Here is a 54,742-nt window from a genome sequence, read left to right as displayed (position 1 = left end):
GCTCCTTCGAGTCGCGGGTACGGAAGCGCTCGTTCCACGTGCGCAGGCGCTGCATCTTTTGGCGCTGGCGCGAGGAGAGCGCGTTGCCGTAGGCGTCCTTGTTCTGCCAGCCGATGTTCGTCGAAAGCCCCTTGTCGTGCATCATGTTCGTCGTCGGGGCACCGACCCGCGACTTCTGGTCGCGTTCTGCACTATCGAACGCCCGCCACTCGGGACCGCGATCGATCTCGTCGGCCTCGACGACGAGCCCACAGTTCGTACAGACGGTCTCGCCGTGCTCGCTATCGGCGGCCAGTCGGCCGCCACACTCGGGGCAGACGAGTTCGTCTTCGTCGACTTCCTCTTCCTCGACCTCGCTCTCGTCGGTTCGTTCTCGCTCGTTGACTCGTGTTGTTGAATCGCTCATGGGTTTGTGACTCGGATGCGGTTGGCTGCTGGGGATCGGTCGCGCCCACTCCCAGAACTCGGTATCTGACAATACGTTAGCTCGTAAACTACTTAAAGCTACCGGTTACACCCCGACGAAATCGGTCGCCTCACGCCCTCTCGACGCCGTCTGTGTGGAGGGGGTTAAACTACCGCTTATCGCGGCGCTTTTCCGGGTAGATGTACCGACGACGCTGCTCACGGCAGAGGGTCGTGCGCGAGCAACGATAGCGATGGGCTTGCAGTTCCTTGCACGTTTTCCGACCGAACGCCCTCGACGGCTCCGTGCCACGTTCAGTCCCACGTGACCCACGTGAGGAAGGCGACGCCGCCGAACTCGAACAGCCGGAGCGCGAGCATCGCCTCCTGGGCGATCGGGGGAACGAGTTCGGGGTTCGTCACCCAGAGGGTGAGCGTGTCGTGGAAGACGAAGAAGTAGATCGCCAGCGCGTTCTCCGCGAGCAGTAAGACTGCGAAGACCAGCAGACCGAGGGTGTGCTTCGAGCGGAACTGGAGGAAGTTCCGCCCCCAGACGTAGCCCAGTCCGAGGAGCAGGAGCACGTTCAGCGCGCTGAACACGCGCATCGCGTCGATCAGAGCCGCCATCTATCCCTACATACCTCGGTTGCGTGCATATACTCTTTCCCAAATCGGACCATACTCAGTTCACCTCGTCGATGATTTCCTCGATCGTCTCCCAGTGATGGCGCGCCTGCTCGGTCGGGAGATAGACCGCACCGTAGTCGTCACCGCTGTTTTTGAGAACGTTGTTCTCCTCCAGCACGTCGAGATGATGACGGACGGTTTTGTAATCGAGATCCAGTTCTTCGGCGAGACGGTTGGCGTTGCGCGGCCGTTCGTCGAGCGCTTGGAGGATACGCACGCGGTTCGTGCCGCCGCGTGTTCCGGTCAGCACGTACCACAGAACGGCCTCCATCGACGGAAACTGACACACCCACCCCTTGTAAGCGCACCGACCGCGTGCGTTCTCAGACCGTGAAGAGATCACCCTCGTCCGGCACCGAAAACAGCCCAATGCGCGCACCGGCGTCGAGCCACGCGTGACCGTACGAAAACGCCGCGAGCGCGTTCACCGGGTCCTCGTTGGCACGGAAATGTCGCCCGTCCTCCAGATACGAGCGCGCCATCTCCCGGTAATCGGCGGCGGACTCGGCAAGCGGCGTCCCCACAGGCGGCGCGATCGTCGCTGCATCGAGCGCGTCGGCGAGCAGCCGTTCGTATCGGTCGGTCTTCTCCGCGAGATCTGCCGGCATGCCCGCTCCAGGGGGACAGCCCCCTAAACTCCCGCGACAGCACAAGGTAGTTATTCGCGGACCGTCAATCGAGTGTATGAACGAGGACGCGGAGCCGGTCCATCGTCGGCTCGTCATCACGGGGTCGGGCATCGCAGGACTGACGGCGGCCATCTATGCTGCGCGCGCGAACAACGACCCGCTGGTGCTGGAGGGTGACGAGCCGGGCGGCCAGCTCACGCTCACGACCGACGTCGCCAACTATCCTGGATTCCCCGAGGGGATCGGCGGGACGGAACTCATCAACGAGATGAAGGAGCAGGCGAAGCGCTTCGGCACGGAGATCGAGCACGGCGTCGTCGAATCCATCGACGATGCCGAACGCCCGTACGAGCTCACACTCGCGAGCGGCGAACGCTACACGGCCGACGCCGTCATCGTCGCCAGCGGCGCGAGCGCGCGCACGCTCAGCGTCCCCGGCGAGGACAAGCTCATGGGATACGGCGTCTCGACGTGTGCCACGTGTGACGGAGCCTTCTTCCGCGGCGAGGAGATGCTCGTCGTCGGCGGCGGCGACGCCGCGATGGAAGAGGCGACCTTCCTGACGAAGTTCGCCTCGAAAGTCCATCTCGTCCACCGCCGCGAGGAGTTCCGTGCCGAGGACTACTGGATCGAGCGCCTCGAAGAACACGTCGAAGAGGGCGATATCGAGGTGATGCGGAACACCGAACTCGCCGAGATCCGCGGCTCGCCCGAGGAGGGCGTCGAGGACATCTCGCTGCTCACCAATCCCGAGGGCCATCCGAGCGAGAACCGCGACGATCCCCGGACCGAGGAGTTCGATTTCGACGTCGGGGCCGTCTTCCTCGCCATCGGTCACACGCCGAACACCGATTATCTCCGCGAGACGGGCGTCGAGATGGACGACGCCGGTTATCTCACCACCGCGGGCGGTACGGGCGGCGGCCAGACCCACACGGACGTCCCCGGTATCTTCGGCGCTGGCGACGTGGTCGATCACCACTACCAGCAGGCCGTGACCGCCGCCGGCATGGGGAGCAAGGCCGCCCTCGACGCCGACACGTATCTCGAAACTCATACTGACGAAGCGCAGACGGCACCGCTGGCCGAATCCGACGACTAATTACTCGACGGCGTAGCGACACAGCACGCCGTCGTCGACGCGCTCGACGTCTTCGAGGTCGAGGTCAGGAAACTCGTCGACGAACCCCGTACCGTCGGCGAGCGTCGGCGCATCGCGACCGCCGATCAGGAGCGAGCCGACGAAGATCGATAATTCGTCGACGATTCTCGCCTCGAACGCCGAAAACAGAATTTCGCCGCCACCCTCGACGAGCAGTCGATCGATCCCCTCGTCTTCGAGCGCGGCGACCCCCGCCGCGAGATCGACCCGTTCGTCGCCGGCGACGAGGAGTTCCGCACCAGCGTCTCGAAGCACAGTGCGTCGATCTTCGGGTGCCGATTCGCCGACCAGCACGTAGCTCACGGCGGCGTCGTCGAGCACGCGGCCGTCCGGCGGTGTACGAGCACGCGTGTCGACGACCACGCGCGCGGGGTGGGGTGGTTTGCCGGCCTCACGGCGGTCGGCGCGCAGGTCGGGATCCTCGACGGTGAGATGGGGATCGTCGGCGTGTACCGTCCCGCCGCCGACGAGCACTGCGTCGCAGGACGCCCGAAGCGCGTCGACGCGCGCGAAATCGTCGGGCCCGCTGATGACGACCTGCTCGCGCCGGCGCGAGGAGAGTTTGCCGTCGGCGCTCATCGCCGCGTTGGCCACGACGTGCATGGGGACGGTAGCCGGCGACCCCGAAAGCCGCTTTCGATGCCATGGGATGTGGACGGGATCGAATCGTGAGCCGCCAGAAGCGTCGAAATCGGCGTCTGCGGCGCGGATGGACGAACGGGAGGAGATAAGTGCGCGCGTGGCGTTCGACTCTACCGAACAGCATGGCAGGGACGACTCGTCGAGCGGTGCTCAAGGCTCTCGGGGTGGTCGGTATCGGTTCCGGTGCGGCATACGGTGCGCTCCAGATGGAACCGAGCGAGAGCGCCGTCAACGGCTCGAACGAAACCCGAACGACCACGACCGCCGGGCGAACACGGACGAACGCAGCCACGACGCCGACGCCGTCGACCTGGCGACTCGGAGCGACGGGCCAGTCACAGCTCTCCTCGTCGGTCGGCGGGTTCGCCGAAGGCTCCGTCCGTCCCGACGGGCGCTACGCGGCCGTCGGGACCCGGTTTTCGGGCACCGGAAGCTATCTCGTCGATCTGGAGGACCCGAGCGCGCCCGAGCTCGTTCATCACTTCCCGGCCGACGACGGCGTGCGCTGTCTCGACGTCAAGTTCGGACCCAAGAAGGGGCTGTACTGTCGGAGCAACCACCCGGCCGGCGACTCCGGCGTCCAGATCGTCGACTACGGATTTGCCGAGGGAACGCCGGAATCGCCACAGGTCATCGGCGAACTCAACGCCAGCGGGACGCACAACCTGTTCGTTCGCTCGAACGAATCGGTCGTCTACGCGGTCAACTACGGCGACGATCCGGACATCGGCGGCATCGACGTCTGGGACGTCTCCGATCCACGCTCGCCACAACAGCACGGCACCGCCGGCCCGCCCGGCTTGGCACACGACGTCGTCTACGACGCGAAACGCGAACTGCTCCACTGTGCGTACATGGGTGAGATGGCCGACGGCTACGTGCTGCTCGACGCGAGCGACCCGTTGAAGCCGAACCAGGCGGGCCACTTCGACTACGACAAGCATCCCTCCTACGCCAACAGCGAGGTCGGCGAGGAGGCGTTCGGGAACTGCCACTACGCACTGCCCGACCCGCGCCGCGACCTCGTGGTCGTCGGCGACGAGCGCTCCTACGGGACGCCGGGCGGCAAACACGTCTTCGACATCGGCTGGCGCGACGGCTCGATCGAGAACCCGATCCCCATCGGGTTCACCGTCTCGCCGAACGCCGAGCACATGGAATCGGGCGACGACGGGACGGACGATCAGACCGAGCGCTTCGACTGGACCGGCCACCAGTTCGACATCGTTCCCCGGGGGGACGCCACCCTAGTGGTGAGCGGCGACTGGCACGAGGGCACGGTGCTCTACGACATCACCGACCCGACTGACCCGCACCCGATCGACAGTCACCGCACCGACGCGCCCGCGGTGCCGAATCCGGCAGAGGATCTCCAGGTGTTCGGCGACCCGCCGATGGCCTACAGCGCTACGTACAACGAAGAGCGCGGGTTCGCGCTGACGAGCGATCTCTTCACCGGGATCTACACCTACAAGATCGACGGCGTCGCCGATACCGAGACGGCGGCGAGCACGACCGAGAGCGACTGACTGCGGGCGCGAACGCTTTAGTTCGTTCCGTCCCGAAGACAGGTGATGACACTCGACGATCATGCCGAGGAGCTCGCCTCCGCCCTCGGCGTCGACAAAGAGGAGGTCAAAGCGGATCTGCAGAACCTGGTGGAGTACAGCGTGCCGATCGACGAGGCCAAGAGCAGCCTCCGGCGGAAGTACGGCGACGACGGGGGTGACGGAGCCCCGACGAGCAAGCCCATCGACGACGTCTCGACGGGCGACGGCTCGGTGACGGTTCGCGGGCGAGTGCTCACGGTCGGCAAGCGTTCGATCCGCTATCAGGGCGACGAGCTCGTGATCTTCGAGGGTGAGCTCGCCGACGAATCGGGCAAAATCTCCTACACAGCGTGGGACGACTTCGAGCTCGCGCCGGGCGACACGATCGAAGCGCACGGGGCCGGCGTCCGCGAGTGGGAGGGCGACCCCGAGCTCAACCTCGGCTCCGAGACGACGGTCGCGTTCGCCGACGAGCCCCTCGACATCCCGTACGAGATCGGTGGCAAAAGCACGCTCGCTGAGCTCGTGCCGGGTGATCGCGGGCGCACGCTCGCCGTTCGCGTCGCCGAGGTCGAGGAGAAGGTCATCGACGGGCGCGACGGCGAAACCAAAATTCTGAGCGGCGTCGTCGCCGACGAGTCGGGACGACTCCCGTTCACCGACTGGAACCCCCACGACGGGATCGACGAGGACGCCTCGATCCGCATCGAGAACGCCTACGTCCGCGAATTTCGTGGAGTTCCCTCGGTGAACGTCGCCGAGTTCTCGACGATCGAGCCGCTCGACGAGACGATCGAGGGCGGCGAGAACGCCCCACGGATGAGCGTCCACGAGGCGATCGCCACCGGCGGCCTCTTCGACGTAACGGTCACCGGCAGCCTGCTCGCGGTCCGGGACGGCTCCGGGCTCATCCAGCGCTGTCCGGAGTGTGGGCGCGTCATCCAGCGGGGTGAGTGCCGCGCCCACGGCGACGTCGACGGCGAGGACGACCTGCGCGTGAAGGCCATCGTCGACGACGGCACGGCATCGCTCACGGCCGTGCTCGACACCGATCTCACCGCAGCGATCTACGGTGGCGACGTCGAGGACGCGCGCGAAGCCGCCAGGGACGCGATGGATCAGGAAGTGGTGGCCGACGAGATCCGCGAGTCGATCGTCGGCCACGAGTTCCGCATACGGGGCACACTCTCGATCGACGACTACGGCGCGAACCTGGAAGCGACCGAGTTCGCGCCCCGTGACGACGACCCCGCTGAGCACGCACGAACGCTGCTCGCCGAGGCTGACGACGCGGGCGATGCGGAGGTAGCCGAATGAGCAGCCGACCGAACCGCGAGACCGCCTACCGCGTCTTCGCCGCCGAGTTCGACGACGCGACCCTCTCGTACGCCGAGAGCGACGAGGAGCGCGCGCCGAACTACGTCGTGACGCCGACCGGCGCGCGGCTCAACCGCCTGTTCGCCGTGGGAGTTCTCACCGAGATCGAGGCGGTCAACGACGAGCAGTTGCGCGCCCGGGTCGTCGATCCCACGGGTGCGTTCGTCGTCTACGCCGGCCAGTACCAGCCCGAGGCGCTCTCCTTCCTGGAACGCGCCGACACTCCCGCGTTCGTCGCCGTCGCGGGCAAGGCACGCACGTTCCAGCCCGAGGACTCCGATCGGGTGTTCACCTCGATCCGACCGGAGAGTCTGAACGAGGTCGACGCCGCCACGCGCGATCGGTTCGCCGTCGATGCCGCGGAGCGAACCCTCGAACGCGTCCGGACGATGCGCGCGGCGCGCGACCGTGACGAGCGTGGCGATGCGCTCCGCGACGCATTCGAAGACGAGGGTGTCGAACGGGGGCTGGCTGCCGGGGTTCCGCGCGCGCTCTCTCACTACGACACGACACAGGAATATCTCGACGCCATCCAGGAACTCGCACTCGACGCGGCGCGAGTGGTCGCCGGCGAGCGAGAGGAAGTCCGTCCGCTCACCGTCGCACCCGAAGGCCGATCGACCGGGCGCGACGCAGCGGCCGAAGGTGCCGAACGGACCGTTTCAGAGAACGGTAGCGAGCCCGACGCGGCGACCGCGAGCGACGAAGCGGATGCGGAGCCAGCGGTCGAAACGGATGACGAGTCGATCACAGCTGAGAGTGCGAATGCGGACGACGAGACCACAGCCGTAGCGGATTTGACAGGCGATACAGAGACCGAGACCGGTATCGAAGCCGAACTGGATCGGGAACCCGGGTCAGCTACCGAGAGCGAAACCGAGGGCGAAGCCGAAGCGGAGCCCGAGCCGACTACCGAGGACGAACTCGTCGAACGTGAACCCACCGAAGCGGCGGAGCTGGAGCGATCCAGAAACGAGCACGAGGACGGACCCGACGAGTCGTTCGGCGAGATCGACGGAACCGACGACGAGATCACTCCAGAGGGAGATGACGAGGAGGCCACCGGGACGGGCAGTAGGGAGTCGGTCGAGGTCGACGTCGACGATCCGGAGGAGTTCGAGATCGATCCCGACGAGCGCGAACGGATCGAGGAGGAGTTCGGCACCGACTTCGAGAGCGCCGCCGAGGTGGGCGAGCCAGGCGAAGCCGACATCGAGACGCCAGGACCCGAGGAGGCTGACGAAGCGGGTTCCGAACCGGCCGATCCGCCTTCCGATACCGAGCCCTCGTCGGAGCCCGAGGATGAAGACGAAACGGTCGAAGACGCTGCTGACGACGGAATCGACGAGGCTGCCGACGTCGATGTCGACGATGGCGACGAATCGGAGCGTGCCGAGGACGACCCCGATCCCGAGGCGGCGGTCGTCGCGGCGATGGCGGCGCTGAACGAGGGCGACGGTGTCGATCGCGAGGCGGTCGTCGAGCACGCCGTCGCGGAGTACGGTCTCACGCCCGAGGCAGCCGACGACGGCATCCAGGAGGCGCTGATGAGCGGCGAGTGCTACGAACCCGACGACGACAGGCTCAAACCGATCTGATGGGCGGGAAGGGTCGCGTCGAGCCGATTCCGAGCGAACCGGCGGCCGTCGTCGAGTGCGGCGAACGCGTGCTCTGCATCGCGGACTACCACGCCGGGCTCGAAGCCGCGCTCCGGTGGGAGGGCGTCTCGCTGCCGAGCCAGGCCGACGAACGCCGCGAGCACGTGCTCTCGCTCGTCGAGACGACGGCAGCTGAACGGGTCGTGTTCCTTGGCGATCTCGCACACTCGATCGGCGGTTCACGGGGCGACGAGCGCGAGGAGCTCGAAACGCTGCTGTCCGCGCTCGCCGAGCGCGTTCCGGTCACGCTCGTCAAGGGCAACCACGACGGCGAGATCGAATCGCTCGCCGAGGAGTTCGGCGTGGCCGTGACGCCGACAGACGGCATCCGTGTCGGCGGCGTGGGATTCGCCCACGGACACACCTGGCCGAGCGGGCGTGTACTCGAAGCGGATGTGGTCTGTGTCGGCCACGAACACCCGACCGTCCGGCTCGAAGACGAGGTGGGCGGGAGCCGGGCCGAGCGCGCGTGGCTCCGCGGGTCGCTCGCGCCGGAGCCGTTCGAGGACCACCACGACACCGAGTTGGCGATCGACGGCGAACTCGTGGTGTTCCCGTCGTTCAACGATCTCTCCGGTGGGACGTGGGTGAACGTCGAGGGTCAGGAGTTCCTCGCGCCGTTTCTCCCCGATGGGCTCGCCGATGGCGAGGCGTATCTGCTCGACGGGACGCGTCTCGGCGCGTATCGGCGGCTCTGACCCGGAGTTCTTAATCGGCTCGCACCCATAGAAAATCCAATGGCAGATAGCGAGGCCGCCGCCGATCTGGCGGCCTTCACACACCTCGGCGAGCAGGTCAGGGCGGCGCTCTCCGAGCGCGGGTTCACGACCCCGACCGAGCCACAGCGCAAGGCGATCCCGCCGCTGGCCGACGGGCAGGACGGGCTCGTGATCGCGCCCACAGGGACTGGCAAGACCGAGACCGCGATGCTCCCCGTGTTCGACGCGCTCGCGGGCGAGGACCGGTTCGGGATGCAGGCGCTCTACATCACTCCCCTGAGAGCGCTCAACCGCGACATGCGCGATCGACTCGACTGGTGGGGCGAACAGTTGGAGCTCGACATCGACGTGCGCCACGGCGATACGACGCAGTACCACCGCCAGCAGCAGGCCGAGGACCCGCCGGACGTGCTCGTGACGACGCCCGAGACGCTCCAGGCGATGCTCACCGGCAAGAAACTCCGCAAAGCGCTTGGAGACGTCTCGCACGTCGTGATCGACGAAGTCCACGAGCTCGCGGCGTCGAAACGCGGCGCGCAGCTCACGATCGGGCTCGAACGCCTCCGCGAGCTCGCGGGGGAGTTCCAACGAATCGGTCTGTCGGCGACGGTCGGCGATCCCGGCGAGGTCGGGAAGTTCCTCACCGGCGGGCGAGAGTGCGCGCTCATCGAGGTCGACGTCGGCAGCCGGCTCGATGTCCGAGTGCGCAAGCCACGGGTCACCGACGAGGACGAAACGCTGGCGGCGGAGCTCGCGAGCGATCCCGACCTCGCGAGCCACGTCCGGGCGATCCGCGATCTCGTCGCCGACAACGAATCCACCCTCATCTTCGTCAACACGCGCCAGACGGCCGAAGCGCTCGGCTCGCGGTGTAACGCGCTCGATCTCCCGATCGGCGTCCACCACGGCTCGCTCTCGAAGGAGGCCCGTATCGAGGTCGAGGACGCGTTCAAAGCCGGCGAGCTCGATGGATTGCTCTGTACCTCCTCGATGGAACTCGGCATCGACGTGGGCCGTGTCGATCACGTGATCCAGTACCAGAGCCCGCGCGAGGTCGCGCGCCTCCTCCAGCGCGTCGGGCGGGCGGGCCATCGCTCGGACCGACTCTCGTCGGGTACCGTGCTCACGACACGCCCGGACGACACGCTCGAAGCGCTCGCCATCTGCCGGCGCGCCCACGAAGGCCTGGTCGAACCCGCCGAGATCCACCACGGCAGCCTGGACACGGTCGCCAACCAGATCGTCGGGTTCGTCATGGACTTCGGCGAGATCGGCGCGCGCCGAGCCTACGAGATCGTCACGCGTGCCTACCCGTTCCGCGATCTCGGCGAGGAGGAGTTTCGCGAGATCGTCCGCGAACTATCGGGCAATCGGATCCTCTGGCTCGACGAAGAGCAGGACAGACTGGAGAAGTCGGGCGGGTCGTGGCAGTATTTCTACGCCAACCTCTCGATGATCCCCGACGAGGAGACGTACACGGTCTCGGACGTCGCCTCCGGGCGGACGATCGGCACGCTCGACGAACGGTTCGTCGTCAACTTCGCCGGCCCGGGTGAGACCTTCATCCAGCGCGGCGAGATGTGGCGCATCGCGGAGGTCAACGACGAGAAGAGCGAGGTGAAGGTCAGCCCGATCGAGGATCCCGCCGGCGAGATCCCCTCGTGGACCGGCCAGGAGATCCCGGTGCCGCAAGCGGTCGCCGGCGAGGTCGGCGAGATCCGGGGAACGGTCGGCGAGTCGTTCGCCGACGGCGCGTCGCGGACGGCGGTGGCCGACGATCTCGCCGAGCGCTATCCAACCGACGAGTACACCGCGAGCGAGGCGCTCAACCCGCTCGAAAAGCAGATCGAGGCGGACGGTCCGATGCCCACAGAGGATCGGATCGTCGTCGAATCCGAACCACGGTCGGTGGTGGTGAATGCCTGTTTCGGCCACACGACCAACGAGACTCTCGGGAGGATCCTGTCGGCACTGCTCGGCCAGCGAACCGGCTCCTCCGTGGGCATGGAGATCGACCCATATCGCATCGAGCTCGATGTGCCGCGCGGGGTGCGCGGGAGCGACGTCGTCGAGATCCTGAACGAGACAGCACCGGAGCACGTCGCGGGGCTCATCGAACTCAGCCTCAAAAATTCGGATGCGCTCAAGTTCAAACTCGCACAGGTCGCGGCGACGTTCGGTGCGCTCAAATCCTGGCAGAGCGACAGTCGGTTCGGCCGTGGGCGGCTGCTCGCGGCGCTCCAGGACACGCCGGTCTACGACGAGGCCGTCCGCGAGGTGTTCCACGACGATCTCTCGATCGACGACGCCGGCGATGTGCTCTCGGCCATCCAGTCCGAGGAGATCGATCTCGTGACCCACAGCGGGCATACCTCCGTGGGAATCGACGGGCGCTCGTCGGGCAAGGAGCTGCTCGCGCCCGAGAACGCCGACGCGAGCGTCATCGACACGGTGCGAGAGCGGATCCAGGAGGATCGGATGCGGCTGTTCTGTCTGCACTGCCAGGAGTGGGAGCGTACGCAGGAGGTGCGGCGAATCCCCGACCAGCCCGAATGTCCGCTCTGTGGCTCGACGCGCATCGCGGCGCTCAACCCGTGGGCCGAGGAGGTCGTCGAGGCGATCAAGACCGACGAGAAGGACGACGAACAGGAAAAGCAGACCGAGCGGGCGTATCAGGCCGCGACGCTCGTCCAGAGCCACGGCAAGCAGGCCGTCATCGCGCTCGCTGCCCGCGGTGTCGGCCCGCACAACGCCGCCCGGATCATCGCCAAGCTCCGCGAGAACGAGGACGACTTCTACCGGGATATCCTCTCACAGGAGCGCCAGTACGCCCGCACGCAGTCCTTTTGGGGCTGACATCCTTCCGAAATGAGGCTAACGGCTATCATTGAGGACTACCTTCTCCTGTGGGTTCTCCTCGCAGTTGGTCTCGGAATCGCCGTTCCACGCGTGGCGGTCGTGACGGAGGTTTTAACTGGTATCCTCGCGGTGATGATCGGCAGCATCTCGCTGACGCTCTCTGTCGAGCAGTTCCGGCAGGTCGAGGGACGGACCCTTGGGACCGCTCTTCTCGGTCACGTGACGATGCCATTTCTCGCGTTCGCCATTGCTCGCGGTCTCGAACTGTCACCAGAACTCACCGTCGGTTTCGTCGTTCTCGGGGCAGTCACCCCCGAACTCGTGACGCCAGTCATGACCGAACTCGCGGGTGGTGACACCGCTCTTTCGGCGACGGCGCTTGCGGCCATCGGCATCGGGAGTATCGCGTTCATCCCAGCCGTCGTCGTGGTACTCGTCGGTGGCATCGGTGTCTCGACGGTCCCGCTCGTCGAACAGTTGCTGATTGCCGTCGTCGGGCCGATGCTCCTCGCGGTCGGCGTTCGTGCGTGGCGGCCCGAGCGCGTCAAACGATACGACGACTACTATCCATCCGTGTCAGCACTGATGGTGATTCTCGTCATCGGCGGCGTGACCGCGACCAACGCCGCCGTGATCCGTTCGAGTAGGACGGTGCTGTTCGTCGTCGGTGCCGGTGTCGTTGTTCTCAATCTCCTCGGTTACGGAGTCGGCTGGCTCGGGACCGTACACCGACCCCGGGACGAACGAATCGCGGTCGCTCTCTCGGTCGGGATGCGGGACTTTGCGGTTGCAGCCGCGCTCGTCGTTGCGGCGGGTCTGCCGGCGCGCGCCTCACTACCCGCCGTCGTCTTCGGTATCGTCGAAATGGCCACGAGTGCCGGTCTCGCGCGATATTTCGCTCGATGACGTCGCTGTGAAGACGCTATCGTAGCGAACGCGGCCGGCTACCGCTTGCAAGAGGGGTCTCGACGTACCACTCCGAGTTTTCGTAACGGCTATCATGTGACCCCGAACAGCGTTTCGTATGGCCGGGATGCCGTCCCGTCGCTGGCTCGTTCGAGGGCTGCTCGGGATCGTCGTGCTCTCGTTGGTGCTCCTCAGCGGCGTGCTGGCACTCTCGTACGAGGAACCGACGCTCAAACGCGGCGTCACGAGCACCACGCCCGATAGCGAGACGGTCATCTCCAGTCAGGGCTGGCACGCCCAGGGGATGTCGCTGCCGAACCGTCCCGCGCGGCTCGTCTCGGTCGACGAGAACGGATCGGTGAACTGGACCCACGACGGTCCCGACGACCGGACGAACTGGTTCTACGACGTCGATCCGTTGCCGAACGGCAACCTGCTCGTCGTCAACCCCGTCCGGGGGACGACCGTCGTCTACGAGTTCGACCCCGAGAGCCGCGAGCGAGTCTGGACCGAGCGGTTCGACAGTCCGGACATCCACGACGTCGATCTGATCAACGGCGACGAGTTGCTCGTCGCGGGTATCAACTACGACACCGGATCGACGAGCAACGACAGCGTGTTCGTCTACAATCGGACGACCGAGAACGTGACGTGGGAGTGGCAGTTCAAGAACCACTACCCGGCGAGCGCCGACGACGGGATCGAAACGAAGGACTGGACGCACGTCAACGACGTCGACGAGTTCCAGGAGGGCGAGTTCCTCGTCTCGGTGCGCAACATGGACCAGGTCATCGCCGTGAATCGCTCGACGAAGGAGATCGACCTGCGCCTCGGCAGCGACGACGACCACTCGACCATGTTCGAGCAGCACAACCCGTCCTATCTCGACGGCGCGAACGGCACACCCACGATACTGGTGGCCGATTCCGAGAACGACCGGATCGTCGAGTACGCGCGCACGGGCGGTCCGCCAGGCAACGGGAGCTGGGAGCGCACGTGGACGCTCTCGGGGGGACTGAACTGGCCGCGCGACGCCGATCGCCTCCCGAACGGCAACACGCTCGTCGTCGATTCGATGAACCATCGGGTGATCGAGGTCACGTCGGCGGGCGAGATCGTCTGGGAGATGCACGCGCCCTGGGCGACCTACGACGCCGAACGGGTGGCCCACGGTGACGAGCCGAACGGGCCGACGATCCGCGAGCAGAACGCCACCGGGGCCGTGACCGTCCACGGCGGGAGCCGCGAGACGGTCCTGCCCTCGATACCGGCCGTCGTGGGCGGCGTAGTGTCCGCGACACCGCTCCCGGGCGAACTCACCGAGCTCGCCGTGCGCTGGAATCACGTCGCACCGTGGCTCAAACCGACGTGGCTGCCGACCTGGGCCTTCACGGTTCTCGGCGTGGGTCTGCTCGTCTCGCTCGGCTGGGCGGTTGGTGAGAGCATCTATCAGCGCCGGCGCATCCGCCGACGGTTCGTGCGGACGGTCGGCGGCGTTCGTGACGGTCTGAAACGCCGGTGATCGAAGGAGCCGAGCCGTCTCAGTATATCGAAAAAACACTTATCCTGCCGGTCGCGGTAGGACAGCCATGAGTACACCTGACATCCAGGAGTGCGTCGACTGCGTCGCGCCGGCCGACGCGTTCGCGCTCATCGGGAACGAGACCCGATTGAGCATCCTCGAAGCGCTCTGGCGGGCCGAGGAGGAGCCCGTCCGCTTCTCGACGCTCAACGAGATGGTCGGCATGCGCGACAGCGCGCAGTTCAACTACCATCTGGGGAAGCTCACCGATCAGTACGTGCGGAAGGTCGAGGAGGGGTACGAGCTCCGCACCGCCGGCGCGAAAGTCGTCCGCGCGGTGCTCGCCGGTTCGTTCACCGAACATCCCCGGGTCGAGCCGTTCGTGATCGCGGACGGCTGCACCCGGTGTGGCGAACCGCTCGTCGCGAGCTACGAGGAGGAGATGCTCTCGCTCGACTGTCCCGACTGCGGCCGCGCCCACGGCGAGTACTCCTTCCCGCCGGGCGGGCTCAACGACCGCACGAACGAGGAGGTCCTCGAAGCGTTCGACCAACGGGTGCGCCATCTCCACTGTCTTGCCAAGGACGGGGTCTGTCCCGAGTGCAGCGGACGGATGACCACCACGATATCCGACGAGGGCGAGTGCTGTCTCGGAGTGGGTATCCGCGCCGATCACGTCTGCGAGCAGTGCGATCACAGCCTCTGCTCGGCGATCGGCCTGAGCCTGCTCGATCGCTCGCCGGTCGTCGCCTTCCACCGCGATCACGACGTCGACCTCGGGGCGACGCCGTACTGGCGGCTCGACTGGTGCGTGAGCGACGATCATACCACCGTGCGCTCGACCGATCCCTGGGAGCTCGAACTCGCCATCGACCTCGACGACGAACGGCTCCACGCGACCCTCGACGGCGATCTCTCGCTGGTCGAGACCCGCCGCAGCACGATCTGAACGGCCACAACTACTGAAGCCGATTTCAGTAACGCGCGTTACAAAAATGTATTCCAGATTATACTTTTGGTCGCGTGTCCCTTCTCACTACATGTATGAGGGGACGAACGACGCGACACGGCCGGATCGAGCGGAACCGACGATCGAACGCACAGGTGAGTCTCCAGGACGTGGCGCTCGTCTACGCGGCGATGGCGCTCGTGCCCGTTCTCCTCTGGCTGCTCGCCAACCCGGCGCTCGCGGCAGGTCTCGCACTGCTCGTCGGGCTGGCGGCCCTGCTGGTGCGGCGCGGACGGCGGGTCGTTCAGGACCTGCTGCGGGCGCGGCAAGCGGCCTGAACACGGATTTCTCTTACTCGGCTTCTCGATCGATCACTCGAACGTCGGTGTGATCGACTCACGGGCGTCCGTGAAATGCTCGGCGGTGATGCGCACCTCGTCGGCGTGTGCAGTGGCCTCGTCGGGGCTGTACTCTCCGGCGACCTCGCGAATGGCGGCCATCGAGGCTGCCCGGCAGAGCGCTTCGATGTCGGCCCCGGAATACCCCTCCGCGTCGGCGGCCAGCCGATCGAGATCGACGTCCTCGGCGACGGGTTTGTCGTCGGTGTGGACGGCGAAAATCGCCCTGCGGGCGGCCTCGTCAGGAGCCGGCACCTCGATGTGCGTTTCGATGCGGCCCGGCCGAAGCAGTGCGGGATCGATGGCGTCCATCCGGTTGGTCGCAGCGAGCACCATCAGGTTCGGGTTCTCGGCCAGCCCGTCGATCTCGGTCAGGAGTTGTGAGACGACTCGCTCGGTCACCTCGTGGGTTTCGCCGCGCCCGCCCGCGACGGCGTCGATCTCGTCGAAGAAGACGATCGCCGGGGCGGCCTGCCGGGCACGGGCGAACACCTCCCGGATGGCCTTCTCGCTCTCGCCGACATACCGATCGAGCAGTTCGGGCCCCGCCACGGAGATGAAGTTCACGTCGCTCTCGCCGGCGAGCGCGCGGGCGAGCAGCGTCTTCCCCGTTCCGGGCGGCCCGTGGAGGAGCACGCCCGCCGGCGGGTCGGTCGCGGTCGCCTCGAACAGCGCGCTGTAGGATAGCGGCCACTCGACGGCCTCGGTAAGCGTGGCTTTCGCGCCGTCCAATCCGCCGACGTCGTCGAAGCCCGCGTTCGGGTTCTCGGCGACGTACTCGCGCATCGCCGAGGGATCGACGGCCGCCATCGCCGTCTCGAAGTCCGCGCGGGTGACGGCGAGCGAATCGCGCTCGGTGCGATGTCTGAGTGCCGCCATCGCCGCCTCGACGGCGAGCGATTCGAGATCCGCGCCGACGAACCCGTGTGTGCGGGCGGCCAGCCGATCGAGATCGACGTCCTCGGCCAGCGGCATCGAGCGGGTGTGCACGTCAAGGACCTCCCGCCGGCCCGCCTCGCCGGGCGCGCCGATCTCGATCTCGCGGTCGAACCGTCCGCCCCGGCGGAGTGCGGGATCGATCGCGTCCACCCGGTTCGTCGCGCCGATGACGACGACCTGTCCCCTGTTCTCCAGGCCGTCCATGAGGGTGAGGAGTTGGGCAACGACGCGCGTCTCCATGTCGGCGTCGTCGCCGCGCGCGCTCGCGATCGAGTCGATCTCGTCGATGAACACGACGGAGGGAGCGTTCTCCTCGGCCCGATCGAACGCCTCGCGGAGCTTCTCCTCGGATTCACCCTTGTATTTCGAGACGATCTCCGGGCCCGAGATCGTCGTGAAGAAGGCGTCGACCTCGCCGGCGACCGCCCGCGCGATCAACGTCTTGCCCGTCCCTGGTGGCCCGTAAAGCAACACGCCGGAGGGCGGCTCGATACCGAGCTCCTGGAACAGTTCAGGCTCCGAGAGCGGGAGTTCGATCATCTCCCGCACCTGATCGAGCTCCTCGTCCAGCCCGCCGATGTCCTCGTAGGTGACCCGAGCCGCTCCCTCGCTCGCGTCGGTCGTTCCCGTCGTCGGCGTCGCGTTCGTCGTGGTCGTCGTGTCCGTTTCGAGATCGGCCCCACCGCGAAGCGCGATCGTCGTCTCCTGCGTGACGCGGACGGTGCCCTCGGGCGTAGTCGACTCGATCGTGAGCGGCGCTGGCCCGAGTCGTTCGATGCGCAGCTGCTCGCCGGCCTTGATCGGGCGATCGAGCAGCGCGCGTGTGACGAGTGCGGTGAGATCGTCGTCCGCATCGAGGGTTTCGGGGACGTCGACGGTCACGCGCGTCGCCTCGGCGACCGTGACGGGCGACACGGTAACGGAGTCGCCGACGGTCACGCCCGCGTTCGTCCGTGTATCGGCGTCGATACGGACTCGATCGCCGGCGAGGTCGCCGCTCGCGGGCCAGACCTTTGCCACCGTGGCGCGTTCGCCGTCGATGACGACCGTGTCGCCGCTCAGCACGCCAAGCGTGTGTCGGGCCGCCTCCGGCAGGCGTGCGACGCCCCGACCCGCATCCCGCTTCTGTGCACCTTCGACAGTAAGTTCGACGCCGTCGGCGTCCCCACCGGCCATACTCCGACTGGCGGACCGACAGCCTTCAGCGTTCCCACTGGGGACAACACCTTTGGTCGTCGATGGTCCACATCCGGTATGGTGGTCGAAACCGAGCGTGACGGGACCACGTGGCACGAGTGCGAACACTGCGGGCTCATGTTCGACGATGACCAGGAGGCCGCACAGCACGAGGAGGCCTGTGACGCCGAGGACCCGAGCTATCTCCAGTGATCGCTAGTCGCTAATCGCCACCGAGATCCGGTGCGTCCTCGCCACCGGACGCCTCCGCCGTCGGCACCGCGTCCGCCCACTCGACGTCGACGGCGACCTCGTTGGTTCGGAGGAAGGGCGGAGTGGATGGGTCGTTGTATCCGAGACTGAACGGTTCGCCGACGGGTTCGACGTCGCTGTCGGCAAGCGAATCCAAGAGTTTCGACGCCTGTCGGCGCGTCCGCCAGTCGGGCCGCCACCAGGAGAAGCGCCGCGTCGCCACCGAGCGTGGCGCTTCGACCGCGAGCGACACCTGCGAGTTCGTCGGCCGCGGCGCGGTGTTCGGCGTGTATTTCGACGGCAGATAGAACCCCATTTCGACGCCGTCATCGCCCGTATCGGTACGGACGGGAGCCGTCATCGACACCGATTCCGAATCGGCACCGTTCGCCGTCCGCACGGGTGCGGTCATCTCGATTTCCTCCCCCGCCCCCTTGTCATCGCCAGCGTTCTCGCCAGTGCCCTCGTCGGTCCGTACGGGAGCGGTCATCGAGACGTCCGATCGCGACTCGTTCGCTCCCTGGATGTAGTCGAACAGCCGACCGAACGCCTCGCGTGTCGAGTCGCCTGTTGTTTCGACGCGGACGAGCTCCGGATAGCGCCTGATCTCGGTCCGGTCGTCGATCGTCCGTTCGACGGTGTAGTCGACCCGTTCGGCCGATCGCGAGCGCAGCACTCCAAAGGCGCTCCAGACCGCGAGTGCGCTCCCGACCGTCACTGCACCGATCGCTCCGAGCCGTGCTCGATTCATGGACAGACGAAACGGTGACGACTGAAGGCTGTATCGCTCGTTCCGGCTCGACGATTCTCCCTCTCCTCTCCCTTCCCCCTCTCTCCTTCCCCACTACGGGCGGAACGGACAGCTACAGCCGTTCGTAGTCGGGATCGAACAGTTGTGCCGAGAGCGGGGTCGGATCGCCCTCGGTACAGTTGTAGCGCTCGAAGTCGGTGACGCCGGCCTCGCGGAGCACGTCCTCGTCGTAGACGGCGTTGCCGGTGAACTCCTCGTCGCGGTCGAGCAGTTCGAGCACGGTATCGGCGACGATGGCCGGCGAGCGCCAGTCGTCCTCCGTTCCCATGCCGAAGTAGCGCGTCGCGCGCGTGTCGATGGCCGTTACGGGCCAGAAACTGTTGGCCGAGATCCCCGTTCCGCGGAGTTCGCTCGCGAGCGAGAGCGTCACGAACGTCATCCCCATCTTCGACCACGCGTAGGCCGCCTCGCCGGGTGCACGATCCATCTTCACCGGGGGCGCGTTCGTCAGGATCTGCCCGCCACCGATCTCCTGGAGATGGGGAGCGAACGCCCGACAGGTGAGATAGGTCCCCCGGATGTTCACGTCGGTCAACAGGTCGAACCGGTTGGCTGGGAGTTCCTCGACGGGTGCCATCTGGATGGCGCTCGCGTTGTTGATCACGATATCGACTTCGCCGAAGACGTCGATCGCCTCGGCGGCGGCCGCCTCGACCTGCTGCTCGTCGCGCAGGTTCAGCTGGATGGCGTGTGCGTCGACGCCGCGCTCCTCGCACTCGGCGGCGGTCTCGTGGATCGTCCCGTCGAGATCGCTATCGCTGTCGTCGACGGTCTTGCCCGTCGAGACGACGTTACAGCCGGCCTCGGCGAGCGCGAGCGCGATCCGCTTGCCGATGCCCCGCGTCGTACCGGTGATGAACGCCGTGTGACCGCTCAGGTCCGGAGTCGCCAGTGCCATACGCTGGCTCTGTGGGGCGTTCCCATAACACTGGCTATGACTGATTGTTCGTGACAGTTCTCGAACGTCGGCTCGACGCTTATGGTTCCCGCTGGCGGAGAAGGGTCATGGAACTCGAACGGTTCTCGCTCGACGGGAAAGTCGCGCTCGTGACGGGTGCCAGCCGCGGCATCGGCGAGGAGATCGCCGTCGCGATGGCCGATGCCGGAGCGAGGGTGGTCGCGCTCGCGCGCTCCGAAGACGATCTCGAAGCGACCGTTGAGCGCATCGAGACGAACGGAGACGAGGCCGTCACCTGCACGGCGGACGTGACCGAGATAGCCCACGTCGAGGCGGCGTTCGACCGTGCTGAGGGCGTGTTCGGTCCGGTCGACGTACTCGTGAATAACGCCGGCACGAACCCGTATTTCGGCGATGCTCGGGAGCTCGCGATCGAGACCTGGGAGGAGATCATGAACGTGAACGCGACCGGGGCCTTCCGCTGTGCGCGCGAGTTCGCCCGCCGCATCGACGAGCGCGATGGCGAGGGAAGCGTCGTGAACGTCGCCAGCGTCGGCGGGGTCGTCGGGCTCCCTCACCAGGTCCCCTACACGGCCTCGAAGCACGCGCTGGTCGGCATGACGCGAACCCTCGCCGTCGAGTGGGCACCCGCCATCCGCGTCAACGCGATCGCCCCGGGCTACGTGAAGACCGAATTCACCGCGGGCGTCAGGGGAAACGAATCGATCCACGAGGAGCTCCTCGCCGAGATCCCACAGGATCGGTTCGCCGATCCCGAGGAGATCGCCGGCGCGGCGATCTATCTCGCAGGCCCGGCGGCCTCGTACGCCACCGGCGAGATCCACGTCGTCGACGGGGGCTACGCGGCCCACTGACCGAGTGATCTCTGGCCAAATGGCGGGCCAGTAGTTACAGGACACAGTTATATGTGAACTGCTATCGTATGACTATTATGCGCGGACTCACGTTCGGCCACGTGGCGGAGGCGAACGCCAAACGACACGCCGACGAGGACTGTCTCGTGATGGAGACCGAGACGGGTTCCGAGTCGCTCACCTTCGCCGAGTTCAACGAGCGCGTCGACCGAGTAGCACATCTGCTCCGCGAGCGCGGCGTCGAGGCGGGCGACCGGATTGCAGTGTACATGCAGAACAACGTCGAAACGCTGGAGACGTACTACGGCGCGATGAAACTCGGCGCGCTGCCGGTCCCGGTCAACCATCGGTTCAAGGACGAAGAAGTCGGCTACGTTCTCCGCGACAGCGGGGCGTGTCTCTGCGTGTTCGATAGCGACGCCACATCGACCATCCACGCCGTTCGAGAGAGCGAGACACCGGTCGAAGAGTATCTCTACGTCGGCGCGGACACGCCATCGTTCGCGGACGACTTCCGGACCACCCGCGACGCCGCAGCAGACGAGCGCATCGACGTGGTGCCGAACCGCTTGGACGATGCAGCGTTGCTGTACACCAGCGGAACGACGGGGCAACCGAAAGGCTGTGTTCTCACCCACGACAATCTGCTCCAGAACTCGGTGAATACGGTGTACAGCGCTGGATTCGAGGAAAACGCAGACAGATTCCTCATCGTCACACCGCTGTTCCACATCGCGGCGCTCGGGGTGTTCAACAACACCTTCTATGCCGGCTCCACGACCCATCTCGTCGAGGAGTTCGACCCCGTTCGCACCCTCGAAATCATCGACGAAGCGAACATCACCGGTTCGTTTTTCGTTCCGACGATGAGCCGCGCGATGCTCGCCGTTGCTGGTTTCGAGGAGTACGATCTCTCGTCGTTCGAGTCGTACATGACCGGTGCGGCCCCCTCAAGCGAGGAGCTCAAACGGACCGTGATGAACGCTTTCGATGCAGATCTCTACGAAGTGTTCGGCCAGACGGAGCTGTCGCCGGTGACGACCATTCTCCATCCCGGGGACGCGCTCGAAAAACCCGACAGCATCGGCAAGCCCATCATCAACGTCACACTCAAAATCGTCGACGACGACGGTGCGGAGGTCGAACAGGGGGCGGTCGGTCGTGCGGCCTACAAAGGTGCGACCGCGTTCCGCGAGTATCTCGGGATGCCCGAAAAGACCGACGACGTGTTCGACGACGAGGGGTATTTCGTCTCATCGGACCTCGTGCGCCGCGACGAGGAGGGGTTCGTCTATTTCGTCGATAGACACGACGACATGATAGTTTCCGGCGGCGAGAACGTCTATCCCACCGAAATCGAGGCCGCCCTCGAAGACCACGAAGACATCGCCGCGGCGGGTGTTGTCGGCGTTCCCGACGAGACGTGGGGCGAGCGCGTCAAAGCCGTGGTGGTTCTCCGCGAGGGGATCTCGATGACCACCGATGAGGTTCGATCGGTCGTCGGGGACCGTCTCGCGGCGTTCAAACTCCCGCGCGAGGTGGAGTTCCGCGAGAGCCTCCCGCGCAATCCCACCGGGAAAGTCATCAAGAGTCAGCTGTCGTAGTTCGTTCTCGATCGTCGTCGATTCGTCGAACGGAAAGCGAAACGCAGCGCGACTGCGCTGCACTCCACCTCGGTAGGCCTTTGTGCAACCATCTCCAACCATTGTTGATGACACGAGCAAGCGTCGTGGGTGCCGACATGACGACGTTCGGCGTCCACGAAAGCACGCTGTCGGAGCTGTTCGCCGAGGCGGCGCTCGGCGCGTACGACGACGCCAGGGTCGATCCGGACGAGATCGACGCGCTCTACTTCGGCAACGCGATGGGCGGCCAGACCGAAAACGACACCCATCTCGCCCCGGGGGTCGCCTCCCAGGTCGGTCTCGCGGGCGTGCCCTGCCAGCGCTACGAGGACGCGTGTGCGACTTCCGCGAACGCGTTCAAGAACGCCGTCGAGGCCGTCGAGGCGGGGATCCACGACACAGTATTGGTGGGTGGCGTCGAGCGCTGCACGCCCGAGACAGGGTTGGGCACTGGCGAGATGACGCGCATCTTCGCCTCCGCTTCGGATCGCCACTACGAGCAGCCGACAGGACTCACTTTCCCGGGCGTGTTCGCGCTGCTCACCAAACGCCACATGCACGAACACGGTACGACCGAGGAGCAGCTCGCCCACGTCGCCGTGAAGAACCACAAAAACGGGACTCGTAATCCGAACGCCCACTTCGGCAAAGAAACGACCGTCGAAGAGGTGCTCGACTCGCCCATCGTCGCCGATCCGTTCCACCTGATGGACTGCTGTCCGTTTTCGGACGGTGCGAGCGCCGTGATCGTCACGAGCGACGACCGCGCCGACTCGTTCGATGACCCTGTGGACGTGAGCGGCGTCGGCCACGCGACGGACGTCGTCCCGTTGAGCGCGAAACCCGTCCCACACGCGACGCAGGCCGCCCGCGACGCCGCCGCGCAGGCCTACGAGCAGGCGGGGACGAGTGCTGATGAAATGGCCTTCGCCGAGGTTCACGACTGCTTCACCGGGGCCGAGGTGATGGCGAGCGAAGCGATCGGCTTCTTCGAGGACGGCGAGGGTGGTTCCGCAGCCGCGGAGGGGCGCACAGGAATGAACGGCGACCGACCGATCAACCCCTCGGGCGGGCTGAAGGCGAAGGGCCACCCGATCGGCGCTACCGGGACTGCGCAGATCGTCGAACTCACCGAACAGCTCCGGGGTGACACTGGCGAACGCCAGATCGACGGCGCGGAGAAGGCCGTGGCGCACAATCTTGGTGGCGACGCCGCGACAACTGTCGTGTCGGTTATGGAGGTGCGCGGATGAGCCTCACGCACGACGGCTGGACAGCAGCACTCGAAGACGGCGACCTGCTCGGCGTGCGCTGTGGTGACTGTGGGGCGACCTACGGTACGCCGTTCGCCGTCTGTAACGATTGTGGCGGCCGCGATCTGGAAACGACCGAACTCCCCGAAGAGGGCGAGGTTTATTCGGAAACGACGGTCCAGGTGCCGCCGACGGGCTTCGAGGGCCCGTATCAGGTTGGGACTGTGCAACTCGACGGCGCGCGCGTGACCGCCCGGATTGAGGGTGACGTCGAGATCGGCGATCGCGTGGTCTTCGACGGCGCTATCGACGAATCAGGGGAGATCGCACCGGTCTTCCGCGCCGAGTAGTCCTGGACGACAGCAGTCGGTCGGGAGCGCTCGGCGCTACAGATTCATGTTGATCGTCTTGGTCTGCGAGTAGTGATCGAGGGTCTCTTCGGCCTGCTCGCGGCCGATACCCGACTGTTTGAACCCGCCGAACGGCTGGCCCGCGGGGAAGTCGTTGTACTGGTTGACCCAGATGTTGCCCGCCTCGATGTCCCGTGCGGCGCGATTCGCCTTCGACAGGTCGTTCGTGATGAGCCCCGCCGCGAGCCCGTAATCGACGTCGTTGGCCTGCTCGATCATTTCATCGTAGTCCGACCACGCGAAGACCTCTTCCACGGGGCCGAAGATCTCCTCCTGCACGGGTTCGGAATCGTGGTCGATCTCGTCGATCACCGTGGGGACGACGAAACAGCCGTCCGCGAGAGCGTCGTCTTCGGGCTGCTTCCCACCAGTCACGATCCGTGCGCCGTCCTCCCTGGCCTGCTCGATGTACGAGAGCGTGCGCTCGACCTGCTCCTCGGAGACTTTGGGGCCCAATCGAGTATCCTTCGAGAGCGGATCGCCCATCCGGAGCCCCTCGGCGCTCTCGACGAAGGCATCCATGAACTCCTCGTAGATCTCCTCGTGGACGAATAGTCTCGTTCCAGCGGTGCAACACTCGCCGGTGTTGTAGAACATGGCGATCATCATCACCCGCACCGCCTGCTGGACGTCGGCATCCGGGAACACCACCACGGGGCTCTTTCCACCGAGTTCGAGGGTCACATCCGCGACGTTCTCCGCGGCGGCCTTCATGACCTCCTTGCCGACCGCGGTCGATCCCGTGAAGGAGACCTTTCGCACGTCGGAGTGACCCGTCAGCGGCGCGCCCGCCTCCTCGCCGTAGCCCGTCACGACGTTGACGACGCCATCGGGAAGCACGTCGTCGATCTCCTCCATGACTCTGAGGATCGACAGCGGGGTCTGTTCGGCGGGTTTGAGCACGACGCAGTTGCCGGCGGCCAGCGCCGGCGCGAGCTTCCATGAAGCAATCAGCAGCGGGAAATTCCAGGGCACGACCGCGCCGATCACACCGTAGGGTTCGCGGAGCGTCTGGATCGATTTGCCACTTCCCGAGGGAACGGTCTCGCCGCCGTGCGTGCGGGCCGCGCCCGCGAAGTAGCGGAACTGGTCGGCGACGAGCGCGACGTCGGCGCGCGCCTCGCGGATCGGTTTGCCGTTGTCGAGCGTCTCGATCCGCGCGATTTCGCTTCGATTCTCCTCGATGCGATCGGCGATCTCGGTGAGCAGGCGCTGGCGTTTCGTCCCGTCGGTGTCGGCCCACTCGGTCTCGTAGGCCTCCCACGCTGCCTCGACCGCGCGGTCGACATCCTCGCTGTTGCCGGCCTGTGCCTCCGCGAGCAGCTCGCCCGTCGTGGGGTCGCGCGTCTCGAAGGTTTCGCCCGAAGCGCTTTCGACCCACTCGCCGCCGATGTAGTGGTCGTACGAGTCGGCGAGCAGTTCGTCGCGCGCCTCGCGGTGGCGGTCCTTGATCTCGTCGCGGCTATCGTCGATCTGCTGTGTTTCTGAAGACATTGTAATGAGTGATTATTCGAACTTCTCGAACGGTTGGTTGCAGTCGTGACAGTAGTGCATCGACCGACAGAGCGATGGCCCTTTCGGATGCTCGCGCTCGGTGTTCGTCGATTCGCAGTACGGGCACTCAGCCCGCTCGTCTTTCCCTGTGGTCTCGACGCTCGGGTCCGTAGTTCTATTCATCAGATGCTCAACCCGAACTCCCGGAGGTCGTTTTTGCCCTGTTCGGTGACCATCTCGACGGTCCACTCGGGCGACCAGACGAGCCGCAGTTCGGCATCGTCGACGCCCTCGACCGCCGCGATTCGCTTGCGAACGGTCTCCTGAAGCATGTCGCGCGCCGGACACCCGGTGTAGGTAAGCGTCATGTCGACCCGTGCGTGGCCTTCGTCGACCGTGACCCCGTAGATCAGCCCCAGATCGACGATGCTGATCGGCATCTCGGGATCGTCGATCTCGTAGAGCGCGTCCCAGACCGCGCGCTCGATCCCGGTACTTCCCTTACCGGTCGCGGGCAGCGCTTCGACGGTCTCGCCCGATTCGTAGTCGGTGTACGCACAGTATTTGGCGTCCGGGTCGAACTCGGGATCGATACCTGACTCGCTACTCATCGTCGGGATCCTCCATCAGCCGCGCCGCGTGATCGCGACCGAGCTCGCGGTAGGTGTTCGTGATCTCGTCGTAGTGAGTCGTCCAGTGATCGGTGTGGTCGCCATCCCGCCCGACGTGATCGGGTAGTTCGTCGCTCACCACCCGTCCGTCTTCATCGGTCGCGGGTGCGCGAGCGTCGATCCCGACCTCGGTCAGCGTCCCGGTGACGGTCTCGACCCACTCGTCGCGCATATCGGCAAGCGAGCGGGTGCGGATCCCCAGGTCGTCGATCGCTTCGTCGTCCTCGGTTTCCTCGAACAGCGTCAGCGCGTAGGGAAACAGTTCGTCGGCGGCGTCTTGGACGCGCTCGCGTCCCTCGTCGCCGCCCACGAGCCGGCGGAGCCAGTTCTCGGCGTGCTCGCGGTGATAGTCCTCCTCGCCCATCACCTTGCCGACGCGGTCACGGATGCGCGGGTACGAGGAGTCTTCGAGCGCCCGCAATCGAAGGATCTCCGCTTCGTCGTAGAGATAGCTCCGCACGATGGCGTCGGCCCAATCGCCCTCGGCGAAGGGCAGTTCACAGAGCGTGCTGTGCCGGAAGCTATCGGGGTCGCGCTCCCAGATCAGGTCCGGCTCGGAGTGGCCGAAGTCCTCCAGCAGGTCGTACCAGAGCCGCGCGTGGCCGAGTTCGTCCTGGGCGATGTTGGCGATCGCGATGTCGGATTCGACCGTGGGCGCGCGCACCTGCCAGTCGGTGTAGCGGTCAGCGAGGACGAACTCGTCGTCGGCCAGCCGGTAGAGCAGGCTTTCGACGGCCGCGCGCTCGCGCTCGTCGAGATCGTTCGGCCCGGAGAGGCTCTCGGTGGTGGCCATCAGCGCCGCCCCCGTTCCTTCTCGGCGTCGGCCTGCTCGCTTTCGGAGTCTGCGACCTCCTCGGCGGCGGCCGTGATGTTGTACTGGGTCGCCCAGCGGTAGCCCTTGTCCGTGGTGCCGCCGAAGGTCGCGCCGTCCTCGTTCACCTCACCGATCTCCTGCTGTGGCGTGACCCAGATGCTGTGGGTGGGCTTGCGCCGGCCGTGCTGAATCTGTGCGAACATGAGCGCCATCTCGCGATCCGGCGCGTGGACGTTCCCGCAGTGGGTGTGGTACTTGCCGGCTCCCTCCTGTCGGAACACTTCCCAAATCATCTGTTAGTACTCATCTCAGTCGGCCGCCTGCGGCGCGTGGCCGCTCGTGGTGGTTTCGTACTCGTCGAGCGTCTCGCGAACCCACTCGACCGCGTCGTGGGCGCGCTTGCGCGAGTTGATCTGGCCCCGACCGGGATCGTACTCGTTTTTGGCGATCTGGAAGAACTCCTCCCAGTCGAGTTCGTCCTCGGCGACCCGATAATTCCCATTCTCGTCCTGCTCGATGGTCGGCGTATCCGGGATCTCGAGCCCGTATTTTTCGGCTTTCGGGAGATACTGGTTGAGGAACGACTGCCGGAGCTCGTCGTTGGTCATCTGCTTCAGCCCGACCTCGGCGGAGAAGTCGTGATGGGTCGAGTCGTCGTCGGTCGGCCCGAAGAATTGGATGATGCGCGGCCACCAGGTCTCGAAGGCGTCCTGCACCATCTCCTGTTCGCGTTTCGAGCCTGTGGCGAGCTCCTTCAGGATGGACTCGCCGTGTTTGATGTGGAACCCCTCCTCGAAGACGACCTTGTCCATCGCGTGGGCGTACGGCTCCCAGCTCGTTCGCTTGAGGGTGGCCTGCCGGCGCATCGCCGCGCCGTCGACGAAGAAGGCGATCATCGGCGTCTCGACCCACGACTCCATCGGGTAGTGGAAACAGTTGAGGAACTTCCCCTCCCCGTTGGCGAGTTCGTCGAGCATCTGCTCGCGCGTCTTGATTCCCAGCGACTCGGCCGCTCGATACAACAGTTGGCCGTGGCCGAGCTCGTCCTGGGTCTTCGCCGAGTAGGCCAGTTTGCGGTCGAGGCTCGGGGCCTCACGGATGAACGGCCGTTCGAGATACGCACCCATGATCTCCGAGTTCGCGTGGAACTGGATCATCCGCGTCGCCGCCTCGCGGTACTTCCGCGGCATGTCGTCGTCCGGGCTGAACTGGCGCGGCCCGGCGCGCTCTTTCACTGTGTCGAGGTCCATTGGTACACATCCACATCGTCGTTCTATCATCATAGACCTTCACACGTCTATAGGCGGGGTTTATACGTGTGCGGCGGTGACGACGGTCGTGATCGACGAGTGTCTCGTCGTCGAGTTCCGCGTGCGTGACGACGACTGCCCGCTGGCCGACGCCACGCGGGCGGCGGGCATCGAGATCGACGCCCAGCCGCCACAGCTGCGCGCCGACGGCAACGCCCTGCTGAGCTTCACCGCCCCCGAATCGCCCGAATTCGCGACGGCGCTCGACGGCGACGAGCGCATCCGCTATCTCCACCTCGCCAGGGTCGACGGGCGACAGAACGGTCGCTGTCTCTCGAAACAGCCCTGTGTGGTCCACGACCTCGTGAGCGCGGGCCTCATCGTCGAATCGCTGCGCTATCGCGAGGGCAGTGCGACCGTCACCGGTGCAGTCGTCGGACACGACGTCCTCAGGGGCGTGCTGAACACCGCCGGTGAGACCGTCGGCGTCGCGCTCGAACGTGCCTACCCGCTCCAGGCCGACGACGAGGGGGCGATCGCGACGCGCTGGAACGTGACTCCCAGACAGGAGGAGGCGCTCAGGGCGGCCGTCGAGCGTGGCTACTTCACCGTTCCGCGGGGTGCGACCGCCGCGGAGGTCGCCGACGATATCGGGATCAGTAAATCGGCCTTCATCGAGCGCCTCCATCGCGGCCAGCACGCGCTGTTCTCGCAGCTGTTCGCCTGAACTATAGTGTTTAGCAGAAGTCCTCATACCTCTCATAGCAATCTCCCTCGTAAACTGCCAGAAACGGCGTGCAAGATACAGAGGGTGTATCTCACATTAACCTCTGTGGCTATCTTTTACCCTCTTGTTGATGCTCGTGAGTATTATCCTGCCAGCCCTCCAGCCCCTGTGAGCCGTGAGAATCTTGCGATCACCACCGAAGAGATGTTTTGGCGAATGGTTGTGAGATATGTGAGGTCATCCGAATCTAATGATGAGTATCGTCGGAGTTTTTTGCCAACAGCTATTTATCGGCTAAGAATCGACCTGGTTTTAATGCTATATGAAAAAGGCGCAGTTCGTCGGTTTCTCGAAACGCTTGCTCTCACTGTCGTCTTTGAGGTGCTTTTTTTGTTCGTTCTGTCACCGATACTCCTACGCGACATTTCAAGTAGATTGCAAGGTGTTCTGATGGGTCTTATTCTCGTTGTGGTTCTAGTGATTTGGCCGAAGTACCGTAAAAATACTGTGAGCACGGACTCTAACTGACTAATATGCGTCCCGATATAACCGGAGCTATTGGCAAATCCCTGATGTTTGTTGGTATATTGACGATGATGTTTTTTCTTTCTGGAAGAGGTGGCGGCACGGCTTTCGCGGAGTATTTCGTTGAGGGATTTCCGTGGTGGGGAGCGGTCGTCGGGGTCGGAGTTGGCTGGATACTTTTCTCAATTGGTGCTATTGTCGGCTGATCTGACAAACGTGCGACCGTCAGGGGGGGGGGAATTAAAAATATGTTGACGATTGGGCGATGAGTCACCTGATGAGCATACCGCTGGCGAGCCGATGTGCAAAATACGCGCCCTCTATCTCGCACGCCAATTTCAACAGATAGCCAATCCGTGAAATTGGAAAGTGCGAAGATTTCAGCTAATTTTTATATTGATAGACGGCGAACTGCCGCTGACCGGCGGACTACCGGTGATCGAACACCCGCTTCACCTTGCCGACCTCGGTGCGCTCGATCGTCCCGGGTTCGACCACGTCGATGTCGTCGGGCGAGACGTCGAGCTCCTCGCCGAGTCGCTCCTCGATCGTCGCACGGAGCTCCACCGGGGTGGTCGTGGAGCGCTCGTGTGGTTCGACGGTGATCGCCATCGTGTCGAGGCTGTCCTCACGACGGAGATCGATTCGGTAGTGGGGTGCCACCTCGTCGATGCCGACCATGACTGCCTCGATCTGGCTCGCGTAGACGTTGACGCCGCGAACGATGAGCAGGTCGTCGGTCCGACCGGTGACGTTGCCCATCCGCCGTTCGACGCGGCCACAATCGCACTCGTCCTCGTAGAGCCGCGTGATGTCGCCCGTGCGATAGCGGAGTATCGGCTGCGCCTCCTTCGTGAGCGTCGTCAACACCAGTTCGCCCGTCTCGCCCGGCGGGAGGGTCTCGCCGGTGTCGGGATCGACGATCTCCGGATAGAACTGGTCCTCCCAGACGTGCAGACCGTTCTGTGCCTCGGCACACTCGATCGCCACGCCCGGACCGACGATCTCCGAGAGCCCGTAGATGTCGATCGCGGTGACGTCGAGAGCCGCCTCGATCTCCTCACGCATCGGATCGGTGAACGGTTCCGCGCCGATGACCACGGTCTCGAAGGGCAGATCGCGCGGGTCGAGACCGCGCTCCGCGGCGCAGTCGGCGAGATAGAGACAGTACGAGGGCGTGCACGCGAGCGCGTCGCTCCCGAGGTCCTGAGCCATCGTGAGCTGACGGGCCGTATCCCCGCCGCCCATCGGGACGACCGTCGCGCCGAGGCGCTCGATACCGTCGTGGAGGCCGAGACCGCCGGTGAAGAGGCCGTAGCCGTAGGCGTTCTGTACCGTATCACCCGGTTCGACCCCGGCGGCAGCGAGCGATCGTGCCACGACCGCCGCCCAGCGCTCCAGATCCCCGTCGGTGTAGCCGACGATCTTCGGCTTTCCGGTCGTCCCCGACGAGGCGTGGATCCGGTTGATCTCATCGTCGTCGACCGCGAACAGCCCGTCTGGGTACTCCTCACGAAAGGCTGTCTTGGTCGTCACCGGTAGTTTTCCGATATCGTCGATGCCGTCGATGTCGTCGGGCGAAATTCCGTGTTCGTCGAGTCGATCGCGGTAGAACGGGACGTTCTCGTAGGCGTTCGCGACGGTCTCGACGAGGCGTTCGTCCTGTCGGTCGACGAGTTCCGCACGACTTAGCTCGGGTTCGATGGGCACCGTCATCGCCGATCGACCGTCCATCGCCACGTTCGCCCGTTATGTGCGGTCGCCCCTTTCTCTATGACAGGAAATAACACACCAATCGGTGTCGGCGTGAGCGGATATAGATTTCCCCGCACATGGGGCGGGTTTATCACTGTCGACCGCGGTGCGCAAGTTTCAAACGCTACGTGGGCGAACGGCGCACAACGCGCGACGCACGCAGCGATTCGTCGAACTCCCGATCCGTGGTGGGTCCGTTTGCTATGGCTGAGCGCCGCGCGAGTGACCACCATGAGAGAGCTGCTATCGACGCGACTCGGAACCGATCGGTCGCCGACGGTGCTCGTCATCTTCGCGAGCACGCTCGTCAGCGTGATGGGTGTCTCGCTCATCAGCCCGGCGCTCCCGACGATCCAGGCGGCGTGGAACGTCTCGACAAGCCAGGCGAGCCTGCTCATCTCGGCGTTCACCTTCCCCGGCATCGTCCTCACGCCCTTCGTGGGACTCGTCTCCGACCGGATCGGGCGCAAGCGCGTGCTCGTCCCCTCGCTGTTCCTGTTCGGGATCAGCGGGTTCGCGGTCGTCTTCGTCGGCGACTTCACGACCGTCCTCGCCCTCCGGGTCGTCCAGGGCACCGCCGGCAGCGCCATCATGAGCCTCACCGTCACCCTGCTCGGCGACATCTTCACCGGCGAGCAGCGCAGCCGGTTCATCGGGCTGAACGCCGCGATCCTCGCGATCGGTGCGGCCGGCTACCCCCTGATCGGCGGCGGGCTCGCGCTCATTTCGTGGACCGTCCCGTTCATCTGCTTCGCGCTGGCCGTCCTCGTCGCAGTCGCCGGCTCGGCGATCCTGCCCGACCCCAAGGGTGAGTCGGAATCCGGCGGGCTCTCCTACTTCGTCGAGGCGGCACGGGCGATCCCGACCCGGACGGCACTCGTGCTCTACACGGCGATCTTCGGTATCTTCGTCATCCTCTACGGCGCACAGCTCACGGTCATCCCGTTCGTGCTCGACGACTCCTACGGGCTCTCCTCGGGCGTGATCGGGCTCCTCCTCGGGCTGCCGGCGGTGGCGATGGGGGTGACTTCCTCACAGTCCTCGCGCCTGCTCGGCTATTTCTCGCCGCTACGGCTCATCGCTCTCGGCTTTCTCACCTACGGAGTCGGCCTCAGCGTCGCCGCACTCACCGACTCCATCCTCGTGCTCGCCGGCGCGCTCTTCCTGTTCGGCTTCGGCCAGGGGTTCGCCGAACCGATCACCGACACGGCGCTGAACGCGCTCACGCCGGACGCCTTCCGCGGTGGGATCATGAGCATCCGAACGAGCATCCTCCAGTTGGGCACGACCGTCGGCCCGCCGCTGTTCGTCTCCGTCGCCTCGATCGTCGGCTACAGCGAGACGCTGCTCATCGCTGGCGTGACCGCCTTCGTCGTCGGCGTCGCCGGCATCGGCTACCTCGCACTGTTCGGTGGCGAACGAACGACGAGCATCTAGAGCGTCCGAAAACGACTGTCCTTCCGCAATCGTAAAAAGCGAATTCGACGGGTCGCGTTACTCGTAGACCCAGGCCGACGCGTCACGGTCCCAGTCGAGGAGCTCCTCGTCGTCGAAGAAGAGGTCGATCTCACGCTCGTTCGCACCCTCGTCCTCGTGATCCGAGCCGTGGATCAGGTTGTGGCCGAGATCGTTGCCGAGGTCGCCCCGGATCGTTCCGGGAGCTGCCTCGCGCGCGTCGGTCGCGCCCATCAGCCGGCGGACCTGCCGGGTGGCGTCGTCGCCTTCCCAGACCATCGCGAAAACGGGCCCAGAGGTGATGAACTCGACGAGCCCGTCGAAGAACGGCTTGCCCTCGTGTTCGCCGTAGTGTTCGTGGGCGAGTTCCTCGTCGATCCGCATGAACTTGCCCGCGACGAGTTTCAGCCCCTTGCCCTCGAGCCGGGAGACGATCTCGCCGATCAGCCCCCGCTGGACGGCGTCGGGTTTGGCCATCACGAAGGTTCGTTCGTCGTGATTACTCACTGGTCGTCCTCGCCGTCGTCGGTCTCGCGGACCGTCTCATCGCCGACGTTCGCCTCGGCCTCGCTCTCGTCGACATCGGCCGTGTCCTGGTCCTCTTCGATGTCGGGGTCCGAACCGCCGGCGCTCCGGCCCTCGACCTCGTCGAGTTCGTCGGTGTCGGCCGCGGTGTCGTCATCGACGCGCTCGTCGGTCACGCCTGCGGGTTCTCCCGAGCGCGAGCCGGCGTCGCCAGCTGCCGCGGCGACCGCTTCGGCCTCGCTCTCGCCCGGAACGGTGTCCATCTCGTCGGCGACGGTGTCGTCGCCTTCGCTCGGCGGGTCGGCGGCGACCTGTTCGACCTCGTCGGGCGTCCCCGCCTGACTGTCGCCGCTGCGCCGGCCCTCGGCGGTCCATTCGAGATCACGGGCAGCACGACCGAGATCGGCGTTGTTCTCGCACTTCGACGAGCAGTAGTGGATGACCTCGCCGTCGACGCGGACGAACATCGTTCCCGTGCCGGGTTCGATCTCCGAGCCGCAGTAGTCGCACGACCGCGTGTCGACCATCAGCGACCCCCTATCGAGTCGGCCTCGCGGGCGGTCTCCCTGAGCTGGAGCACGTCGCCCTCGCGGACCGGACCGAGGCAGTTACGCGTGATGATCCGTCCTCTGTTCTCGCCTTCCTGGATCCGACAGTTGACCTGCATCGCCTCGCCGTGCATCCCGGTCTTGCCGACGACCTCGATGACCTCGGCGGGCGTGGAGTCAGTTCCTTCGGCGCTCATCGTCCTATCGGAGGTCCTCGACGGTGGTGGTGATGTCCTCGACGTCCTCGTCGGCGTCGCCGGCGTCGACGATGGCCGCGGCGGCCGAGCCGACTTCGAGGCCTGCCGCGTGGCCGACGTCGTCCTGAGTCTCGACGAAGACGAAGGGGATCTCCTTCTCGTCGGCGAGTTCGGGCAGATGCATCACGATTTCTTCCGGGCTGACGTCCTCGGCGATGTAGACGAGCTCGGCGTTGCCGCGCTCGACCGCCTTGGTCGTCTCGTTGGTTCCTTTCTTTACCGTGCCGGTGTCCCGAGCGACCTCGAGCGCCTCGATGGCGTCGTCTTCGAGGTCCGCCGGAACGTCATAGGTGACATAAACTGACATTGTGTGGTCCTCCTGTACGCGAGTTCTGTCTCCCCCGCCATGTCAAAAGCCTCGCTTTTGACTGCTCGCCGAGGGGTTCTCGGCGGCGACCGAATCCCTGAGGCTGGGAGCTTCACAACCCCGTACAGGCTGTAGCCAGCGGTAGCGTAGCCCTGCATAAAAGCGCTTTCAAAGCACGCACGCCGTGCGAGGCGAGCGCACGGACGATTTCACACAAAGTTTTTGCCGCAACCAGTTTGCACGATAATATAGCAATGGCAACCCGATCCAGCGGATCGTCCACGTTCGGGGACGGTGCCGTCCGACACAGTTTCTTCGTCGTCCTCTGGGCGGTCTGGGCAGTCCTGACCGCCAACGAGTTCGTCGGGGATGCGTTCGGATTGTCATTTTACCTGCTCCTGCTGGTCGGTGGTTTCCTGCTCGGTGGTGTGGTTGTCGCATGGACGACGCGAACCGAACGTGGTCGGATGGCGAAACGGCTCTACGACGACGCACCGCTCGGCCAACAGTTCGCCGTCAGTATCGCGCTGTTGGTCCCGTTGGCCGCTCTGGCCTACGGTCTGTCGGTCATAAACGTATCACTCGTGGTGTTGCTCGTGCTCTGGATCAGCGCGATCGTCGGCTACCAGCAGTTGACGTTCGTCACGAAGCACACCAGATCGGAATGAGCCACACGACCGATCGGTATGGGTTTTTATCACCACCCACTATAGCGTATCTATGACTACTCGAACGAACGATCTCCCCGATCATCTCTTCGAACAGGGGCCGATACTGGTCGTCGGGTTCGTCCTCCTCTGGGCGTTCTGGGCGATCTTTTTCGTGTTCGAGTACGTCGGCGACGACATCCGACTGTCGGCCTTTTTACTCGCGCTCGTCGTCGGAATGCTCGTCGGCGTCGGCTTCGGGCACTGGCATCGACGAACGGAAACGGGGCGACGTGCGGATCGGTGGTACCGGAACGCATCGCTCGGTCGGAAAGTCGCGTTCGTCCTCGTCGCTGCGATAGCGGTTATCGGCGTGCTCTATCTCACAGTGACCGTTGGAATCTCGTCGCTGTTGCTTGAGGCGGCCCTCTTCGGCGCAACCCTCACCAATCATCTCGTCGATATCAGCGTGGTGCATTCACACGCGAGAGCACACGGGTCGGTGTAGTCATCGTCGAACACAGCAGCATCAGCAGCGAGCGGGAGCGATCGCAATAGGTCTCGAAAAATCGACTCAGACGTTCCGCACTGAGAGCCCGACGACAACCAGACAGATCACTACCGCGAGCGCCGTGACTCCGAGCAGGATCGGCCAGAGGGTTTCGGCCAGCGCGGGACCGCTCGCGCGGGCGACGCTCGTGGCCTGGTCGATGGCCGTCGAGGCGACGTTCAGAATGACACCACCGAAGGCCGCGACGAGGAGGAGTACGATCTGGAGCAGCGAGGTGAACCGTTTCCACGTCGGTTCGTCGGTATCGTCCGCCGATGCCGAATCCGATTCGTCGCCGAAATGCTCGCGGAGCTGCTCGAACGCCGACGTGGAGTCGCCGCGCTCGTCCATCCACTCGGCGTTCGTGACGCACGGACTAAGTTTTGTGGGTCCGAACGGGGCAGCGAACCGACGCGCCCATGCCGCCCCGTGTCGGTGGATCGATATGATCGCCGACCTCGCGGCCGTACTCGGCGCGGAGGCCCGCCGGGCGAACGAGCGCCGCGTGCTGGTACTCACGGGTGAGCGCGAGGACTGCTATGCCGAAGCACGCGAAGCGCTCGACGCGGCCGGGATTTCGCGAGCAGCGACCACGCTCGTCGCCGGTGAGAGCGGTGACGACCTCGACTGCGAGCGAATCACGTCGAAACACGCCGACGAACTCCTTGGGCGAACCCGCGGGGCGGTCGTGCTCGACTGCCACGACGAGTGTCGGCCGAACGCGATCGGACGCACGGTGGGCGCGGTCGACGGCGGTGGGCTTCTCGTTCTGCTCGTGCCGTCGCTCGATTCGTGGCCTGATCGCCGGGACGGCTTCGACGCGACGCTCGCCGTGCCACCCAACGAACCCGCATCGGTGGCGGGGAACTTCCGCCGACGACTGGTCGACACACTCCGGGCGCATCGGGGCATCGCCATCGCAAACGTCGATTCCGGGACCATCGAGTGCGATGGCCTGATCGATCCACCGCCGCACGAACAGCGGTCCGCACCCGCTCCGCCGGACGAGCACGGATTTCCGCGAGCGGCCTACGAGGCCTGTCTGACTCCCGATCAGACAGCGGCCATCCACGCCTTCGAGGACCTTCGTGAGCCGAGCGGGGCACTCGTTGTCGAGGCCGATCGTGGGCGAGGAAAATCGAGCGCCGCCGGGCTGGCCGCCGGTGCGCTGGCGGCCGACGGGAAGGACGTCCTCGTGACCGCCTCCGCCTACCGCAGCGCCGCGCCGATTTTCGAGCGCGCGCGTGAGCTTCTCGCGACGCTCGACGCGCTCGCCGACGTGGATCGGGACGAACCTCCACATCGACTCGACGCAGTGGGGGGAGGGGAGGTGCGGTTCGCGAAGCCCGCGGTGGCGACCGAGCAGGCCGAACGGGCGGACCTGCTCGTGGTCGACGAGGCCGCCGCGCTCCCGGTCGACCGACTGACCGAATTTCTCGCCGCGCCAGCGGTCGCGTTCGTCACGACCGTCCATGGCTACGAGGGAGCCGGTCGCGGGTTCTCGGTACGCTTTCGCGACCGCCTCGACGACAGCGCGTTCACCGTGCACGAGCAGCGTCTCGACGATCCCATCCGATACGCCGCCGGCGATCCGGTCGAGGTGTGGGCGTTCCGTGCGCTGTTGCTCGACGCACGCCCACCCGTCGCGCCGCTGGTCAAGGAAGCGACGCCCGAAACCGTCGATTACGCACGAATGGACGCCGAGGAATTGCTCGCCGACGAACACCGCCTGCGCGAGGCGTTCGGGCTGCTCGTCGCCGCCCACTACCGCACGGAGCCGAACGATCTCGCGCGCCTGCTCGACGCGCCGAACGTCTCTGTTCAGGTACTACTCCACGAGGGCCACGTCGTCTCGGTCGCGCTGCTCGCCCGCGAGGGCGGCCTTCCAGAGGATCTGCGTCGCGAGGTGTACGAGGGGAGCCGTCTCAAGGGCCATCTCCTCCCGGACGTGCTGACGAGCCAGCTCCGCGACGAGCGAGCAGGCGTGCCGACCGGCCAGCGCGTACTCCGCATCGCCACCCATCCGGCGGCCCGCTCGCGCGGGCTCGGCTCGCGACTGCTCAACGAGATACGGGCGAACGCAACGACCGACTGGCTCGGCGTCGGCTACGGTTCGACGCCCGAACTCGTCGATTTCTGGCGACGAAACGGCTTTTCGACCGTCTATCTCGCGACCACACGGAACGAACGCAGCGGCGAACACTCCGCGCTGATGCTCGCGCCGCTGTCGGATGCCGGCCGTGAACTCCGCGATCGCCACGTGCGGCGGTTCGTCGAACGGATCGGCGCGACGCTGTCCGACGCGCTCGCTACGCTCGATCCCGACGTGGTTCGGGCCGTGCTCGGGGCGACCCATATCACTGCCGAGGTCGATCTCTCCGACCACGAGTGGCGCGTCGCCGCCAGCGCCGCCTACGGCCCCGGGCTCGCCGAGATCCATCCACACGTCTTCCGCGCGCTCGCGCTGCGCCACCTCACAGATACGGGCGGCGATCTCTCGGCGCGCGAGGAACGCCTGCTCGTCATGCGCGTGTTGCAGACCCGCTCGACCAAGAACGTGGCCGACGCGCTCGACTACGTCTCGACCGGCGCGTGCATGCGCGCGCTCGGCGACGCCTACAAACCGCTCGTCGATCGGTACGGGAACCGTGCGGCACACGACGAGCGCGACCGATACCTGGACTGAGTCCATCAGCCGACCGCGCGAACGACGAGCCACGCGAGCCCGATCGCCGCGAGCGATCCGACGAGGTTCGCGAGTCCGTTGACCGCTGCCCGCCCGATTTCACCCTCCTCAATCAAACGTACGGTCTCGAACGAGAACGACGAGAAGGTCGTGAAGGAGCCACACGCGCCCGTACCGACCAGGAGAACGATCGTCTCGCCCGCACCCGCGAACGTCACCAGTCCGAGCACGAGGCTGCCGAGAACGTTGACGACGAGCGTACCGACCGGGTACTCGCCCTCGAAACGCTGGCTCACGTACACCCGGGCGAGCGCACCGAGCGCACCACCCGTGCCGACGAGATGGGCCGGATCGATCGCGGTCATCGATCGCCTCCACCGATCCGGCGGGCGAACGCCCGTCCCACGAGCACGCTACCGAACCCGAGCGCGTAGGTCGCGAGCACGTTCGCGACCATCCACACCGGGCGGGCGAGCAGCGTCGTCTGGAGCGCGAAGGTGCTGTAGGTCGTCAACGAGGAGAGGAAGCCGGTCGCGAGGACCAGCCGTGCCCGCTCGGTGAGGACTCCCGTATAGCGCGCCTCGTAGAGTACGAAGCCAAGCACGAAACTGCCGACGACGTTGACGAGGAGCGTCCCGCCCGCTCCCGGGAGGAGTCGTGCGACGAGAAAGCGGAGGTTCGCACCGGCGAACCCGCCGATGGCGATCAGGGCAATCGTTTCGAACGTGCGAAGTGGATGGGGTCCCGACATGGCAATCTCCGGGAGGAGTCATCAGCTGGATGCCCAGCGGTTGTGGCAGGCGGACCCCATCGCCCGATGGGCGGCATTCGGTCCGTCCGTATATAACCGCCGGGATCGCACGTGGCGCATGGTCGACTGGCTCGTCGTCGGTTCGTTCGCGCTGCTCGTCGTCGGCGTCGTCGGCAGCGTCGTGCCGCTGGTGCCGGGCACGCTGAGTTCGCTCGTCGGTGTCTACCTCTACTGGTGGGCGAGCGGTTACACCGAGCCCGGGCCGCTGTTGCTCGCCGCGCTGACCGTGGTGGGCGTGCTCGCGCTCGTCGCGGACTACTTCGGTGGGGCGGTGTCGGCGCGCGCCGGCGGCGCGTCGATAGTCACGACGACGCTCGCGGCGGTCGTCGGTATCGCCCTCTTCTTCGTCGTCGGGCCGCTCGGCATCGTCCTCGGCGTCGCCGGCACCGTGTTCACCGTCGAGTTCTATCGCCACCGCGACCCCGAACGCAGCCTGCGCGCGGCGCTCTACGCCGCCATCGGGGTGCTCGCCTCGACGGTCGTCCAGCTGCTCGTGACGGTGACGATGCTCGTCGCGCTCGTGGCCGTCATCCTCCTCTGATATTGTCGGACAGAAGTACGTGCACATTCGATTCCGAGAATTCACTGCAACGGGCTGATTTTCGCGTCACGGGTCCCGGATCAGATCTGTCCGACAGTATGAGGACAACCGTTGTATACACTCGTGTCGAACGACGAGTATGGCCGCGTGTGCCGAGGAGGGCTGCGACCGGCCGGCAGCGGTACGACTCCACGTCCCGTGGGCCGCGAACCGCGAGGTCTGCACGGCGCACGGTCGCGCGCTCGTGCAGCAGGAGGGTGTCGTCGCCGAACCGCTGGAGGGTGCGGGCGAGAACTGGCAGTGATCAGGGTTCGAGCGCGAGCATCACCTCGTCGATGTACTCACCGTCGTACGTGTAGTGGTTCTCGCGGACGGCCTCGACCTCTCCACCGTGTGCCTCGAAGAACTCGACCGCCTCCTCGTTGGTCGAGGGGATCGAGTTGTAGAGCTTCTCGTAGCCCTTCTCGTCGGCCCAGTCGAGCCCGCGATCGAGCAGGTGGCCGCCGATGCCGTGGCCCTGATACTCCTCCAGAACGCCGAGAGTGAGCTCGGCCGTGTGCGAGAGCTTCTCCAGTTCGGGCGATTCGAGATGGATCCAGCCCACCACCTCGTCGTTGACGGTGGCGACGAAGAACATCCGCGAGCGCACGGGACTCTGCTGGACGACCGTCTCCTCGTGATCGATGATATCGGCGACGCTCTCGGCGACGGTGTAGGTCTTGCCGCCGGCGACCTGTCGGATGACCCCTACCAGCCCGGAGCGATCGGTCTCGATCGCCGGCCGGATGGTGAACGTCAGGCCTCCGGCGTCGAACTGCTCCTCGTCGGTCTCGTCGCTGCCCTCGAACGTCGCCCGGAGCTCGTTCCCCACCTCGGTGACGAGCCCGTCACGCTTCAGGATGGCGACGTGGTGACGAAAGCCGCCCGGATCGAGCCTGAGCGACTCGCGGACATCGCCGGCGGCGACGGGGTCGTCGCTATCCTCGATATATTCGTAGATGCTCTTCCTGTCTTCGTGGCTGAAATCAACCGTTTCCGACACTTGCATGCTCGTAGTTAGCACACCACGTCACTTAACTGTTGACCGAGGTCACGCACGACTGTCACGACCGATCTCTCGATCGGATTCGATCGCGTTGCTGCTTGCCTCTGAAGGGACATGGCTGAAACCGTTAGCAGCGTGCGTTCTCGCATCATGAGCGACGCGGCCGCCGGCGACGCCGGCGAGGTCACCACCGAGCTGAATCGGGATATCGGGCTGCTCGGAGCACTCGCCATCGGCATCGGGACGATGATGGCCGCGGGGATCTTCGTGCTCTCGGGACTGGCGGTGAGCAAGGTCGGCGTCATCGCCATTCTCTCCTTCGCGATCGCGGCGGTCGTCGCCGCTTTCACGGCGGCGGCCTACGCCGAATTCTCCTCGATCTACCCCGAGAGCGGCGGCGGCTACATGTACGTCGCCAACACGTTCAAGCAGAACTTCACCTACATCATGGGCTGGACGATGATCCTCGGTTATCCGGCGAGCGCCGCCTTCTACCTCGCATCGTTTTCGGACTGGTTCTACCGGTTCATCTACCCGCTCGTCGGCATCCCGCAGGCGATCCCCTACTGGCTGCCGGGGGTTGCCGTTCTCGCACTGTTGGTGTTCATCAACATCCGCGGCAGCGAGGAGTCGAGCCAGTTCCAGATCGTCGTCACCACGCTCAAGGTGGTGCTCGTCGGGTTCTTCCTCTATGGCGGGCTCCAGGCGTTCAATACGGACATCGTCGCGACGTCGGCGGCGGAGAACGTCGGCCAGTTCGCCGAGATCGGCGTGACGAGCGCGCTCGTGTTCATCACCTTCTTCGGCTTCTCGGCGATCGCGACCAACGCCGAGGAGGTCAAACAGCCCGGTTGGACGATCCCGCGGGCGATCTACATCTCGATGGGGTTCGTCACCGTGATCTACGCGCTCGTCGTGCTCGTCATCGTCTTCGCGATCAACGACGGCGCGTTCTTGGGCTTCCTCGCGGACAACGCGAACCTCGGGGGAGCCTCACCGACCGCGTTCGTCGCCAACAACGGCGAGGTGTCGATGGCCTACGCCGCCCAGTACTACCTCGGCCCGATCGGCTTCTACGTCATCATCGTCGGCGCGCTGTTCTCGATGGTGTCGGCGGCCAACGCCACGATCCTCGCAGGCTCGCGTGTCAAGTTCGCGATGGCGCGGCGCGATCACCTGCCCGCGCGCTTCGAGAAACTCCACGACGACTACAGCACCCCCTACAACACGGTGTTGCTCACCGGCGGGTTCATCTTCGCGCTCATCGTGATCTTCACCGTTCTGTTCGGCAAGAACCCCGAACTCGCCCTCACGGAGGCGTCGTTCCCCCTCGGCATCCACCTCGGCCTGGAGTCGGTGACAAACTTCGCGAACTTCCTGTTGATCCTCGGGCTCTCGACGGTCAACCTCGCGCTGGTTCGCTCGCGCAAGGAACATCCCGACATGGAGCGCGAGTTCGAGGTCCCGTTCGTTCCCTGGGTGCCCTACGCCGGCGTCGTGGCCAACCTCGCGCTGCTGGTCAACCTCGGCGCACGCATCGTCACGATCGGCCTCATCGCCGAGGCGGTCGGCATCGCCTTCTGGTTCGCCTGGAAGCGTCGCGGTGCCTCGACCGAGCGCCTGGAGGAGGAGACGCCGACGGTCGTCTCCCAACAGAGCCCGGACAGGCGCGACTACCGGGTGCTCGTCCCGATCGCGAACCCCGAGAACGTCGACCAGCTCCTGCGGACGGCCGCCGACATCGCCGCCGACCACGACGGCGAGGTACTCGCGATGAGTGTCGCCACCGTTCCCGAACAGACGCCGCTGTCTCGCGGGAGCGAGTACGTCGACGACCAGCGCGAGACACTCCGCCGTGCCACGGCGATGCGGGCCGATGGCGGGGAGGTCGATACGGACGCCGCAGACATCGATACCGAAGCGCTCAGCGGAACCGTCGACGCGGACGGCGTCGACGTGCCGGTCAGCGCGACGCTGCGCGTGAGCCATCGCGTCGACACGGCGATCTTGAACAGCGTCGAACAGTACGACGCCGATGCGGTGTTGATGGGCTGGGGCGCACGCGGCTCGCGCCGGCGCGAGATCGTCTTCGGCAGCGTCATCGACACGATCGCGACCGACGCCGACTGTGACGTGCTCGTCGAGCGCCTCGGCGACGACGCCGCCGGCGACGTCGAATCGGTACTGCTCCCCACCGCCGGCGGGCCACACGCCGAGCTCAGCAGGGAGATCGGTCGGGCGATCTGTCGCGCGACGGGCGCACGTGCGGAGCTGTTCCGGGTAGTCTCGCCGGATGGCGACGCCGACGACGCGCGCGAACGGCTCGAGGAGAGCGCGGCCGGACTCCGGGAGGCCGGGGTCACGGCCGAAACCACCGTCGTCGAGAGCGACGACGTGCTCGACGCCATCACCGACCGGACGAGCGAACACGACCTGACCGTCATCGGCGCGACTCGCGAGGGGCTGCTCCAGCAGTTCGTCTTCGGGGCGATCCCCGAGGAGGTCGCCCGCGCGGCCGACGACACGGTCGTGATCGCGAAACGGAACGAAGGGCTATCGTCACAGGCCCGGTACTCACTCCGCCGATGGCTCCAGTAGACGACGTCCGCGTCGGCGACCCGCCGATGGCCGGCGAACGGACCGACGACGATCGGGACGAGCTCGACATCGCGTACGCTCACCACCGGCGAGTCGAGGAGATGGTCGACATCGTGCGCTTCTGTCTCGAGGCCATCAGCCTGGAGTTCGACCGCTGGGGCGAACCGCACGTCAGCGGCCCCGGCTTCTACCTCGCGATCGTCTCCGGTACCTCGGTCGAGGGGTACGCCGATCCGATGGGTGCGAACCGCTGGCCAGTCGAGCGCTGTGCCAGCGTCTTCGGCGACATCGAGGCGTTCCACGCGGCGGCCGCGACGACCGCCGACCGGATGGACGGTGCGGTGATCGCGAGCATCGACGGCGTGCTCCAGGAACGGCTGGTCCGACTGAAGGATCTCGATCGTGCAACGCTCGAAGAGCACAACGGCGGCCCGATCGCCTACGCCGACTGGATGGGATCGCGACACATGAGCGCGCTCGACACCTCGCTGCGCGACGGCGTGGTCGCGACGATCACACTCAGCGAGGAGACCGACCGCGTGACGACGTTCGTCGACGGCGCGTTCGAGGACTACGATCGAGCCGAACTCGGCGGCCGCTGGCGCGCGCAGGGCTAGCCCGTGGGCGCCGGGACGTGCGTGAGCAACTGCGCCGTCGCCCTGATGTCGTCCGTCCCGACGAGCACCTCGGCGGCCTTCCTGATGGTCGCGTCCGGCTCCATCGAAACGCCGTAACAGCGTGCGTACAGCGCGAGCCAGTCGTTCGTCGCGCGGTGGAACCGGGCCAACTCTTCGTCCGAGAAGACGACCGCTTCGTCCGCAGTCCGCGCGTCGAGATAGAGCACCACGAGCGGGCCGAGCCCTTCGCGAAGGAACGCCATCGCCCGCTCTTCGTCCGGCGGGTTCGGGGGCGGCTCGAACGTCGCACGATCACGGGCGGCCCGCGCGGCGAGTTCGTCGATCCGCTCGCGGTAGTCCGTTGCCGGGCGCGCCATCAGCCCTCCCGGAACTCGACGCCCTTGCCGCCGCGCGGGTGTTCCCACTGGGTGTCGGCAACGATGGCACAGGTGCCACACTCGACGCAGGGCTGGGTGTCGAGGCTCACGACGCGCTCCTCGTCGCCGTTCGATTGCACTGTCTCCTCACGATAGCAGCCACCGCCGAACCCCTCGGCACTCACCGGACAGGCCGTCACGGCCGCGCCGCTGGCTGCGACGGAGTCGTCTTCCAGAACGATATGTGGGTTGCCGACGTCGGTGTCGTAGGTCAGATCGCCGATGCGCTCGCCGAGACTCGGCGGCTCGACGGTGTTGTCGTCCGCGACACGCGTTCCGAGCTCCTCGGCGATGATCGTCGGCAGCGTCACGTAGGGCGTCTTCGTATCGGGCATCATCGTCGCCAGATACGGCGAGCCGTAGGCCCGCCCGAGCAGCCCGGCCGTGTCGGCGGCGCGCACGCCGGCACGCCCGAGCGGCGAATCGAGCAGTCGTTCGGCGAGATCGGTGGTAATATCGTTTTCGCCGGCCGCGCTCGCGACCTCGTAGCGCATCGGTCGGAGCTTCGCCATCACGCCCTCGTCGTGCAGGCGCTGCTCGTAGCGCTCGCCGGCGGTACTGGGTTTTCCCCTGGAACGAGCTTCGACGAACGCCTCGGCGGCGAGCGCGCCGGCCGTCACCGCGTGGTTCATCCCCTTGATGATCGGTCCCTGAGCCTGCATCTGGCCGCCCGCATCGCCGACGAGCACGAGTCGTCCCTCGTGAGGCGAGGGATTGGCGGCCTTCTTCGAATCGGGGACGAGTTTGGCCGAATACTCCCGTTCGTCGTACTCCTCGCCGAGCCACTGGGCGAGCAGCGGGTGGGTGAGCAGCGCGTCGAGCAACTCCTGAACCTCGGCTTCCTCCGCGACGATGCTATCGAGATGGAAGACGTTCCCGATGCACAGCGAGCTCTCGTTGGTGTAGAGGAAGCCACCGCCACGGACACCGTCGTAGAGATCGCCGGAGAACAGATGGGCTTCGCCCTCGTCGTCGTCGATCCCGAACCGTTCGTTGATGGCATCGCCGGGCATATCGACGACGGCCTTCACGCCCTGGAACCACTCCTCGGGCTCTTCCCAGTCCATCAGCCCCGCTGCACGCGCGAGTTCGGAGTTCACGCCGTCGGCGGCCACGATGAAATCGGCCTCGATCGGATCGAGTTCCTCGCAGGTAACGCCGACGATTTCGCCGTCTCGCGGGTCGCGTTGCTCCCCGCTCGACCCATCCGAGGGGCGAACGCGCCCCTCGCTGTCCTCCCTGAGGAGACCGTTCACCTTCACGCCCGTCAGCAGCCCGCCGCCGGTCTCGCGGGTGAGCTCGTGGACTCGTTCGGCCATCCACGAGTCCATCTTCCGGCGGAGGACCGCATCGGCCCACTCAGTGTCGCGCTCGTGTCCCCGGGTGATGTCGAACGTCTTCACCTTCTCGCCGGCGATGTTGTGAATGTAGTAGTCGGTGACGGGCCGTTCGGTCGCGTGCTCGCGAAATCCCGGTAGGAGCCCGTCGATCGTGTAGGGGGCGGATTCCTCGGCGTAGATGAGGCCCCCGGTGACGTTTTTCGATCCAGCATCGACGCCCCGTTCCAGGACCACGGTTTCGACCCCGCTCCGTGCAAGCGTTGCGGCTGCCGCCGCACCGCCCGGTCCCGCCCCGACCACCACCGCCTCGTAGTGTTCGTGTTCGTCAGTCATCGTTGGTGCCTCCATCGGCCGCGAGTTCTTGTGGTTCGAGTTCGCCGGATTCGAGCGCCGTCGTGAGCGTCGGCAGTACATCGAAGAGATCGCCCTCGATGAAGTAGTCGGAGAAGTCACCGATGCGCGCGTCGGGATCAGTATTGATCGCGACGATCGTCTCGGATTCGTCCATCCCCACCTTGTGTTGGACGGCTCCCGAAATCCCGGCGGCGATGTAGAGCTCCGGCTCGACGACCTGCCCCGTCTCGCCGATCTGTCGTTCTTCGGCCGTGTACTCCGTGACGTGGCCCGCGAACTCGTAGGCACCGGTGACGATCCCTCGGGAGACGCCGAGCGCGGCGTCGTCGAAGGCGTCGCGGAGATCGAGCCCGAGCTCCATTCCCTCGGTGGGGCTGTCGCCGATCCCCCGCCCCATCGCCACCACCACGTCGTGACCAGTGAGATCGACGCCTTCGTCCAGTCGGTCGTGATCGGTGACCGAAACACGAAGCCAGTCCTCGTCGAGCTCGCCATCGTGGTCGACGATCTCACCCACCCTGTCGTGATCGGGTTCGGGCAGGTCGAAACTCCCCGGGATCACCGACGCGCCCTGTGGGTGGAACTCCCTGGTCGGGTTGTCGAGACAGAGGATGGTCGAATACTCGAACCCGGAGAAATCCGGGCGCTTCATATGGAGCACGCGCTCGAACTCCTTTTTCGCGCCCGGCCGCCCGGTCTTGGCCGGGTTCGAGATCATCGACTCCTCGATGTAGAGATCCGAACAGTCGGAGGCCAGTCCGGAATCGAGTTCGCCCTGGACGAGCGCCGAGAGGTCCCGCCCGTTGTTCGTCGCCGGGAACACCGTATAGCGCGGCTCGTCGTACTCGCGCCAGTCGACGGCTGCGTCGCGACCGCGGCTCTCACCGGGGATCGCGCCCGCCCGCGCCATGTCGCAGAACAGTTCGGTGTAGGGCTTGTGCTGGAACCGCTCCAACCGATCGTCCTCGTGGTGAGCCACAACGTCAGCCCCGTAGGCGATGACGTCCGCGGCGTGTTTTTCGACGTCGCTGCCGATGAGCACCGCCACGACGCGCTCGTCCTCGTCGTAGGCGTCGTTGTAGCCGTCCATCAGCTCGCGGGCCTTGCCGAGCATCTCCTTCGAGACATCGACGAGCTCGCCCGCCTGCGTCTCGCAGTAGACCCACATGTCCCGGTAGACGCCGTCGTCGAGCGCCTTGACGTACTGTTTGTCCGCCGTCGGATGGTCGAGATCCGGGTGTTTCTCTTCTGGAGGAATGACCTCGATCTCGTCCGGTTCGTCCTCCTCTTGGACTGACTCGATGCGCTTTTCGATGAGGTTCGTCGCGGCGTCCCGATCCTCGCCAGCCTGCTCGGCGTCGAGGACCCCTTGCAGGCGCTCGCTATCGTCGATACCCTGGAGCGCGTTGCCGAGCCCGGCCGTCGAGAGTTCGGTGGGATCGATCTCGCCATCCTCGTCTTCCTCGCTCTCACCGACTTTTTCGATCCGACTCTCGATCAGCGTCACGACGTTCTCTCGGTCCTCGCCCGCTCGTTCCGCATCGAGGATCGCGTCGAGTTCGTCGGGATCCTCCACGTCCTTGATCGCCGGGCCGAACTCGGCGATGTCGTACTCCGACGGGTCGAGCGCGAGGTCCTCGATCTCGTCGGCCGACTCGCGATACTCGCCCTCGGTTTCGGTGTCCTCGTCGACCGCTTCGTCCTCGTCGGCGTTCATCGCGCGCATCCGCGCACGGATCGCTTCCTGGGCCGTCTTTCGCTGTTTGCCGTCCTTCTCGGCGTCGAGCAGCCCTTCGAGCTCGCGCGGGCTGTCGATCTCGTCCAGCTCGTTCTGGAGCTGTTCAACGGTGTGCTCGCCGGGGTCGATCTCGCTCATCGCTCGCCTCCCGCGTGGGCCGCCATCGCGTCGAAGACCTCGCTCATGCCCGCTTCGTCACCCGGATCGACCATCGTCGCCTCGCGCTCGGCAGGCGCTTTCGGGATCGGATCGACCGACGAGACGATCGTCGGCGAGCCGTCCAGTCCGATGTAGTCGGGATCGAGGTTCAGATCCGCGTGATCCCAGGTCGTCATGTGCTCCTCGTGGTTCTCCGCGCGCTCTTTCGTCTCCGCACGGAGGTCCTTCAGCGTGAGTCGATCGCCGGCGGTTCGATAGGTAGGCTCGAACTCCGGATCGGCGACGATGAACGCCGGCATCGGCGCTTCGACGGTCTCGATCTCCTCGATGTCGCCCTCGACGAGGCGCTTCGCGCGCACCGTACCCTCGTCTTCGTCGACGTCGAGCGCGATCACGTGGGTGATGATCGGCCAATCGAGACACCAGCACGCCTGCGGGCCGGTGTGACCGGTCTCGCCGTCGGCGGTTTTGAACCCCGCGAACACGAGGTCGGGAGTCTCGTCGAGTTTTTTCAATCCCGTGGCGATCGTGATCGCCGTCGCCCAGGTGTCGGAGGCCGCGAGCTCGCGATCCGAGAGGAGATAGAGCCCGTCGGCGTAGACCGACTCCATCGCCTCGCCGAGCACGTCGCCGTAGCCCGGTGGACCCATGCTCATCACGCTCAGCCGACCCCCATGGCGGACCTTCGTCTGGAGCGCCGTCCGGAGCGCGTGCTTGTCGTTGGGGTTCATCACCGTCGGGGTGTTGCCCCGTTCGAGATGGCCGTCCTCGTCGAACGATACCTGTCCCTCGCGAAAATCGGGAACGCCCTTCGTCAGCGTGATTGTGTGCATTGCTAGTCGTTCACCCGTATGACTATTTCTAACATACTCACCCGACAACTATTACCGTCCCGGTATTCCGTATGTTTTTGCCGCTATCGAATCAGGTTCGGCCGGCACGGCCCGCGTCGACGTCGATCGCGTCCACGGGACAGACGTCGACACAGAGCATACAGTCGATACACTGGGCCTCGTGGGTCGGGTCGGCCTTGATCTCGCTCTCGGGGTGATCGGGCGAGTCGACCCACTCGAAGACGTCGACGGGACAGTCCTCTAGGCACGCGCCGTCGGCGATGCAGATGTCGAAATCGACCGCGACGTGCGTACCGTGGATCCCCAACTCCTCGGGTTCGTCGACCGGTCCCCAGACGTCGTGACCCTCGTGTTCGTCCACCGTCTCGCGGTTCTGTTCGAATTCAGGGTCGATAGCCATACCAGTCGAAACTCACGACAGCCGACTATTTAACTCTTCGACCGAACGGGATCGGTCACGGCGGGGCGAGCAGCGTCGAGATCCGTGCGTTCTCCTTCAGGTGGATCCCGCCGGACGGGACCGACAGCGGGACGCGCTCGACCTCGCGGACGAACAGCGTCGGGTGGAACGCGCCACGATCACGCAGTTCGGCGCGCGTCTGGAGAACGAGTGGTTCGTCGGCATCCACCCGTTCGTTGAATGCGACGAGATACTGGCCCGCTTCGAGTCGCCACCAGCCGTAGTCGTCCTCGGCGTTTCGTTTCTCGGTCCCGCGGGGTGTCGTGCTCGCAGCGTCGAGTTCTCCGCCGCCGAAATCCACGCGTCCCGGCGTCTCGATCTCGTGGACGGCCGCGAGCGTCAGATCGAGTCCGTCGCCGTCGACCTGTGTCTCCTCGTGGACGATCCCCTCGACGTACTCCGTGAGTTCCGCGCCCGTCATGGCGGCGATAGCACGTCCGGGGACGAAAACGTACGGGTCAGAAACGAAGACCGATGGCCCCAGAGGAAGGAGAGTCGACGGCTCAGGGATGGGCGTAGTACGCGACGGTTTCGCCCTCGTGCTGGGAATCGATGCGTGCGAAACCGATGCGCTCGAACTGGACCATCTCGTCGGGCTCTCGATCGGCGATACCGGACTCGGCACGGCCCTCGACGTCACCGTCCATCGTTCGCAACAGGACCGTGCGGTTGTCGTCGGCTGGCACCCAGTGCACCACGGGAACGTCCTCCTCGCGAACGACGTCGATGTCGGTGCCGACGAACTCGAAGGCGTCGCGCGTATGGCGCACACAGCCATATCCCTTGAGCCAGACGCGCTCGCCGTTGGCTGGCATGTCGTCGGGTTCGGTCAACACTGCTCCCTCGACGGGGATCTCACGAACGCCGCGCTCCTCGTGGTTGGGATGGACCGGTGGTTCACCCGTTTCCGGGCCACCGACGACGGTCTTTTCCACACCGTCGCGAACGAGGAAGGCACGGTCGGTTTCCTCGTCGATGCGCTCGCGGTTGGCGGCGTAGACCGCGCTCATCGCCAGATCGACGTTGCTCGTCGACGTGCCGAGCGAGACCATCGCCTCGGTGATGGCGTCACCGCGGATCCCGCGCCGGCGGAGGCTCGCGACCGTGGGCGCGCGCGGGTCGTCCCAGCCGTCGAGTTCGCCCGCCTCGACGAGCCCCTTGATCGTCGAGGTGCTCATCTTCACGTCGTAGGCGTCGAGCTGGACGTGGCCCCAGTGGACGACCTCGGGATACTCCCAGTCGAAGTAGTCGTAGAGGAAGCGCTGGCGCTTGGCGGAGTCCTGGAGGTCGATGCCGCGGATGATGTGCGTGATCTCGAACAGATGGTCGTCGACACCCGACTGGAAGTCGAGCAGGGGCCAGCAGCGGTACTCGCTGGCCACCTCGCGGGGGTGTGGCGTGTCGACCATCCGGAAGGCGACCCAGTCCCTGAGTGCGGGATTCTTGTGCTCGATGTCGGTGCGCACCCGGAGGACCATCTCGCCGGCGTCGTACTCGCCGGCGACCATCGCGTCGAACTCCTCGCGCGTCGTCTCGGGCGCTTTCTCCCGATGCGGGCAGGCTTCGCCCGAGTTCTTCAGTTCGGAGAACTCCGCGGCGGGACAGGAGCAGGTGTACGCACCGCCGAGATCGATGAGTTCGCGCGCGTGTCCGTAGTAGGTCTCCATCCGGTCGGAGGCCCGGGCCACTTCGTCGGGCTCGAAGCCCAGGTAGTCGATGGCGTCGAGGATGGCGTCGTAGGCCGCGGGGTCGGGGCGTTTGGTCTCGGGATCGGTGTCGTCGAATCGGCAGAGCATCCAGCCGTCGTACCGGTCCTTGTAGGTGCCGATGACGGCGGGCATGCGTGCGCTACCGAGATGCCACGGCCCGTTCGGGTTGGGTGCCAGCCGCATTCGGATCGCACCGTCCTCGGCGTTCGGCAGATCGGGCAGCGGATGGTCGTCGCCCTCGTCATCGGCTTCGAGATCGGCGAGCAGGTCGGGCGCGAGCGCTTCGAGGCGCTTCTGTCGACCCTCCTCGTCGAGTTCGTTTACCTGTGAGACGACGGGGGCGACGACCCCCGGCACCTCGTCGCCGTGCTCCTGGAAGTCGGGATTTTCGCCCATCAGCGGGCCGATGACCGCGCCGACGTCGGCCTCCTCGCCGTGTTTGACCGCGTTGAGCAGAGCGTGGCGCTCGGCCTCGTGTTCGATGCGTTCGCGGAGGTCCTCGTTCATTACCGGTGGCTCAGTCGCCGGCGATGAAAACCCGTCGGGTTTCGGTGGCCCGCAACGGTTGCGGTGGCGGTCCTCGGCGTCTGCGGTCGCGGAGCGACCGCAGGCTCAGGAGAGCTTTGCTCTCCTGGTGGATGAAGGGCGAGTAGCGAGGGACCGAAGGTCCCTCGTACCGTGCGAGCGGGCCTCCGGCCCGCGAGCAGACGACCGAACGAAGTGAGGGAGTGAGGGCTTCTGCGGTGCTGTGTGGCTGCGGTGGCGTTGGGTCAGCGGTCGCGGTGCTGTGCGGAGTGGAAAGCGTCCGCGCGAACGGAGTGAGCGGGGTTCACCGCGAGCGCCTGCGGCGCTCGCGGGGGTTTTTAGTCCAGGTTTTTGCTCGGGGGTTGAGCGCGCGAGTGAAACGAGCGCGCGACACCCCCCGATTAAAAAAGTGGGTGCTTAGGCGACGTTGTAGCCCTTGTCGCGGAGGAAGTCCTCGATGCGGCCGGTGTGATTGCCCTGGAGTTCGATGGCGTCGTCCTCGATGGTGCCGCCACAGGCGAACTTGGATTTCAGGTCCGAGGACAGACTCGACATGTCGACGTCCTGCGGATCGAACCCTTCGACGATCGTTACCTCCTTTCCATATCTACGCTCGTCGATGCGGATGGTGATCTGCTGGGACTCTCTGGCGACGTCTTCGCAGACGCAGAGTTCCTCGGGCAGGCCGCACGTCGAGCAGACTTCCGACATTACACCGAGATATATGAGACGGCCATATTAAATACTGTCGGGACCTCGCTCGCGCGAGCGCCGAAACCGACCGAGTACGGGGGTGCGCTCGCCGCGGAGTTCGTCGATCAGCGCCCGTGCCTCGGTCGCGTCGGCGTCACTCACCGCCTCGCCGTAGTGAGCACGCTCGAAGATCGCGCCGACCCGGCGAGCGCGGTCGTCGGCATCGATCGCGGCGAGATACTCCCGTGGCGTTTCGCCATCGCGACGTGGGCGGTGTTCGTCGGCGAGCAGATATTCGAGGCGCTCGAAGGCCGCCTCGATCGTTTCGGTCGGCGATCCGCTCGGCCAGTAGCGCAGCCAGAGCGCGCGGTAGAGCCGCTCGGCCAGCCCGGTGCGGTGTGCGCCCGCCGCGAGCCCGACGAGCGCGACGAGCGCGAACGCCATCTGCTCGCGTGACGGTGAGGGGAGTTCCGGCAGCGGCGACGAGTTCGTGGCCGACGTCGTGCCACCTGCCGCTCCCCCACCGGCCGGCGTCGCTGAGCCGTTGGCTGCATCCGGCGCGTCCTGTTCGGCGGCGCGTTGGAGTCCGGCCGGGTTGGCCGAATCGGTGGAAGCCGTGTCCTCGGCATCGGCGCTTCCGCCAGTGGGTGTCGACTCGGGCGTCGGCGTCCATTCCCCGTCCTCCGATCGGTTGGTGTCGACGTTCGATTCGTTGCCCGCACGCGCGTTTTCAAGGTTGCTCTCCTCGACGGCCGAGCGCGACTCGGCCGGCGTCGGATCGAAGCGCACCCAGCCGGTCTCGGGGAAGTAGACCTCGACCCAGGCGTGGCTGTCGAGCCCGCGGACGACCCACTCGTCGCGCGCGACGCGCTGGCCCGGCGTGTAGCCCGTCACGAACCGTGCCGGGATGTCCTGTGTCCGCAGCATCGTCGCCATCGTCGTCGCGTAGTAGGTGCAGTAGCCGGCGTTCATCTCGAAGAGATACGAGTCGGCGATGGAGCCGTCCGGTCGATCCACGTCGAGCGAGTAGTTCTTCGATCCTTCGAGCCAGCGCTCGATGGTACGAGCGGTGTCGTAGGGGGTGTCGGCGTTGCTCGTGAGGCGATCGGTCCGGTTGGCGACGCGCTCGGGCGTACTCTCTGGTAGCTGTGTGTATCGGCTCCGAATCCCGTCGGGGTAGTCCTCGCCAGCCGAGCGCAGCTCGTCGGCCGTCCAGTTCGGCCGCTGGCTCGTGACCGTGTAGCTCGTCCCGTTCGTCAGCGTTCCGTCGGGCTGGAGGCCGGCGAGCGACGTCACGCGCGCGTTGTCAGCTGGGTCGCCCGAAACGGTGCTCGGTTTCCACGCCGCCGGCATGATCGAGAGCGACGTCTCGGTCGTGTAGTTCTGCGTGAGGCGCGTCGCGTCGCCCGGCGGGCCGGCGAGCGAGCCGTTGTAGGGGCGGTCGTCGCCGGTTCTGACCCATCCCTGACCCGTATAGCGGTCGTAGCTCGCCACGCGCCAGTACTCTTGACTGCTGCTCTCGACAGTGAACCGGACCTTCGGCGAGAGCGATATCGACCCCTGGACGCTCACCTCGTCGCCACCCGTGAGCAGGCCGGCCTCGACCGTCTCCGGACCGTCACTACCGGCGGACACGATCGGATCGGCAGCACCACCGGGAACGACGCTCACGAGCGGTGCGAGCACGATCATCGCCGCGAGCACGGCCACGAGCGTCTCGACCTGTCCGACGCTCCCTCGATGGCGTTCGAGCTCGCCGAAACCGACGACACCGGCCGCACCGACGACGCCGACGAGGGCGACGATCGGTCCCGCATCGCCGGTGAGGACGAAGAAGCCGAGCGCCGCGCTGCCGCTGACCGCGCTGGCGACGTAGTGCCGCCGCAACGCAAGATACCACGTCAGAAACGTCGGCGCGGGTGCGAAACCGATCGCCCAGACGCCCGCCTCCGCGATCCGGAGGATCGAGAGTCCCGTCAGCAGTGCGACCACGTCCGCGCGCACCGCGTCGAACGATCGGAGGAGCAGCTCACCGTTCGGCACCGCCTGTACGTAGCTCCAGAGTCCGATAGCGAACAGTCCGGCGGCGAGGATGGGCGCAAGCGCCGCCGGCAGAAAGCGCGCCAGCACCGTCGCCGCGAGGAGGCTACCGGCGACGAACAGCACCAGCCGGTCGGTGCCGCCGGCGACGTCGGTGACGTGCGAGAGAACGGCGAGGAAGGTACCCATCAGCAGCGCCGTCGCGCCGAGGGCAAGCGCGCGCCGCGCTCCGTCACCGACCCACGAACGCTCGGTCGCGACGCTCACGACTCCGCCCTCCCGGTAGCCGCGGCGTTCGCTGCTGTACCGATCGACTCGAAGGGGAACTCGCGGCCATCGACCGTGAGCCGCGTGCCGCGATCGTCGGTGAGGACGCGGAGATCGGCCTCGTGTTCGACACGGCCCGTGCCCGCCCGCGCGAGCGCACTCAACACCCGCTCATGCTGTTGCTCGCCGCCGGTCCGTTCGACCTCGCCACCCGGATGGTGGAGCGCGACGGCGAAGCCGGCGTCGAGCAGCGAGACGGCGACGCTCGCGGCCGCGCTCGCCATCTCGTCGGCGTGGCCGGCGGTCGCCTCGGCGGCGACCGTGAGTGCAGTCAGCTCGCGCGTCCCGTCGAACTCCATCACGACGAGATCGTCGCGTTTCGCGCTCGATTTCCAGTGGACGTCGCGGAGGCTGTCGCCACGGACGTACTCGCGGAGCCCGTCGAACCGTTCGCGCTCGGCGGCGTGCTCGACGAGCCCGCCGACGACGCCCATATCACCGATGTCGTGGAGCGCGGGATAAACGAGTACGGGCGTACGCCGTGGATATTCGAAGGTGCGTGAGAGCAGGCCGAACGCGTCGGTGACGGTGAGCGTGAGCGGCCCGAGTCGGTGTTCGCCGCGCTCTCGAAGCTCGATCTC

57 protein-coding genes and 1 riboswitch (2 of these 58 only partly in view) are annotated in these 54,742 nt (G+C 65.9%); of the genes, 24 read left to right on the top strand and 33 right to left on the bottom strand.

Features of this window, described 5'->3' with window-relative positions:
* The 4 genes from NO363_RS03575 to NO363_RS03560 form a co-directional block, all read right to left on the bottom strand.
* Positions 1 to 406, bottom strand: the 5' portion of a protein-coding gene (locus NO363_RS03575; protein ID WP_004054891.1) for a transcription initiation factor IIB. 575 nt of this gene lie to the left of the window's left edge; only the first 406 of its 981 coding nucleotides appear in the window; the start codon lies at positions 404 to 406; its stop codon lies off the left edge, out of view.
* A 314-nt stretch (positions 407 to 720) separates the two neighbouring features.
* Positions 721 to 1,032: a DUF8036 family membrane protein gene (locus NO363_RS03570; protein ID WP_256686935.1), complete on the bottom strand. Its 312-nt coding sequence runs from the start codon at positions 1,030 to 1,032 to the stop codon at positions 721 to 723.
* 55 nt (positions 1,033 to 1,087) lie between these two features.
* Complete coding sequence (locus NO363_RS03565; RefSeq protein WP_256686934.1) at positions 1,088 to 1,363, bottom strand: ArsR/SmtB family transcription factor; 276 nt, start codon at positions 1,361 to 1,363, stop codon at positions 1,088 to 1,090.
* A 52-nt stretch (positions 1,364 to 1,415) separates the two neighbouring features.
* Positions 1,416 to 1,700: a DUF357 domain-containing protein gene (locus tag NO363_RS03560; protein WP_256686933.1), complete on the bottom strand. Its 285-nt coding sequence runs from the start codon at positions 1,698 to 1,700 to the stop codon at positions 1,416 to 1,418.
* Positions 1,701 to 1,776: 76 nt separating this feature from the next.
* Between NO363_RS03560 and NO363_RS03555 the strand changes: the two genes are divergently transcribed.
* Entirely contained in the window at positions 1,777 to 2,823 is a 1,047-nt protein-coding gene (locus NO363_RS03555) for an NAD(P)/FAD-dependent oxidoreductase (protein ID WP_256686932.1), read from the top strand.
* Here the strand turns inward: NO363_RS03555 and NO363_RS03550 are convergent, their stop codons facing one another.
* Complete coding sequence (locus tag NO363_RS03550) at positions 2,824 to 3,486, bottom strand: 2,5-diamino-6-(ribosylamino)-4(3H)-pyrimidinone 5'-phosphate reductase (protein WP_256686931.1); 663 nt, start codon at positions 3,484 to 3,486, stop codon at positions 2,824 to 2,826.
* Between the two features lie 161 nt (positions 3,487 to 3,647).
* Here NO363_RS03550 and NO363_RS03545 point away from each other — a divergent pair, with 161 nt between their 5' ends.
* From NO363_RS03545 to NO363_RS03505, 9 genes are all read left to right on the top strand, one after another.
* A complete protein-coding gene (locus NO363_RS03545; RefSeq protein WP_256686930.1) occupies positions 3,648 to 5,054 on the top strand; it encodes an LVIVD repeat-containing protein in 1,407 nt (468 codons plus the stop codon).
* Positions 5,055 to 5,099: 45 nt separating this feature from the next.
* Positions 5,100 to 6,392, top strand: coding sequence for a Single-stranded DNA binding protein (locus NO363_RS03540; protein ID WP_256686929.1), 1,293 nt, complete (start codon positions 5,100 to 5,102; stop codon positions 6,390 to 6,392).
* Positions 6,389 to 8,050, top strand: a complete 1,662-nt coding sequence (locus tag NO363_RS03535) for a hypothetical protein (protein WP_256686928.1) — start codon at positions 6,389 to 6,391, stop codon at positions 8,048 to 8,050. The genes NO363_RS03540 and NO363_RS03535 overlap by 4 nt, the downstream gene beginning before the upstream one ends.
* Positions 8,050 to 8,808, top strand: a complete 759-nt coding sequence (locus NO363_RS03530) for a metallophosphoesterase (RefSeq protein WP_256686927.1) — start codon at positions 8,050 to 8,052, stop codon at positions 8,806 to 8,808. Before NO363_RS03535 ends, NO363_RS03530 begins: the two co-directional genes overlap by 1 nt.
* Positions 8,809 to 8,847: 39 nt before the next feature.
* Positions 8,848 to 11,685: a DEAD/DEAH box helicase gene (locus NO363_RS03525; protein ID WP_256686926.1), complete on the top strand. Its 2,838-nt coding sequence runs from the start codon at positions 8,848 to 8,850 to the stop codon at positions 11,683 to 11,685.
* 12 nt (positions 11,686 to 11,697) lie between these two features.
* Entirely contained in the window at positions 11,698 to 12,594 is an 897-nt protein-coding gene (locus NO363_RS03520; RefSeq protein ID WP_256686925.1) for a bile acid:sodium symporter family protein, read from the top strand.
* A gap of 118 nt (positions 12,595 to 12,712) precedes the next feature.
* Complete coding sequence (locus tag NO363_RS03515; protein WP_256686923.1) at positions 12,713 to 14,116, top strand: aryl-sulfate sulfotransferase; 1,404 nt, start codon at positions 12,713 to 12,715, stop codon at positions 14,114 to 14,116.
* A gap of 67 nt (positions 14,117 to 14,183) precedes the next feature.
* Positions 14,184 to 15,065, top strand: coding sequence for a winged helix-turn-helix domain-containing protein (locus NO363_RS03510; RefSeq protein ID WP_256686922.1), 882 nt, complete (start codon positions 14,184 to 14,186; stop codon positions 15,063 to 15,065).
* A gap of 95 nt (positions 15,066 to 15,160) precedes the next feature.
* The gene (locus NO363_RS03505) at positions 15,161 to 15,403 is read left to right on the top strand and encodes a hypothetical protein (protein WP_256686921.1); all 243 of its coding nucleotides are present in this window, start codon (positions 15,161 to 15,163) and stop codon (positions 15,401 to 15,403) included.
* Between the two features lie 33 nt (positions 15,404 to 15,436).
* On the opposite strand, the gene NO363_RS03500 is transcribed toward NO363_RS03505, so the two are convergent.
* On the bottom strand, positions 15,437 to 17,578 hold the full coding sequence (locus NO363_RS03500) for a CDC48 family AAA ATPase (RefSeq protein WP_256686920.1): 2,142 nt from the start codon (positions 17,576 to 17,578) through the stop codon (positions 15,437 to 15,439).
* Between the two features lie 78 nt (positions 17,579 to 17,656).
* Between NO363_RS03500 and NO363_RS03495 the strand changes: the two genes are divergently transcribed.
* Positions 17,657 to 17,791 (top strand): DUF7128 family protein, encoded by a 135-nt coding sequence (locus NO363_RS03495; protein ID WP_256686919.1) that lies wholly within the window; start codon positions 17,657 to 17,659, stop codon positions 17,789 to 17,791.
* Between the two features lie 10 nt (positions 17,792 to 17,801).
* On the opposite strand, the gene NO363_RS03490 is transcribed toward NO363_RS03495, so the two are convergent.
* On the bottom strand, positions 17,802 to 18,581 hold the full coding sequence (locus NO363_RS03490; RefSeq protein WP_256686918.1) for an SOUL family heme-binding protein: 780 nt from the start codon (positions 18,579 to 18,581) through the stop codon (positions 17,802 to 17,804).
* 112 nt (positions 18,582 to 18,693) lie between these two features.
* On the bottom strand, positions 18,694 to 19,539 hold the full coding sequence (locus tag NO363_RS03485; RefSeq protein WP_256686917.1) for an SDR family oxidoreductase: 846 nt from the start codon (positions 19,537 to 19,539) through the stop codon (positions 18,694 to 18,696).
* A 107-nt stretch (positions 19,540 to 19,646) separates the two neighbouring features.
* Between NO363_RS03485 and NO363_RS03480 the strand changes: the two genes are divergently transcribed.
* The 4 genes from NO363_RS03480 (at position 19,647) to NO363_RS03465 (ending at position 23,642) form a co-directional block, all read left to right on the top strand.
* Positions 19,647 to 20,414, top strand: coding sequence for an SDR family NAD(P)-dependent oxidoreductase (locus NO363_RS03480; RefSeq protein ID WP_256686916.1), 768 nt, complete (start codon positions 19,647 to 19,649; stop codon positions 20,412 to 20,414).
* A 77-nt stretch (positions 20,415 to 20,491) separates the two neighbouring features.
* The gene (locus NO363_RS03475; protein WP_256686915.1) at positions 20,492 to 22,018 is read left to right on the top strand and encodes a class I adenylate-forming enzyme family protein; all 1,527 of its coding nucleotides are present in this window, start codon (positions 20,492 to 20,494) and stop codon (positions 22,016 to 22,018) included.
* 107 nt (positions 22,019 to 22,125) lie between these two features.
* Complete coding sequence (locus tag NO363_RS03470) at positions 22,126 to 23,292, top strand: thiolase C-terminal domain-containing protein (protein WP_256686914.1); 1,167 nt, start codon at positions 22,126 to 22,128, stop codon at positions 23,290 to 23,292.
* A complete protein-coding gene (locus NO363_RS03465; RefSeq protein WP_256686913.1) occupies positions 23,289 to 23,642 on the top strand; it encodes a Zn-ribbon domain-containing OB-fold protein in 354 nt (117 codons plus the stop codon). Before NO363_RS03470 ends, NO363_RS03465 begins: the two co-directional genes overlap by 4 nt.
* A 36-nt stretch (positions 23,643 to 23,678) precedes the next feature.
* On the opposite strand, the gene NO363_RS03460 is transcribed toward NO363_RS03465, so the two are convergent.
* From NO363_RS03460 to paaA, 6 genes are read right to left on the bottom strand one after another with little or no spacing between them, the layout of a single operon-like run.
* Entirely contained in the window at positions 23,679 to 25,196 is a 1,518-nt protein-coding gene (locus NO363_RS03460) for an aldehyde dehydrogenase family protein (RefSeq protein WP_256686912.1), read from the bottom strand.
* A 12-nt stretch (positions 25,197 to 25,208) separates the two neighbouring features.
* The gene (gene paaE / locus NO363_RS03455) at positions 25,209 to 25,379 is read right to left on the bottom strand and encodes a 1,2-phenylacetyl-CoA epoxidase subunit PaaE (protein ID WP_256686911.1); all 171 of its coding nucleotides are present in this window, start codon (positions 25,377 to 25,379) and stop codon (positions 25,209 to 25,211) included.
* On the bottom strand, positions 25,379 to 25,807 hold the full coding sequence (gene paaD / locus NO363_RS03450) for a 1,2-phenylacetyl-CoA epoxidase subunit PaaD (protein WP_256686910.1): 429 nt from the start codon (positions 25,805 to 25,807) through the stop codon (positions 25,379 to 25,381). The genes paaE and paaD overlap by 1 nt, the downstream gene beginning before the upstream one ends.
* Positions 25,800 to 26,660 carry a 1,2-phenylacetyl-CoA epoxidase subunit PaaC gene (paaC, locus tag NO363_RS03445; protein WP_256686909.1) on the bottom strand — a complete coding sequence of 287 codons (861 nt, stop codon included), beginning with the start codon at positions 26,658 to 26,660 and terminating at the stop codon, positions 25,800 to 25,802. The genes paaD and paaC overlap by 8 nt, the downstream gene beginning before the upstream one ends.
* A complete protein-coding gene (paaB, locus tag NO363_RS03440) occupies positions 26,660 to 26,974 on the bottom strand; it encodes a 1,2-phenylacetyl-CoA epoxidase subunit PaaB (RefSeq protein ID WP_007742494.1) in 315 nt (104 codons plus the stop codon). Before paaB ends, paaC begins: the two co-directional genes overlap by 1 nt.
* Before the next feature lie 15 nt (positions 26,975 to 26,989).
* Positions 26,990 to 27,931, bottom strand: coding sequence for a 1,2-phenylacetyl-CoA epoxidase subunit PaaA (paaA, locus tag NO363_RS03435; RefSeq protein ID WP_256686908.1), 942 nt, complete (start codon positions 27,929 to 27,931; stop codon positions 26,990 to 26,992).
* An 88-nt stretch (positions 27,932 to 28,019) separates the two neighbouring features.
* Here paaA and NO363_RS03430 point away from each other — a divergent pair, with 88 nt between their 5' ends.
* Positions 28,020 to 28,658 carry a helix-turn-helix domain-containing protein gene (locus NO363_RS03430; protein WP_256687923.1) on the top strand — a complete coding sequence of 213 codons (639 nt, stop codon included), beginning with the start codon at positions 28,020 to 28,022 and terminating at the stop codon, positions 28,656 to 28,658.
* Positions 28,659 to 29,612: 954 nt separating this feature from the next.
* Here NO363_RS03430 and paaK read toward each other — a convergent pair.
* Entirely contained in the window at positions 29,613 to 30,917 is a 1,305-nt protein-coding gene (gene paaK / locus NO363_RS03425; protein WP_370525580.1) for a phenylacetate--CoA ligase PaaK, read from the bottom strand.
* 252 nt (positions 30,918 to 31,169) lie between these two features.
* Between paaK and NO363_RS03420 the strand changes: the two genes are divergently transcribed.
* On the top strand, positions 31,170 to 32,375 hold the full coding sequence (locus NO363_RS03420) for an MFS transporter (RefSeq protein ID WP_256686906.1): 1,206 nt from the start codon (positions 31,170 to 31,172) through the stop codon (positions 32,373 to 32,375).
* Positions 32,376 to 32,432: 57 nt separating this feature from the next.
* Here the strand turns inward: NO363_RS03420 and ndk are convergent, their stop codons facing one another.
* Genes ndk through rpl7ae form a run of 4 tightly spaced genes read right to left on the bottom strand, consistent with a single transcriptional unit; the run spans position 32,433 to position 34,030 of the window.
* Positions 32,433 to 32,900: a nucleoside-diphosphate kinase gene (gene ndk, locus NO363_RS03415; protein ID WP_256686905.1), complete on the bottom strand. Its 468-nt coding sequence runs from the start codon at positions 32,898 to 32,900 to the stop codon at positions 32,433 to 32,435.
* On the bottom strand, positions 32,897 to 33,445 hold the full coding sequence (locus NO363_RS03410; protein WP_256686904.1) for a 50S ribosomal protein L24e: 549 nt from the start codon (positions 33,443 to 33,445) through the stop codon (positions 32,897 to 32,899). The genes ndk and NO363_RS03410 overlap by 4 nt, the downstream gene beginning before the upstream one ends.
* A complete protein-coding gene (locus NO363_RS03405) occupies positions 33,445 to 33,663 on the bottom strand; it encodes a 30S ribosomal protein S28e (protein ID WP_004054950.1) in 219 nt (72 codons plus the stop codon). The genes NO363_RS03410 and NO363_RS03405 overlap by 1 nt, the downstream gene beginning before the upstream one ends.
* A gap of 4 nt (positions 33,664 to 33,667) precedes the next feature.
* Positions 33,668 to 34,030: a 50S ribosomal protein L7Ae gene (gene rpl7ae / locus NO363_RS03400; protein WP_256686903.1), complete on the bottom strand. Its 363-nt coding sequence runs from the start codon at positions 34,028 to 34,030 to the stop codon at positions 33,668 to 33,670.
* A 254-nt stretch (positions 34,031 to 34,284) separates the two neighbouring features.
* On the opposite strand from rpl7ae, the gene NO363_RS03395 reads away from it, so the two are divergent.
* Both NO363_RS03395 and NO363_RS03390 read left to right on the top strand, forming a co-directional pair.
* Entirely contained in the window at positions 34,285 to 34,698 is a 414-nt protein-coding gene (locus NO363_RS03395; RefSeq protein ID WP_256686902.1) for a hypothetical protein, read from the top strand.
* Between the two features lie 52 nt (positions 34,699 to 34,750).
* The gene (locus NO363_RS03390; protein ID WP_256686901.1) at positions 34,751 to 35,185 is read left to right on the top strand and encodes a hypothetical protein; all 435 of its coding nucleotides are present in this window, start codon (positions 34,751 to 34,753) and stop codon (positions 35,183 to 35,185) included.
* Between the two features lie 66 nt (positions 35,186 to 35,251).
* Here the strand turns inward: NO363_RS03390 and NO363_RS03385 are convergent, their stop codons facing one another.
* Positions 35,252 to 35,578: a hypothetical protein gene (locus NO363_RS03385; RefSeq protein WP_256686900.1), complete on the bottom strand. Its 327-nt coding sequence runs from the start codon at positions 35,576 to 35,578 to the stop codon at positions 35,252 to 35,254.
* A gap of 94 nt (positions 35,579 to 35,672) precedes the next feature.
* Here NO363_RS03385 and tmcA point away from each other — a divergent pair, with 94 nt between their 5' ends.
* A complete protein-coding gene (gene tmcA / locus NO363_RS03380; protein ID WP_256686899.1) occupies positions 35,673 to 37,913 on the top strand; it encodes a tRNA(Met) cytidine acetyltransferase TmcA in 2,241 nt (746 codons plus the stop codon).
* A 5-nt stretch (positions 37,914 to 37,918) separates the two neighbouring features.
* Here tmcA and crcB read toward each other — a convergent pair whose 3' ends face one another.
* Positions 37,919 to 38,278 (bottom strand): fluoride efflux transporter CrcB, encoded by a 360-nt coding sequence (gene crcB, locus NO363_RS03375; RefSeq protein WP_256686898.1) that lies wholly within the window; start codon positions 38,276 to 38,278, stop codon positions 37,919 to 37,921.
* The gene (locus tag NO363_RS03370) at positions 38,275 to 38,664 is read right to left on the bottom strand and encodes a CrcB family protein (protein ID WP_256686897.1); all 390 of its coding nucleotides are present in this window, start codon (positions 38,662 to 38,664) and stop codon (positions 38,275 to 38,277) included. The genes crcB and NO363_RS03370 overlap by 4 nt, the downstream gene beginning before the upstream one ends.
* Before the next feature lie 5 nt (positions 38,665 to 38,669).
* Positions 38,670 to 38,737, bottom strand: a riboswitch (Fluoride riboswitch).
* Between the two features lie 45 nt (positions 38,738 to 38,782).
* Here NO363_RS03370 and NO363_RS03365 point away from each other — a divergent pair.
* Both NO363_RS03365 and NO363_RS03360 read left to right on the top strand, forming a co-directional pair.
* Complete coding sequence (locus NO363_RS03365; protein WP_256686896.1) at positions 38,783 to 39,265, top strand: DUF456 domain-containing protein; 483 nt, start codon at positions 38,783 to 38,785, stop codon at positions 39,263 to 39,265.
* Positions 39,266 to 39,404: 139 nt separating this feature from the next.
* A complete protein-coding gene (locus NO363_RS03360) occupies positions 39,405 to 39,569 on the top strand; it encodes a DUF8014 family protein (protein ID WP_244700858.1) in 165 nt (54 codons plus the stop codon).
* Here the strand turns inward: NO363_RS03360 and NO363_RS03355 are convergent, their stop codons facing one another.
* Positions 39,570 to 40,313 carry a GNAT family N-acetyltransferase gene (locus NO363_RS03355; RefSeq protein WP_256686894.1) on the bottom strand — a complete coding sequence of 248 codons (744 nt, stop codon included), beginning with the start codon at positions 40,311 to 40,313 and terminating at the stop codon, positions 39,570 to 39,572.
* Positions 40,314 to 40,460: 147 nt separating this feature from the next.
* Between NO363_RS03355 and NO363_RS03350 the strand changes: the two genes are divergently transcribed.
* A complete protein-coding gene (locus tag NO363_RS03350; RefSeq protein WP_256686893.1) occupies positions 40,461 to 42,908 on the top strand; it encodes an amino acid permease in 2,448 nt (815 codons plus the stop codon).
* The gene (locus tag NO363_RS03345) at positions 42,896 to 43,525 is read left to right on the top strand and encodes a hypothetical protein (RefSeq protein ID WP_256686892.1); all 630 of its coding nucleotides are present in this window, start codon (positions 42,896 to 42,898) and stop codon (positions 43,523 to 43,525) included. The genes NO363_RS03350 and NO363_RS03345 overlap by 13 nt, the downstream gene beginning before the upstream one ends.
* Here the strand turns inward: NO363_RS03345 and NO363_RS03340 are convergent.
* The 10 genes from NO363_RS03340 to NO363_RS03295 all read right to left on the bottom strand — a co-directional run.
* A complete protein-coding gene (locus tag NO363_RS03340) occupies positions 43,522 to 43,902 on the bottom strand; it encodes a DUF8055 family protein (RefSeq protein WP_256686891.1) in 381 nt (126 codons plus the stop codon). The two genes, NO363_RS03345 and NO363_RS03340, sit on opposite strands and share 4 nt — an antisense overlap.
* The gene (locus NO363_RS03335) at positions 43,902 to 45,635 is read right to left on the bottom strand and encodes an FAD-dependent monooxygenase (protein ID WP_256686890.1); all 1,734 of its coding nucleotides are present in this window, start codon (positions 45,633 to 45,635) and stop codon (positions 43,902 to 43,904) included. Before NO363_RS03335 ends, NO363_RS03340 begins: the two co-directional genes overlap by 1 nt.
* Positions 45,628 to 47,532, bottom strand: a complete 1,905-nt coding sequence (locus NO363_RS03330) for an electron transfer flavoprotein subunit alpha/FixB family protein (protein WP_256686889.1) — start codon at positions 47,530 to 47,532, stop codon at positions 45,628 to 45,630. The genes NO363_RS03335 and NO363_RS03330 overlap by 8 nt, the downstream gene beginning before the upstream one ends.
* Positions 47,529 to 48,386 carry an electron transfer flavoprotein subunit beta/FixA family protein gene (locus NO363_RS03325; protein WP_256686888.1) on the bottom strand — a complete coding sequence of 286 codons (858 nt, stop codon included), beginning with the start codon at positions 48,384 to 48,386 and terminating at the stop codon, positions 47,529 to 47,531. Before NO363_RS03325 ends, NO363_RS03330 begins: the two co-directional genes overlap by 4 nt.
* Before the next feature lie 91 nt (positions 48,387 to 48,477).
* Positions 48,478 to 48,807: a 4Fe-4S dicluster domain-containing protein gene (locus NO363_RS03320; RefSeq protein WP_004054966.1), complete on the bottom strand. Its 330-nt coding sequence runs from the start codon at positions 48,805 to 48,807 to the stop codon at positions 48,478 to 48,480.
* Between the two features lie 55 nt (positions 48,808 to 48,862).
* A complete protein-coding gene (locus tag NO363_RS03315) occupies positions 48,863 to 49,288 on the bottom strand; it encodes a dCTP deaminase (protein WP_256686887.1) in 426 nt (141 codons plus the stop codon).
* A gap of 82 nt (positions 49,289 to 49,370) precedes the next feature.
* Positions 49,371 to 51,083 carry a glutamate--tRNA ligase gene (locus tag NO363_RS03310; RefSeq protein ID WP_256686886.1) on the bottom strand — a complete coding sequence of 571 codons (1,713 nt, stop codon included), beginning with the start codon at positions 51,081 to 51,083 and terminating at the stop codon, positions 49,371 to 49,373.
* Positions 51,084 to 51,518: 435 nt separating this feature from the next.
* Positions 51,519 to 51,812 carry a stress response translation initiation inhibitor YciH gene (yciH, locus tag NO363_RS03305; protein ID WP_004054969.1) on the bottom strand — a complete coding sequence of 98 codons (294 nt, stop codon included), beginning with the start codon at positions 51,810 to 51,812 and terminating at the stop codon, positions 51,519 to 51,521.
* Between the two features lie 27 nt (positions 51,813 to 51,839).
* Positions 51,840 to 54,101, bottom strand: coding sequence for a transglutaminase TgpA family protein (locus tag NO363_RS03300; protein ID WP_256686885.1), 2,262 nt, complete (start codon positions 54,099 to 54,101; stop codon positions 51,840 to 51,842).
* A protein-coding gene (locus tag NO363_RS03295; RefSeq protein WP_256686883.1) for a DUF58 domain-containing protein crosses the window boundary here: on the bottom strand, positions 54,098 to 54,742 show its 3' portion. The gene runs 330 nt beyond the window's last position; the window shows 645 of its 975 coding nt (coding positions 331-975); its start codon lies off the right edge, out of view; the stop codon is at positions 54,098 to 54,100. Before NO363_RS03295 ends, NO363_RS03300 begins: the two co-directional genes overlap by 4 nt.

Source organism: Halococcus qingdaonensis (assembly GCF_024508235.1).
GTDB lineage: Archaea > Halobacteriota > Halobacteria > Halobacteriales > Halococcaceae > Halococcus > Halococcus qingdaonensis.
The sequence above is the reverse complement of the archived record's forward strand: the minus strand, read 5'-3'. Positions and strand labels throughout refer to the sequence as shown.

Bases quoted from the DNA above. Each gene is read 5' to 3' on its own strand.
- paaK (WP_370525580.1), bottom strand. From the start codon at position 30,917: ATGGACGGTCGATCGGCGATGACGGTGCCCATCGAACCCGAGCTAAGT.
- NO363_RS03340 (WP_256686891.1), bottom strand. From the start codon at position 43,902: ATGGCGCGCCCGGCAACGGACTACCGCGAGCGGATCGACGAACTCGCC.
- NO363_RS03495 (WP_256686919.1), top strand. From the start codon at position 17,657: ATGGTGGTCGAAACCGAGCGTGACGGGACCACGTGGCACGAGTGCGAA.
- NO363_RS03570 (WP_256686935.1), bottom strand. From the start codon at position 1,032: ATGGCGGCTCTGATCGACGCGATGCGCGTGTTCAGCGCGCTGAACGTG.
- NO363_RS03325 (WP_256686888.1), bottom strand. From the start codon at position 48,386: ATGCACACAATCACGCTGACGAAGGGCGTTCCCGATTTTCGCGAGGGA.
- rpl7ae (WP_256686903.1), bottom strand. From the start codon at position 34,030: ATGTCAGTTTATGTCACCTATGACGTTCCGGCGGACCTCGAAGACGAC.
- yciH (WP_004054969.1), bottom strand. From the start codon at position 51,812: ATGTCGGAAGTCTGCTCGACGTGCGGCCTGCCCGAGGAACTCTGCGTC.
- NO363_RS03330 (WP_256686889.1), bottom strand. From the start codon at position 47,532: ATGAGCGAGATCGACCCCGGCGAGCACACCGTTGAACAGCTCCAGAAC.
- paaB (WP_007742494.1), bottom strand. From the start codon at position 26,974: ATGATTTGGGAAGTGTTCCGACAGGAGGGAGCCGGCAAGTACCACACC.
- NO363_RS03525 (WP_256686926.1), top strand. From the start codon at position 8,848: ATGGCAGATAGCGAGGCCGCCGCCGATCTGGCGGCCTTCACACACCTC.
- NO363_RS03490 (WP_256686918.1), bottom strand. From the start codon at position 18,581: ATGAATCGAGCACGGCTCGGAGCGATCGGTGCAGTGACGGTCGGGAGC.
- NO363_RS03315 (WP_256686887.1), bottom strand. From the start codon at position 49,288: ATGACGGGCGCGGAACTCACGGAGTACGTCGAGGGGATCGTCCACGAG.
- NO363_RS03565 (WP_256686934.1), bottom strand. From the start codon at position 1,363: ATGGAGGCCGTTCTGTGGTACGTGCTGACCGGAACACGCGGCGGCACG.
- NO363_RS03465 (WP_256686913.1), top strand. From the start codon at position 23,289: ATGAGCCTCACGCACGACGGCTGGACAGCAGCACTCGAAGACGGCGAC.
- NO363_RS03550 (WP_256686931.1), bottom strand. From the start codon at position 3,486: ATGCACGTCGTGGCCAACGCGGCGATGAGCGCCGACGGCAAACTCTCC.
- NO363_RS03510 (WP_256686922.1), top strand. From the start codon at position 14,184: ATGAGTACACCTGACATCCAGGAGTGCGTCGACTGCGTCGCGCCGGCC.
- NO363_RS03470 (WP_256686914.1), top strand. From the start codon at position 22,126: ATGACACGAGCAAGCGTCGTGGGTGCCGACATGACGACGTTCGGCGTC.
- NO363_RS03420 (WP_256686906.1), top strand. From the start codon at position 31,170: ATGAGAGAGCTGCTATCGACGCGACTCGGAACCGATCGGTCGCCGACG.
- paaE (WP_256686911.1), bottom strand. From the start codon at position 25,379: ATGAATAGAACTACGGACCCGAGCGTCGAGACCACAGGGAAAGACGAG.
- NO363_RS03555 (WP_256686932.1), top strand. From the start codon at position 1,777: ATGAACGAGGACGCGGAGCCGGTCCATCGTCGGCTCGTCATCACGGGG.
- NO363_RS03560 (WP_256686933.1), bottom strand. From the start codon at position 1,700: ATGCCGGCAGATCTCGCGGAGAAGACCGACCGATACGAACGGCTGCTC.
- NO363_RS03335 (WP_256686890.1), bottom strand. From the start codon at position 45,635: ATGACTGACGAACACGAACACTACGAGGCGGTGGTGGTCGGGGCGGGA.
- NO363_RS03460 (WP_256686912.1), bottom strand. From the start codon at position 25,196: ATGTCTTCAGAAACACAGCAGATCGACGATAGCCGCGACGAGATCAAG.
- NO363_RS03405 (WP_004054950.1), bottom strand. From the start codon at position 33,663: ATGAGCGCCGAAGGAACTGACTCCACGCCCGCCGAGGTCATCGAGGTC.
- tmcA (WP_256686899.1), top strand. From the start codon at position 35,673: ATGATCGCCGACCTCGCGGCCGTACTCGGCGCGGAGGCCCGCCGGGCG.
- NO363_RS03360 (WP_244700858.1), top strand. From the start codon at position 39,405: ATGGCCGCGTGTGCCGAGGAGGGCTGCGACCGGCCGGCAGCGGTACGA.
- NO363_RS03320 (WP_004054966.1), bottom strand. From the start codon at position 48,807: ATGGCTATCGACCCTGAATTCGAACAGAACCGCGAGACGGTGGACGAA.
- NO363_RS03535 (WP_256686928.1), top strand. From the start codon at position 6,389: ATGAGCAGCCGACCGAACCGCGAGACCGCCTACCGCGTCTTCGCCGCC.
- NO363_RS03390 (WP_256686901.1), top strand. From the start codon at position 34,751: ATGACTACTCGAACGAACGATCTCCCCGATCATCTCTTCGAACAGGGG.
- NO363_RS03355 (WP_256686894.1), bottom strand. From the start codon at position 40,313: ATGCAAGTGTCGGAAACGGTTGATTTCAGCCACGAAGACAGGAAGAGC.
- NO363_RS03520 (WP_256686925.1), top strand. From the start codon at position 11,698: ATGAGGCTAACGGCTATCATTGAGGACTACCTTCTCCTGTGGGTTCTC.
- NO363_RS03395 (WP_256686902.1), top strand. From the start codon at position 34,285: ATGGCAACCCGATCCAGCGGATCGTCCACGTTCGGGGACGGTGCCGTC.
- crcB (WP_256686898.1), bottom strand. From the start codon at position 38,278: ATGACCGCGATCGATCCGGCCCATCTCGTCGGCACGGGTGGTGCGCTC.
- NO363_RS03515 (WP_256686923.1), top strand. From the start codon at position 12,713: ATGGCCGGGATGCCGTCCCGTCGCTGGCTCGTTCGAGGGCTGCTCGGG.
- NO363_RS03530 (WP_256686927.1), top strand. From the start codon at position 8,050: ATGGGCGGGAAGGGTCGCGTCGAGCCGATTCCGAGCGAACCGGCGGCC.
- paaA (WP_256686908.1), bottom strand. From the start codon at position 27,931: ATGGACCTCGACACAGTGAAAGAGCGCGCCGGGCCGCGCCAGTTCAGC.
- NO363_RS03475 (WP_256686915.1), top strand. From the start codon at position 20,492: ATGCGCGGACTCACGTTCGGCCACGTGGCGGAGGCGAACGCCAAACGA.
- NO363_RS03350 (WP_256686893.1), top strand. From the start codon at position 40,461: ATGAGCGACGCGGCCGCCGGCGACGCCGGCGAGGTCACCACCGAGCTG.
- NO363_RS03505 (WP_256686921.1), top strand. From the start codon at position 15,161: ATGAGGGGACGAACGACGCGACACGGCCGGATCGAGCGGAACCGACGA.
- paaD (WP_256686910.1), bottom strand. From the start codon at position 25,807: ATGAGTAGCGAGTCAGGTATCGATCCCGAGTTCGACCCGGACGCCAAA.
- NO363_RS03370 (WP_256686897.1), bottom strand. From the start codon at position 38,664: ATGTCGGGACCCCATCCACTTCGCACGTTCGAAACGATTGCCCTGATC.
- NO363_RS03545 (WP_256686930.1), top strand. From the start codon at position 3,648: ATGGCAGGGACGACTCGTCGAGCGGTGCTCAAGGCTCTCGGGGTGGTC.
- NO363_RS03385 (WP_256686900.1), bottom strand. From the start codon at position 35,578: ATGGACGAGCGCGGCGACTCCACGTCGGCGTTCGAGCAGCTCCGCGAG.
- NO363_RS03410 (WP_256686904.1), bottom strand. From the start codon at position 33,445: ATGGTCGACACGCGGTCGTGCGACTACTGCGGCTCGGAGATCGAACCC.
- NO363_RS03365 (WP_256686896.1), top strand. From the start codon at position 38,783: ATGGTCGACTGGCTCGTCGTCGGTTCGTTCGCGCTGCTCGTCGTCGGC.
- NO363_RS03540 (WP_256686929.1), top strand. From the start codon at position 5,100: ATGACACTCGACGATCATGCCGAGGAGCTCGCCTCCGCCCTCGGCGTC.
- NO363_RS03480 (WP_256686916.1), top strand. From the start codon at position 19,647: ATGGAACTCGAACGGTTCTCGCTCGACGGGAAAGTCGCGCTCGTGACG.
- NO363_RS03345 (WP_256686892.1), top strand. From the start codon at position 42,896: ATGGCTCCAGTAGACGACGTCCGCGTCGGCGACCCGCCGATGGCCGGC.
- NO363_RS03500 (WP_256686920.1), bottom strand. From the start codon at position 17,578: ATGGCCGGTGGGGACGCCGACGGCGTCGAACTTACTGTCGAAGGTGCA.
- paaC (WP_256686909.1), bottom strand. From the start codon at position 26,660: ATGGCCACCACCGAGAGCCTCTCCGGGCCGAACGATCTCGACGAGCGC.
- NO363_RS03485 (WP_256686917.1), bottom strand. From the start codon at position 19,539: ATGGCACTGGCGACTCCGGACCTGAGCGGTCACACGGCGTTCATCACC.
- NO363_RS03310 (WP_256686886.1), bottom strand. From the start codon at position 51,083: ATGAACGAGGACCTCCGCGAACGCATCGAACACGAGGCCGAGCGCCAC.